This window comes from Mycobacteroides immunogenum (assembly GCF_001605725.1).
In the GTDB taxonomy this organism is placed as follows: domain Bacteria; phylum Actinomycetota; class Actinomycetes; order Mycobacteriales; family Mycobacteriaceae; genus Mycobacterium; species Mycobacterium immunogenum.
This window is the reverse complement of record NZ_CP011530.1, coordinates 4,034,150-4,091,820: the sequence shown is the minus strand read 5'-3', so window position 1 is coordinate 4,091,820 and position 57,671 is coordinate 4,034,150. Positions and strand designations below refer to the sequence as shown.

Annotated in this window: 54 protein-coding genes (2 of these 54 running past the window's edge); 40 read left to right on the top strand and 14 right to left on the bottom strand. The window is 64.6% G+C overall.

Annotated elements, in window-relative coordinates:
• Nucleotides 1-4,106, top strand: partial view of a non-ribosomal peptide synthetase gene (locus tag ABG82_RS29335; protein ID WP_165589738.1) — the final stretch only. 6,898 nt of this gene lie to the left of the window's left edge; 4,106 of the gene's 11,004 nt are visible here — the last part of the coding sequence; the start codon falls outside the window, past its left edge; its stop codon occupies nucleotides 4,104-4,106.
• Nucleotides 4,107-4,172: 66 nt separating this feature from the next.
• On the opposite strand, the gene ABG82_RS20455 is transcribed toward ABG82_RS29335, so the two are convergent.
• Nucleotides 4,173-5,045, bottom strand: coding sequence for a helix-turn-helix domain-containing protein (locus ABG82_RS20455; RefSeq protein WP_043077722.1), 873 nt, complete (start codon nucleotides 5,043-5,045; stop codon nucleotides 4,173-4,175).
• A gap of 167 nt (nucleotides 5,046-5,212) precedes the next feature.
• Here ABG82_RS20455 and ABG82_RS20450 point away from each other — a divergent pair, with 167 nt between their 5' ends.
• The 6 genes from ABG82_RS20450 (at nucleotide 5,213) to ABG82_RS20430 (ending at nucleotide 10,256) form a co-directional block, all read left to right on the top strand.
• Nucleotides 5,213-5,800, top strand: coding sequence for a non-oxidative hydroxyarylic acid decarboxylases subunit B (locus ABG82_RS20450; RefSeq protein WP_043077721.1), 588 nt, complete (start codon nucleotides 5,213-5,215; stop codon nucleotides 5,798-5,800).
• Nucleotides 5,801-5,827: 27 nt separating this feature from the next.
• Entirely contained in the window at nucleotides 5,828-7,255 is a 1,428-nt protein-coding gene (locus ABG82_RS20445; RefSeq protein ID WP_043077720.1) for a non-oxidative hydroxyarylic acid decarboxylases subunit C, read from the top strand.
• A 13-nt stretch (nucleotides 7,256-7,268) separates the two neighbouring features.
• Nucleotides 7,269-7,517, top strand: coding sequence for a non-oxidative hydroxyarylic acid decarboxylases subunit D (locus tag ABG82_RS29180; protein ID WP_078343965.1), 249 nt, complete (start codon nucleotides 7,269-7,271; stop codon nucleotides 7,515-7,517).
• A 362-nt stretch (nucleotides 7,518-7,879) separates the two neighbouring features.
• The gene (locus ABG82_RS20440) at nucleotides 7,880-8,818 is read left to right on the top strand and encodes an alpha/beta hydrolase (protein WP_052510994.1); all 939 of its coding nucleotides are present in this window, start codon (nucleotides 7,880-7,882) and stop codon (nucleotides 8,816-8,818) included.
• Nucleotides 8,819-8,892: 74 nt separating this feature from the next.
• Nucleotides 8,893-9,687 carry a biotin--[acetyl-CoA-carboxylase] ligase gene (locus ABG82_RS20435; RefSeq protein WP_043077719.1) on the top strand — a complete coding sequence of 265 codons (795 nt, stop codon included), beginning with the start codon at nucleotides 8,893-8,895 and terminating at the stop codon, nucleotides 9,685-9,687.
• A gap of 11 nt (nucleotides 9,688-9,698) precedes the next feature.
• On the top strand, nucleotides 9,699-10,256 hold the full coding sequence (locus tag ABG82_RS20430; protein ID WP_043077718.1) for a PH domain-containing protein: 558 nt from the start codon (nucleotides 9,699-9,701) through the stop codon (nucleotides 10,254-10,256).
• Here ABG82_RS20430 and ABG82_RS20425 read toward each other — a convergent pair.
• Both ABG82_RS20425 and ABG82_RS20420 read right to left on the bottom strand, forming a co-directional pair.
• A complete protein-coding gene (locus ABG82_RS20425) occupies nucleotides 10,172-10,900 on the bottom strand; it encodes a GtrA family protein (RefSeq protein ID WP_043077717.1) in 729 nt (242 codons plus the stop codon). The genes ABG82_RS20430 and ABG82_RS20425 overlap by 85 nt on opposite strands.
• Nucleotides 10,901-10,974: 74 nt before the next feature.
• Nucleotides 10,975-11,994: an AraC family transcriptional regulator gene (locus ABG82_RS20420; protein ID WP_043077716.1), complete on the bottom strand. Its 1,020-nt coding sequence runs from the start codon at nucleotides 11,992-11,994 to the stop codon at nucleotides 10,975-10,977.
• A gap of 101 nt (nucleotides 11,995-12,095) precedes the next feature.
• Between ABG82_RS20420 and ABG82_RS20415 the strand changes: the two genes are divergently transcribed.
• The 5 genes from ABG82_RS20415 (at nucleotide 12,096) to ABG82_RS20395 (ending at nucleotide 16,988) form a co-directional block, all read left to right on the top strand.
• Nucleotides 12,096-13,070, top strand: a complete 975-nt coding sequence (locus tag ABG82_RS20415) for a quinone oxidoreductase family protein (RefSeq protein WP_043077715.1) — start codon at nucleotides 12,096-12,098, stop codon at nucleotides 13,068-13,070.
• Nucleotides 13,071-13,093: 23 nt separating this feature from the next.
• The gene (locus ABG82_RS20410; RefSeq protein ID WP_043077764.1) at nucleotides 13,094-13,969 is read left to right on the top strand and encodes a TauD/TfdA dioxygenase family protein; all 876 of its coding nucleotides are present in this window, start codon (nucleotides 13,094-13,096) and stop codon (nucleotides 13,967-13,969) included.
• Between the two features lie 67 nt (nucleotides 13,970-14,036).
• Nucleotides 14,037-15,242 (top strand): 5-(carboxyamino)imidazole ribonucleotide synthase, encoded by a 1,206-nt coding sequence (locus ABG82_RS20405; protein WP_078343964.1) that lies wholly within the window; start codon nucleotides 14,037-14,039, stop codon nucleotides 15,240-15,242.
• A gap of 3 nt (nucleotides 15,243-15,245) precedes the next feature.
• Nucleotides 15,246-15,746 (top strand): 5-(carboxyamino)imidazole ribonucleotide mutase, encoded by a 501-nt coding sequence (gene purE, locus ABG82_RS20400; protein ID WP_078343963.1) that lies wholly within the window; start codon nucleotides 15,246-15,248, stop codon nucleotides 15,744-15,746.
• A gap of 57 nt (nucleotides 15,747-15,803) precedes the next feature.
• On the top strand, nucleotides 15,804-16,988 hold the full coding sequence (locus ABG82_RS20395) for an acyl-CoA dehydrogenase (protein ID WP_043077714.1): 1,185 nt from the start codon (nucleotides 15,804-15,806) through the stop codon (nucleotides 16,986-16,988).
• An 83-nt stretch (nucleotides 16,989-17,071) separates the two neighbouring features.
• On the opposite strand, the gene ABG82_RS20390 is transcribed toward ABG82_RS20395, so the two are convergent.
• Nucleotides 17,072-17,755: a TIGR03089 family protein gene (locus ABG82_RS20390; protein WP_043077713.1), complete on the bottom strand. Its 684-nt coding sequence runs from the start codon at nucleotides 17,753-17,755 to the stop codon at nucleotides 17,072-17,074.
• Nucleotides 17,755-19,260 carry an LCP family protein gene (locus ABG82_RS20385; protein ID WP_043077712.1) on the bottom strand — a complete coding sequence of 502 codons (1,506 nt, stop codon included), beginning with the start codon at nucleotides 19,258-19,260 and terminating at the stop codon, nucleotides 17,755-17,757. The genes ABG82_RS20390 and ABG82_RS20385 overlap by 1 nt, the downstream gene beginning before the upstream one ends.
• A 122-nt stretch (nucleotides 19,261-19,382) precedes the next feature.
• Between ABG82_RS20385 and rfbD the strand changes: the two genes are divergently transcribed.
• The 4 genes from rfbD (at nucleotide 19,383) to ABG82_RS20365 (ending at nucleotide 22,722) form a co-directional block, all read left to right on the top strand.
• Nucleotides 19,383-20,231 carry a dTDP-4-dehydrorhamnose reductase gene (gene rfbD, locus ABG82_RS20380; RefSeq protein WP_043077711.1) on the top strand — a complete coding sequence of 283 codons (849 nt, stop codon included), beginning with the start codon at nucleotides 19,383-19,385 and terminating at the stop codon, nucleotides 20,229-20,231.
• Nucleotides 20,232-20,303: 72 nt separating this feature from the next.
• Nucleotides 20,304-21,176: a glycosyltransferase family 2 protein gene (locus tag ABG82_RS20375; protein ID WP_043077761.1), complete on the top strand. Its 873-nt coding sequence runs from the start codon at nucleotides 20,304-20,306 to the stop codon at nucleotides 21,174-21,176.
• Nucleotides 21,169-22,263: a mannose-1-phosphate guanylyltransferase gene (manB, locus tag ABG82_RS20370; protein ID WP_043077760.1), complete on the top strand. Its 1,095-nt coding sequence runs from the start codon at nucleotides 21,169-21,171 to the stop codon at nucleotides 22,261-22,263. The genes ABG82_RS20375 and manB overlap by 8 nt, the downstream gene beginning before the upstream one ends.
• A gap of 36 nt (nucleotides 22,264-22,299) precedes the next feature.
• On the top strand, nucleotides 22,300-22,722 hold the full coding sequence (locus tag ABG82_RS20365) for a hypothetical protein (RefSeq protein WP_043077759.1): 423 nt from the start codon (nucleotides 22,300-22,302) through the stop codon (nucleotides 22,720-22,722).
• Here ABG82_RS20365 and ABG82_RS20360 read toward each other — a convergent pair.
• The 3 genes from ABG82_RS20360 to cofD are packed head-to-tail and all read right to left on the bottom strand — an operon-like array spanning nucleotide 22,719 to nucleotide 25,590.
• Nucleotides 22,719-23,264, bottom strand: coding sequence for an NUDIX hydrolase (locus ABG82_RS20360; protein WP_043077710.1), 546 nt, complete (start codon nucleotides 23,262-23,264; stop codon nucleotides 22,719-22,721). The two genes, ABG82_RS20365 and ABG82_RS20360, sit on opposite strands and share 4 nt — an antisense overlap.
• The gene (locus tag ABG82_RS20355) at nucleotides 23,261-24,625 is read right to left on the bottom strand and encodes a coenzyme F420-0:L-glutamate ligase (RefSeq protein ID WP_043077709.1); all 1,365 of its coding nucleotides are present in this window, start codon (nucleotides 24,623-24,625) and stop codon (nucleotides 23,261-23,263) included. Before ABG82_RS20355 ends, ABG82_RS20360 begins: the two co-directional genes overlap by 4 nt.
• Nucleotides 24,622-25,590: a 2-phospho-L-lactate transferase gene (cofD, locus tag ABG82_RS20350; protein ID WP_043077758.1), complete on the bottom strand. Its 969-nt coding sequence runs from the start codon at nucleotides 25,588-25,590 to the stop codon at nucleotides 24,622-24,624. The genes ABG82_RS20355 and cofD overlap by 4 nt, the downstream gene beginning before the upstream one ends.
• A gap of 353 nt (nucleotides 25,591-25,943) precedes the next feature.
• Between cofD and ABG82_RS20345 the strand changes: the two genes are divergently transcribed.
• Nucleotides 25,944-26,234, top strand: coding sequence for a WhiB family transcriptional regulator (locus ABG82_RS20345; RefSeq protein ID WP_043077757.1), 291 nt, complete (start codon nucleotides 25,944-25,946; stop codon nucleotides 26,232-26,234).
• A 22-nt stretch (nucleotides 26,235-26,256) separates the two neighbouring features.
• Here the strand turns inward: ABG82_RS20345 and ABG82_RS20340 are convergent, their stop codons facing one another.
• A complete protein-coding gene (locus tag ABG82_RS20340) occupies nucleotides 26,257-26,757 on the bottom strand; it encodes a metallopeptidase family protein (RefSeq protein WP_078343957.1) in 501 nt (166 codons plus the stop codon).
• 130 nt (nucleotides 26,758-26,887) lie between these two features.
• Here ABG82_RS20340 and ABG82_RS20335 point away from each other — a divergent pair, with 130 nt between their 5' ends.
• From ABG82_RS20335 to ahcY, 11 genes are all read left to right on the top strand, one after another.
• Nucleotides 26,888-27,298, top strand: a complete 411-nt coding sequence (locus ABG82_RS20335; protein ID WP_078343956.1) for a DUF3499 domain-containing protein — start codon at nucleotides 26,888-26,890, stop codon at nucleotides 27,296-27,298.
• 207 nt (nucleotides 27,299-27,505) lie between these two features.
• The gene (locus ABG82_RS20330) at nucleotides 27,506-28,906 is read left to right on the top strand and encodes a phosphomannomutase/phosphoglucomutase (protein WP_043077707.1); all 1,401 of its coding nucleotides are present in this window, start codon (nucleotides 27,506-27,508) and stop codon (nucleotides 28,904-28,906) included.
• Nucleotides 28,906-29,973 (top strand): hypothetical protein, encoded by a 1,068-nt coding sequence (locus ABG82_RS20325; RefSeq protein ID WP_043077706.1) that lies wholly within the window; start codon nucleotides 28,906-28,908, stop codon nucleotides 29,971-29,973. Before ABG82_RS20330 ends, ABG82_RS20325 begins: the two co-directional genes overlap by 1 nt.
• Complete coding sequence (gene manA / locus ABG82_RS20320; protein ID WP_043077705.1) at nucleotides 29,970-31,187, top strand: mannose-6-phosphate isomerase, class I; 1,218 nt, start codon at nucleotides 29,970-29,972, stop codon at nucleotides 31,185-31,187. The genes ABG82_RS20325 and manA overlap by 4 nt, the downstream gene beginning before the upstream one ends.
• Before the next feature lie 32 nt (nucleotides 31,188-31,219).
• Nucleotides 31,220-32,143, top strand: coding sequence for a cation diffusion facilitator family transporter (locus tag ABG82_RS20315; RefSeq protein WP_043077704.1), 924 nt, complete (start codon nucleotides 31,220-31,222; stop codon nucleotides 32,141-32,143).
• A 53-nt stretch (nucleotides 32,144-32,196) separates the two neighbouring features.
• A complete protein-coding gene (locus ABG82_RS20310; RefSeq protein WP_043077703.1) occupies nucleotides 32,197-33,672 on the top strand; it encodes an amino acid permease in 1,476 nt (491 codons plus the stop codon).
• A 155-nt stretch (nucleotides 33,673-33,827) separates the two neighbouring features.
• Nucleotides 33,828-35,057: an alkane 1-monooxygenase gene (locus ABG82_RS20305; RefSeq protein WP_043077702.1), complete on the top strand. Its 1,230-nt coding sequence runs from the start codon at nucleotides 33,828-33,830 to the stop codon at nucleotides 35,055-35,057.
• Nucleotide 35,058: 1 nt separating this feature from the next.
• Nucleotides 35,059-35,247 carry a rubredoxin gene (locus ABG82_RS20300; RefSeq protein WP_052510993.1) on the top strand — a complete coding sequence of 63 codons (189 nt, stop codon included), beginning with the start codon at nucleotides 35,059-35,061 and terminating at the stop codon, nucleotides 35,245-35,247.
• Nucleotides 35,244-35,432, top strand: a complete 189-nt coding sequence (locus tag ABG82_RS20295; RefSeq protein WP_043077701.1) for a rubredoxin — start codon at nucleotides 35,244-35,246, stop codon at nucleotides 35,430-35,432. The genes ABG82_RS20300 and ABG82_RS20295 overlap by 4 nt, the downstream gene beginning before the upstream one ends.
• A gap of 74 nt (nucleotides 35,433-35,506) precedes the next feature.
• Nucleotides 35,507-36,103, top strand: coding sequence for a TetR/AcrR family transcriptional regulator (locus tag ABG82_RS20290; RefSeq protein WP_043077755.1), 597 nt, complete (start codon nucleotides 35,507-35,509; stop codon nucleotides 36,101-36,103).
• 122 nt (nucleotides 36,104-36,225) lie between these two features.
• Entirely contained in the window at nucleotides 36,226-37,686 is a 1,461-nt protein-coding gene (ahcY, locus tag ABG82_RS20285; RefSeq protein ID WP_043077700.1) for an adenosylhomocysteinase, read from the top strand.
• An 88-nt stretch (nucleotides 37,687-37,774) separates the two neighbouring features.
• Here the strand turns inward: ahcY and ABG82_RS20280 are convergent, their stop codons facing one another.
• Nucleotides 37,775-38,770, bottom strand: a complete 996-nt coding sequence (locus ABG82_RS20280; protein ID WP_043077699.1) for an amidohydrolase family protein — start codon at nucleotides 38,768-38,770, stop codon at nucleotides 37,775-37,777.
• Nucleotides 38,771-38,881: 111 nt separating this feature from the next.
• Between ABG82_RS20280 and ABG82_RS20275 the strand changes: the two genes are divergently transcribed.
• Together ABG82_RS20275 and ABG82_RS20270 are read left to right on the top strand one after the other, a co-directional pair.
• Nucleotides 38,882-39,679, top strand: coding sequence for an IclR family transcriptional regulator (locus tag ABG82_RS20275; RefSeq protein ID WP_043077698.1), 798 nt, complete (start codon nucleotides 38,882-38,884; stop codon nucleotides 39,677-39,679).
• Nucleotides 39,680-39,717: 38 nt separating this feature from the next.
• Nucleotides 39,718-40,356 carry a dTMP kinase gene (locus ABG82_RS20270; protein WP_043077697.1) on the top strand — a complete coding sequence of 213 codons (639 nt, stop codon included), beginning with the start codon at nucleotides 39,718-39,720 and terminating at the stop codon, nucleotides 40,354-40,356.
• Between the two features lie 66 nt (nucleotides 40,357-40,422).
• Here the strand turns inward: ABG82_RS20270 and ABG82_RS20265 are convergent, their stop codons facing one another.
• Nucleotides 40,423-41,145, bottom strand: a complete 723-nt coding sequence (locus ABG82_RS20265; protein WP_043077696.1) for an MgtC/SapB family protein — start codon at nucleotides 41,143-41,145, stop codon at nucleotides 40,423-40,425.
• Between the two features lie 285 nt (nucleotides 41,146-41,430).
• Here ABG82_RS20265 and ABG82_RS20260 point away from each other — a divergent pair, with 285 nt between their 5' ends.
• The 4 genes from ABG82_RS20260 to lpqB are packed head-to-tail and all read left to right on the top strand — an operon-like array spanning nucleotide 41,431 to nucleotide 47,179.
• Nucleotides 41,431-42,960 carry an AMP-binding protein gene (locus tag ABG82_RS20260; protein WP_043077695.1) on the top strand — a complete coding sequence of 510 codons (1,530 nt, stop codon included), beginning with the start codon at nucleotides 41,431-41,433 and terminating at the stop codon, nucleotides 42,958-42,960.
• 51 nt (nucleotides 42,961-43,011) lie between these two features.
• On the top strand, nucleotides 43,012-43,698 hold the full coding sequence (gene mtrA, locus ABG82_RS20255; RefSeq protein ID WP_014850711.1) for a two-component system response regulator MtrA: 687 nt from the start codon (nucleotides 43,012-43,014) through the stop codon (nucleotides 43,696-43,698).
• A complete protein-coding gene (gene mtrB, locus ABG82_RS20250; RefSeq protein ID WP_043077694.1) occupies nucleotides 43,695-45,428 on the top strand; it encodes an MtrAB system histidine kinase MtrB in 1,734 nt (577 codons plus the stop codon). The genes mtrA and mtrB overlap by 4 nt, the downstream gene beginning before the upstream one ends.
• Nucleotides 45,425-47,179 carry an MtrAB system accessory lipoprotein LpqB gene (gene lpqB, locus ABG82_RS20245; RefSeq protein WP_109475869.1) on the top strand — a complete coding sequence of 585 codons (1,755 nt, stop codon included), beginning with the start codon at nucleotides 45,425-45,427 and terminating at the stop codon, nucleotides 47,177-47,179. Before mtrB ends, lpqB begins: the two co-directional genes overlap by 4 nt.
• Here lpqB and ABG82_RS20240 read toward each other — a convergent pair.
• The gene (locus tag ABG82_RS20240) at nucleotides 47,176-49,125 is read right to left on the bottom strand and encodes an acyl-CoA dehydrogenase family protein (protein WP_043077692.1); all 1,950 of its coding nucleotides are present in this window, start codon (nucleotides 49,123-49,125) and stop codon (nucleotides 47,176-47,178) included. The two genes, lpqB and ABG82_RS20240, sit on opposite strands and share 4 nt — an antisense overlap.
• A gap of 127 nt (nucleotides 49,126-49,252) precedes the next feature.
• On the opposite strand from ABG82_RS20240, the gene ABG82_RS20235 reads away from it, so the two are divergent.
• The 4 genes from ABG82_RS20235 (at nucleotide 49,253) to hpf (ending at nucleotide 52,028) form a co-directional block, all read left to right on the top strand.
• Nucleotides 49,253-49,675, top strand: a complete 423-nt coding sequence (locus tag ABG82_RS20235) for a hypothetical protein (RefSeq protein ID WP_043077691.1) — start codon at nucleotides 49,253-49,255, stop codon at nucleotides 49,673-49,675.
• A gap of 2 nt (nucleotides 49,676-49,677) precedes the next feature.
• Nucleotides 49,678-50,370, top strand: coding sequence for a TetR/AcrR family transcriptional regulator (locus ABG82_RS20230; protein ID WP_043077690.1), 693 nt, complete (start codon nucleotides 49,678-49,680; stop codon nucleotides 50,368-50,370).
• A 55-nt stretch (nucleotides 50,371-50,425) separates the two neighbouring features.
• A complete protein-coding gene (locus ABG82_RS20225) occupies nucleotides 50,426-51,049 on the top strand; it encodes a ComF family protein (protein ID WP_043077689.1) in 624 nt (207 codons plus the stop codon).
• A 373-nt stretch (nucleotides 51,050-51,422) separates the two neighbouring features.
• Nucleotides 51,423-52,028, top strand: a complete 606-nt coding sequence (gene hpf / locus ABG82_RS20220; protein ID WP_407661889.1) for a ribosome hibernation-promoting factor, HPF/YfiA family — start codon at nucleotides 51,423-51,425, stop codon at nucleotides 52,026-52,028.
• Between the two features lie 75 nt (nucleotides 52,029-52,103).
• Here the strand turns inward: hpf and ABG82_RS20215 are convergent, their stop codons facing one another.
• Complete coding sequence (locus ABG82_RS20215) at nucleotides 52,104-53,429, bottom strand: aminotransferase-like domain-containing protein (RefSeq protein WP_043077687.1); 1,326 nt, start codon at nucleotides 53,427-53,429, stop codon at nucleotides 52,104-52,106.
• A 90-nt stretch (nucleotides 53,430-53,519) separates the two neighbouring features.
• On the opposite strand from ABG82_RS20215, the gene ABG82_RS20210 reads away from it, so the two are divergent.
• On the top strand, nucleotides 53,520-53,918 hold the full coding sequence (locus tag ABG82_RS20210) for a PaaI family thioesterase (protein WP_043077754.1): 399 nt from the start codon (nucleotides 53,520-53,522) through the stop codon (nucleotides 53,916-53,918).
• On the opposite strand, the gene ABG82_RS20205 is transcribed toward ABG82_RS20210, so the two are convergent.
• Entirely contained in the window at nucleotides 53,881-55,323 is a 1,443-nt protein-coding gene (locus tag ABG82_RS20205) for an amidase family protein (protein WP_043077686.1), read from the bottom strand. The genes ABG82_RS20210 and ABG82_RS20205 overlap by 38 nt on opposite strands.
• Nucleotides 55,324-55,475: 152 nt before the next feature.
• Between ABG82_RS20205 and secA the strand changes: the two genes are divergently transcribed.
• Nucleotides 55,476-57,671: the 5' portion of a preprotein translocase subunit SecA gene (gene secA, locus ABG82_RS20200; protein WP_043077685.1), read on the top strand. The gene runs 594 nt beyond the window's last position; only the first 2,196 of its 2,790 coding nucleotides appear in the window; the start codon lies at nucleotides 55,476-55,478; its stop codon lies off the right edge, out of view.

The following is a 57,671-nucleotide window of genomic DNA, read 5'->3' as shown; positions in this document are numbered from 1 at the left end:
GCGGCGCGGGCACCGATGTCGCAGGCGATGGTTGGCGGATATGCCAGGACGGATCGTCCGTGACGAAGGTGGCCACGGCGATATCCATGCCGCTCATGCACACCGTGGAGCTCAACGCGGTCACCATCGACACCGACGACGGTCCCCACCTGCATGCCGACTGGACCTGGGCACCTTCGGTTCTCGACGAAGACCAAGTGCGGAGACTGAGTCGGCTCTGGTTTGAGGCTCTCGGGGGTATCACCACACTGGTGCGCGCGGGCGGTGGCGGGTTGACTCCGTCGGACATCGCGCCTGCCCGGCTGAGTCAACTCGAGATCGACCGGCTTGCGCTGCAATACCGCATTGACGATGTGTTGCCGCTGACACCGCTGCAACAAGGTTTGCTGTTCCACGCCAACACCATTCGGGCGGGCAGTGATCTGTATGCGGTTCAGATGAACATCGGGCTACACGGGCCGCTCGATCGGCGTCGCCTCCAGGAGGCCGTACAGGCCATGGCCGCCCGGCATCCGAATCTGGCTGCGCGATTCTACGACCAGTTCGAAGAACCGGTGCAGGTGATTCCCGCTGATCCCGTAATAGCCTGGCGCTTTGTCGACCTCGGCGATGCGACCGTTGCCGATAGCGCTGCGCAGGTGTTCAACGTATGCGCGATCGAGCGTGCCGCCGTTTGTGATCTGGCCAACGAATCCGCATTCCGGGTGGCCTTGATTCGCATCGCACCGGACCGGCACCGGCTGGTGCTCACCAACCACCACATTGTGCTCGATGGCTGGTCGATGCCCATCGTGCTGGGCGAGATCTTCGCGGGGTACTACCGGCAGCGGCTGCCGGTCGCGGCACCCTATCGTGGCTACGTAAGCTGGCTCGCCGCACGCGATATCGACGCCGCGCGGACCGCGTGGAGCGAGGTGTTCGCCGACTTCGAGACCCCTGCTCTGGTGAACTCTGCCCACCGGCCGGGACTAGGGTTGCGTGGCACTCGATCCTGTGAGGTATCTGCCCAGACCACGCAGGCCTTATCGGCGTTGGCGCGCTCGTCGCGCACCACCCTCAGCACCGTCATGCAGAGCGCCTGGGCGCTGGTGTTGGCCTCGATGACAGGACAGCGCGATATCGCGTTCGGCACCACGGTCTCCGGGAGGCCGCCGGAGGTTCCTGGTGCGGAATCGATGGTGGGGTTGTTGATCAACACCGTGCCGGTGCGCGCGAACCTGTCCGCGACGGCAACCGTCGGTGAGCTGCTGGTGCGGCTGCAAGATGCCCACAATCACACCTTGGAGCATCAGCACCTGACGCTCAGCGAGATCCATCGCGTCACCGGCCACGATCAGCTCTTCGACACACTCTTCGCCTTCGAGAACTATCCCACCGACACCGGAGTGGCGCTGTCGGATGGGGAGCTTGCCGTCTCCGATGTCATCAGTCGGGAGTCCACTCACTACCCATTGACGGTGCAGGCGCAGCCCGGACATCGGCTCACACTGCGCATCGAATACGACACGGATTTATTTGATTCGGACAGCATCGAATTGGTGGTCAGCCGATTGCAGCGCGCGTTCACGGAGATGGTCGCCGATCCCGGTCGGCGGCTGTCCTCAGTGGATCTGATTGCGGACAGCGAACATAATCGCCTGGCGGAGTTGGGGAACCGCGCGGTTCTGGCTATGCCTGCGCGTTCGTCCGCGTCCATTCCGGAGCTGTTTGCGCGGCACGTGGCGCGTATCCCGAATACCGAAGCGATCACACACGAGGGCCGCTCAACTACGTATTGGGAACTGGACCGCCTGTCGAACCGGCTGGCGCACTTGCTGATTGCCAAGGGGGTCAGGCCGGGACAGACGGTGGCGCTGATGCTGCCACGCTCGACGCACGCGATCGCGGCAATGTTGGCGGTACTGAAAGCCGGAGCGGCGTATCTGCCGCTCGATCAAACGTTGCCAGCCGAACGTATGGAGTTCATGCTCGCCGACGCGGCACCGGCCGCGGCGATCACCTCGTCGGATATGCGGAATCGGTTGAGCGGTCACGACCTGCCGGTTGTCGACATCGACGATCTCACGGTGTATCTGCAGTCCACGGCGCCGCTTCCGTGGCCGGATCCTGACAGCATCGCGTATCTGATCTACACCTCGGGTACCACCGGAATCCCCAAAGGTGTTGCCATTACCCACCACAATCTCACCCAGCTGTTGACGTCGCTCGATGCCGGATTGCCGAAGGCGGCGGTGTGGTCGCAGAGCCACTCGTATTCGTTTGACTTCTCGGTATGGGAGATCTGGGGTGCCTTGCTGGACGGCGGGCGGCTGGTGGTGGTGCCGGACACGGTGGTGCGCTCGCCGGAAGAACTGCGCACCTTGGTTATTGAAGAAAACGTTGGCGTACTGTGCCAGACGCCGTCGGCGGCGGGTGCGCTCTCGCCGGATGGGCTGGGTTCGGTGGCATTGGTTCTCGGGGCGGAGTCTTGCCCGGCCGAGTTGGTGCAGCGGTGGGCTCCGGGGCGGGTGATGATCAACGCCTACGGTCCCACCGAGACCACGATCTGTGCCTCGGTGAGCGCGGGGCTGACCGCGGGGACCGGCCCGGTGCCCATCGGATCGCCGGTGCCGGGTGCGGCGTTGCTGGTGCTGGACAGCTGGTTACGGTCGGTCCCGCCCGGTGTCGTGGGCGAGTTGTATGTGGCGGGTGGCGGAGTCGGACCGGGTTATCTGCGTCGCGCCGGATTGACCGCATCGCGTTATGTGGCCTGCCCATTCGGTGAACTCGGGTCGCGGATGTATCGCACCGGCGACCTGGTGCGCTGGCGAGCCGATGGCCAGCTGCACTATGTGGCGCGTGCCGACGAACAGATCAAGATCCGTGGATACCGGGTCGAACTCGGCGAAATCCGTGCTGCTCTTGCCGCGTTGGCGGGTGTGGAGCAGGCGGTCGTGATTGCCACCGATGAGCCCGCCGCGGGTACGCGATTGGTGGGTTATGTCACCGGCGCAGCGGATCCGGCAGAGTTGCGCAGCCAGCTGAGTGCACGGTTGCCCGCCTACATGGTTCCGGCTGCCGTGATGGTGCTCGACGCGCTGCCCCTGACGGCCAACGGCAAGCTCGACACCGGGGCGCTGCCGGCGCCCGAGTACACCGCTGCGCAGTACCGTGCGCCGGAAGGACCCACCGAGGAAATCTTGGCGGGTCTCTACACACAGATCCTCGGCGTCGACCGGGTGGGCGTCGATGACTCGTTCTTCGACCTTGGTGGGGACAGTATTTCGGCGATGCGGCTGATCGCCGCCATCAACACCGCACTCGATGCCGACCTTGCGGTGCCCGTCATTTTCGAGACACCAACGGTCAGAGGTCTGAGCCAGCGACTGGGGGTGGACGGCGGCGGCGCGTCGACGATAGCTCCGATACAGACCTTGCACGAGGCTCCGGGTGTTCCGGTGTTCTGCATTCATGCGGCGGGCGGTGTGAGTTGGCCCTATCGGGTCTTTGGCGGCTACCTGAACTGCCCGATCATCGGAATCCAGCAAGCGCCGTCGGATAGGCCGACGTCCATTCGCGAGATGGCCATCGACTACGCCAACCGGATCGAAGAGTCCTACCCCACAGGGCCCTACCGTCTGGTGGGCTGGTCCTTCGGCGGGGTGGTCGCCCATGAGGTCGCCATCGAGTTGCAGCGGCGCGGGCGCACGATCTCCAGCCTTGTGCTGCTCGACGCGCAGCCCGCCATTGACAAGACCCTGTTGTCCGGGGCCGCTGTCCCACCCGAGCCCCGGAATGATGAGCAGGTGGCAGCGTTGCTTCGAGAGGCGGGTCTGGCCGAGGTGGCCCAGTACACGCAGGTCTTCGATTTACTCGCTGAGAACGTCAGCGACAACATCGTGCGGTACCGACAGCACCGCCCGGGCGTATTTGATGGCGATGTGACCGTGTTCGCGGCGCGGCGTGACCACGATGACCGCGCGGAGTTCCTGTCGCGCTCCTGGGCACCGCATGTCTCGGGAAGTGTTCGCATTGAGCCGGTCGATTGCGCTCATGACGCGATGCTGACCAACGAATCGGCGGACAAGTACGGGCAACGGATATGGGGCGTTGTTGGTAGCGAATGACCGGCTTGAACTCGTGGCGACTTGCGGCGGCATGATGCACCGGCGAACCTTTGGGCAGTCCCGTGCCTAGCCAGTCAGGGAGTCCCGACGTCCCCGCGCGTCATCGCGAAATGCCTTGGGCGTCTTGCCCGTGCGCGCACGAAAGAACTTGGTGAAGGCGGTGGGGCTGGACAGGCCGACGCGTGCCCCGATCGCGGCGCTGGAGAGCTCTGTGTGTACAAGCAGACGCTTTGCTTCCAGAACTATCCTGTCGTCGATCAATTGTTTTGCGCTTTGACCCGTCACTTCTCGGCATGCTCGAGTGAGCGTCCGCACGCTGTAGCCGAGAGCCCGCGCATAGTCCTGGACGTGATGCTTGTGCGTGAATTCATACTCGACGGCGTCCCGAAAGCGCATGAACGCGGTATCGGCGGCCGAGTCGGTGTTCCCCGCGTGGGTGATGCACAACAACACGACGGCAAGCAGGCGGCGAACGACGTCGATGTGAACATCAGAGGGCAGGTCATCGCGGTGACCGTATTCGTCGGCGAGGACCTTCACAGCCCTCGTGGCAGAGGCTGACTGAATCAGCGGATTCGCGGTCGCAACCCTGTCGAGCTGCACCGCCGCGGCTGTTGTCTCATCGATGAACCCTGGACGAAACAGCACGGCGAAACCGGTCGATGTCTCTAGGCCCGGACCGAACTCGAGCACCTGATGCGGGCGCACCCAGAGCCAATCTTCTGACACCAGTTCATATTCAGTGAAGTCGACAAAGGTTTGAAGGCTCCCGTTGTTCACCACAATCAGATGGTGGAAGTCGGCGCGTAACGGGGCATGGGGATTGACCCCGTGCCCACGGGCACGGGCGAGTAGTGCGGCGAAGGTGAGCACCGCCACCCCGGGCAGGGTGCCTTCGGGCTCCCGGAACGGAACTGTAGCCACGGTGGATTCAGTCATCTGTTCCCCTTTCCGCCTCGAGGAGTATATGTCCGATTTTGACCATACCGAGTCCGCGGCAGGACTCGGCGGCCTCGCAGAATGTGGGTAATTTGGCTGGTGAATTGAGGGAAATCAGTGATTGTCGGCCAAGACCAGGGTCGGCTATCTGACCGAAAGAGACCATCATGCGACTCATTGTCGGAATCACCGGCGCCACCGGCGCCGTGCTTGGCATCCGGCTGCTGGAGAACCTCTCGAAGCTCGAGGTGGAGACACATCTCGTTCTCAGCCGGTGGGCCCGCACGACAATCGAACTGGAATGCGGCATGTCGGCCGCAGAACTTGGCCGGTTGGCGCAGACCGTGCACCATCCCGAAGATCAGGCCGCGACCATATCGTCGGGGTCGTTTCGCACCGACGGCATGATCATCGCACCGTGTTCGATGAAGACATTGGCCGGGATTCGGGTGGGGTACGCCGAGGGACTGGTGGGCCGAGCTGCGGACGTCACCCTGAAGGAGCGGCGCAGACTCGTCCTGGTGCCACGCGAAACTCCGCTTAGCGAAATCCATTTGGAGAACATGCTGGCACTGTCGCGGATGGGTGTGCAGATTGTGCCTCCGATGCCTGCCTTCTACAACCATCCGCGGACTGTCGACGACGTCGTCGACCACATTGTGGCCCGCATCCTTGACCAGTTTGATCTTCCGGCCCCTGATGCCAAACGCTGGGAAGGCATCCGGGCTGCCCACACGTGTTCTGTCGCTTCCTGAACTTCCTGCTCATAGATAGGACCCAACATGGCGTACGACGATTTACGCAGCTTTCTCCAAACCCTCGATAGTGAGGGGCAATTGGTGCATATCGCCGACGAGGTGATGCCCGAACCCGATGTCGCGGCCGCGGCTAACGCCGCGCCACGACTCGGTGACAACGCTCCGGCCTTGTATTTCGACAATGTCAAGGGTTTCACCCGTGCCCGGATCGCGATGAACGTGCACGGATCCTGGGCCAACCACGCATTGGCGCTCGGACTGCCCAAGGAGACAGGCGTCAAGGCGCAGGTTGACGAGTTCATCCGGCGCTGGGATCAATTTCCGGTCAAACCTGAGCTGCGGGCCGATCCGCCGTGGGCGCAGAACACGCAAATCGGCGACGACGTCAACATTTTCGAGGTACTGCCCCTGATCCGGCTCAATGATGGCGACGGAGGCTTCTACATCGACAAGGCTGCTGTCATATCCAAAGATCCGGAGGACCCCGAAGATTCCGGAAAACAAAACGTCGGCATCTATCGCATCGAGGTAAAGGGGCACAGAAAGCTTGCGCTGCAGCCTGTCCCGATGCATGACATCGCGCAGCATCTACGCAAAGCCGAAGAGGCTGGTGAGGATCTGCCGATAGCGATCACGCTCGGCAACGATCCGGTGATTTCGATCGTGGCCTCCACTCCTATGGAGTACGACCAGAATGAGTACGAGCTTGCCGGCGCGTTGCGCGGTGCGCCCGCGCCAATTTCGATGTCTCCGTTGTACGGGCTGCCGGTACCTTGGGGTTCCGAGGTTGTGATCGAGGGTGTCATCGAAGGCCGTAAACGGGAGATCGAGGGGCCTTTCGGCGAGTTCACCGGTCACTACTCCGGCGGGCGAAACATGACAGTGATTCGGATCGATCGCATCTCCTATCGCGACGATCCCATTTTCGAACATCTCTATCTGGGGATGCCGTGGACCGAGATCGACTACTTGATGGCTGCCAATACCTGTGTCCCGCTGTACAAACAGCTCAAGAGAGACTTCCCCGAGGTGCGCGCGGTCAATGCCACATATACGCATGGTCTGGTAGTGATCGTGTCCACCAAGATCCGTTACGGGGGCTTCGCCAAGAGCGTCGGCCTGCGGGTACTGACCACACCACACGGCCTCGGGTACGCGGCGACGGTGATCGTCGTCGATGAGGACGTGGACCCGTTCAATCTCCCGCAGGTGATGTGGGCGCTGTCAACCAAGATGAACCCTTCGGGCGATCTGGTACAAATCCCTAATCTGCCCGTGCTGGAGCTGGCGCCTCAGGCAAGTCCTGCGGGAATTGTCGACAAGCTCATCATCGACGCCACCACTCCTGTGGCGCCGGATCGCCGTGGCAACTATGGAAACCAAGTACGCGACTTGCCGGAGATGAACGAGTGGCTGGTCAAGCTCACCCAACTGACTGCAAACAATAGATAGCGAGGTAACTCCGTTGTCCGACAACAGTATTTGTCCACGTTGTGCATTCGGGACCGTTGCGAAGATCTTCGCGTCGCCGGTTCCGGGGATCTGGGATGTGTTGCAGTGTCAGCGGTGCCTGTACTGCTGGCGCACCAGCGAGCCTGCCCGGCGGACCCAGCGCGACGCGTATCCCAACAGCTTCAAGATGACTGCCGAGGACATTGCCAACGCCCCGGAGGTTCCATCGGTCCCACCGTTGCGCCGCGTCCAGGCTCGGTAACACAATCGGAAGCCGTGCGCGGCTCGCCATATTGCCCGACTCAACAGGAAGACATCACCGTGACCCGCTACAGCACCACGATGTGGGAGGCGAAAGCCATCGATGGAAAAGCCGATCAAATCATTGCCTGGCTATCCAATAGCGTAGTGCCGCAGTTTGTTCTGCGCGACCCCCAGTGCCGAACAGAGGTTTATCGATCTGCGGATGATCGAGTGGTGCTGATTGCTACCGGAGTCGGGTGGTCGCCGCGGATACCCGACATTCCCGATGGTCTCAGCGAACGCCCGCCTCACCAGTGGCACTTCGAGCCATGTGGAGCTTCGTGGACGCAGGAGTGGCCGGCGAGGGCAGGAACACACACAGTGTCGGAAGGCATCATCGTCCGGGATATCGCGTACCGCGAATCCGCCGATGCCATCGATCCCTCCGGGAACCTGCTTGATCTCTATCTTCCCGGCGGTGCCGATGGCCCAGTGCCGCTGGTGATATGGACGATGGGAAGTGGATTTACCGCACCGTCGGGCCGAGATGCCGGCGAAATGTTCGCCGCGCAACTCTTGCCGCACGGGTACGCGGTCGCCGCGGTGGCTGTGCGCGGAAGCTATCAAGCGCAATTCCCGGCCCAAAAGCATGACACTCTGGACGCGGTGGCGTTCCTGCGGCGCAATGCTGCGCAGTATTCGTTGGATCCCAAGCGTTTTGCCTATATTGGCCATTCCTCTGGCGGCTGGAGTGCGGCCGTAGCGGGTACCGAAGGTCATGGGGAATCGGCGGTGGGCGCGGTGGTCGTGCTGTCGGCCCCCAGTGATATCGCGGCCATGGACCGGCAGGCGCTGCCGGACGCGGCACAGAGAATAGCCGCGGGCAAGGTCGAGCCTGATGTCGTCGACGTGTTACCGGCGTTCGATGGGAGACATGAGGCCGCCGATTCTCCCGAAGGAATGTTCCTCGGAGGTCCGGTGAGTTCTCGTCGTGATCAGGCAGTGGCCGCCAGTCCCGCGCTGCATGTCAGCGCCGAGGGGCCGCCATTTCTTATTGCGCATGGCACTGAGGACGAGTACGTGCCCTTTGCGCAGGGCGCCACCCTCTACCGTGCACTGGCTGACGCCGGCCGGGACGTAACCTTCGTGGTGTTGGCCGGCGGGAATCACGTTGCGTCACTTCCCCCTTGGCCGTCCCAGATTCTCGAGAAGGCGACTCAGACGCGGAGCGTCGAAGGTGGCGTCACGGCGAGCAGCGCAGTTTCGGGAGACGGGTGGTCGCAGATACTGAATTTCCTGGACACGCATCTGTCTGGGTGATCTGTGCTCCCTATTTAGAGAAACTTGTGCAGTACATCTCAGGCAGACGCGGTCTATCGGCCTAGGCTAAGTCCGTGACTTCAGACAGACTCACTCTCACTGACAGCCCCGGCGCACACTGGCGACGGATCGACGTCGTCGAGGAAACCGGATCTACCAACGCCGATCTGGTGGCACGGGCTGCGGCGGGCGAGGACATCGACGGTGTTGTGCTGCTGGCCGAGCATCAGAGCGCCGGGCGTGGGCGCCATGGCCGCAGCTGGGGCGCCCCCGCCCACACGCAGCTGTCGATGTCGGTGGGCATCGGGGTGGGCGACGTGCCGCCGGATCGGTGGGGGCTGGTGCCGCTGTTGGCCGGAGTGGCGATTGTCGACGCGGTCGCAGAGGTCAGCGGAATCCAGGCAGGGCTCAAATGGCCCAACGATGTACTGGTAGACGGCTGCAAGTTGTGCGGCATCCTGGCCGAGGTAGCGACCCCACACCAGGCCATCGTGCTCGGGCTTGGGCTCAACGCCACCTTCACTCAACACGAGCTGCCCGACCCCAACGCGACGTCCTTGGCGATCCTGGGCTGGGCCAACCCCGACCGCAACGAGTTGGCGCGGGCGGTGCTGCGTGAGCTCAGCGGCCGCGTCGAACATTGGCGGACCGCCCGCGGGGTGGACGAGCGACTGCTGCAGGACTACCGGGAGCGCAGTGTCACCTTGGGCTCGCGGGTGCGCGCGGAACTACCGGGCGAGCGTGAGCTCGTCGGTGTCGCGGTCGGACTGGGCAATGATGGACAGTTGCGCATCGAGAGTGCGGACGGCACCGTCACCGCCGTCACGGCGGGCGATATTACGCATCTGCGTCCGCTGGGCGAGAAGTAAAGTCGCTGCACGTGGGGTATCCGGAGAATGTGCTGGCCGATGACGAACAGGTGGTGTTGCATCGCCATCCGCACTGGAAACGGCTGATCGGTCCGGCGCTGGTGCTGATTCTGGCCACCGGCGTCGCAGCCTTTGTGGCCGCGGTGGTCGACAACACGGACTGGCAGTCCACGGCGAAGAACGTGGTGATGATCGCCATCGGCGTGGTCTGGCTGGTACTGGTGGGCTGGCTCAGTGTGTGGCCGTTCCTGAACTGGCTGACCACACACTTCGTCATCACCGACCGGCGCGTGATGTTCCGTCACGGGTTGCTGAGCCGCTCGGGAATCGACATCCCGCTGGCGCGGATCAACAGTGTCGAATTCCGCCATGGCCTGGTGGACCGGATTCTGCGCACCGGCACGCTGATCATCGAGTCCGCATCACAGGACCCGCTGGAATTCCATGAGATACCGCGAGTGGAATACGTCCACTCACTGCTGTATCACGAAGTTTTCGACACCCTTGGTTCCGAGGAGGGCGACAGCCGCTCCACCGGTCGGGGCCGGGAACGGCCCCCCGCCACGTGATGCGCTGAACCGTAGAGGCCGCGGCCCACTTCGGTGCCGTGATGAACGGTGGCACTGTTGGGCAGCCCCGGGTGCGGGTGCAACGGTGTGACGTTCTCGGGGTCTTCCTCGTCGACGGGTTCGGTGGTCACCAGCGCCACGGGCTGGTCCGGATGGCGCGCGAACTCGTCGGGGAACACCCAGCGCCGGAAGGCCCAGAACCGGAATGCCATTTGCAGCAGGTTGCCGATGATGTACGCGCTGATGAAGTCGGCGATGTTCTCGACCGTCAGGCTCACGTTCGGAACGCGCAGCTCGAAGATGTAACTCGATACCCAGAGCGGAATCATGGCGATGATCACGCCCATGCCGCTGAACGCGAAGAACAGCAGCGCCTCGTGATGCCGTTCCCGGCCGCCGCGGTCGCGGAAGCTCCATTCCCTATTAAGGATGTAGGAGGCGATGACCGCGATGATGCCGGAGATGATCTTGGCGGTGAGGGGCTTGGATTCCAGGACCGTCAGCTTGAGCGCGTAGAAGATGCCCGAGTCGATGATGAAGGTGGTGGCGCCGACAATGCCGAACTTGATCAGCTCGTGGTGCCGCTCGGCGACAGGCCGGATGAACCGGGGTAGCCGGGCGATGGTGGCATCGGCGAAAGACACAAATGGCGAGTGTACGGAAGATGGCAGGGCAGTGCGAAGCGGTCGGCAGACCTTGTTGGGTATTGGACGCTTGTTCAGCTGTCGCCAGCGCTGGCCCCGGCACGCCGGTTGCGCCAGGTGCGGGGGCTCATTCCGCGGTGCGCGCGGAACCATCGGCTGAAGTTACTTGGTGAGGAAAAGGCCAGCATCTCGGAGATCTCGGTCAGCGTGTGGAGGCCGTTCGAGACGAGGTGGTCGGCCAAATCGATCCGGGTGGCGTCGAGCAGAGCACTGAAGCTCGTGCCCTCACCGGCCAGATGCCGATGAACGGTCCGCCGGTCGACTCCGAGGCTCCGCGCGACCTGATCGACAGAGCAGCGTCCGACCGGCAACAGCACCTCGATGAGATCTCGGACACGGTCGACCGTCGTCGTGCCGTGGGGATGTTCCTGCGATTCGAGAACCGTCTGGCTGTACTGACGCAGCAGCGGGTCAAAACTCTCGTTCTGGCGGTCTAGGTCGGACGTATATATGACGATCTCGTCGAGCTGCTGGGTGAATGCGACACCTGGCCCGAAGACTCGGTGATGCGTAGCGGGGGCAGCGGCCTCTGGCCGGCGCAGATTGACCCGCAGGGGGCGCCACGTGTGGCCCAGGAAGGTTCGCAGCACTCCGACCAGCGTCGCCATCGCCAAGTCTGTCGACTGGATGCTGTCGGACGCACTCCCGTCGAGGGCCAGGCGGATGGTGGCGATTCCGTCGCGTTCGATGACCCGGATCCGCAGTGACTCGTTGTACATGGATTCGTGCCGGCGCAACATCGCGACCACATCGCGCACCGAGGGCTGCTCTCGCAGCACCAGGCTGAGCGGACCGAGGTTGGACAGCCTGCGTCGTTCGGCCAGCCTGAGGCCGAAGTCATCCAGACCGCTGGCGGCTGCGGATGCTTCCAGCAACGCACTGATGGCGCTGGCGGTCACCCATCTGTCGGGCTGGGCGATGCCCGCTGGGTCCAATCCGTGCTCGCGCAGCAAGTGGGCCGGATCCAGGCCCGATGCGTTGGCGACGTCGACGTACCCGCTCAACGCCGCGAACCTAACCAGCCGGATGTCCATCTGTCCCTAAATGAATATAAATCTGTCCCGTAGAGATAATTATGCGCTATGTCGCCTGCCTAGCGTCGGAGATGAACACCCGATCAAACGAAAGGCGGGCCATGGCCTACGCAGTACGGATCCACGAGATCGGCGGACCCGAGGTTCTTCGTGGCGAGAACATCCAGATTGGTGCGCCCGATCACGGCGAGGTGAGGATTCGCCATCACGCCGTGGGGCTGAATTTCGCGGACACGTATTTCCGTACGGGTGTGTACCCGGTCGCGCTGCCCGCGGGCATGGGGGTGGAGGCCTCGGGGGTCATCGAAGCCGTCGGGCCCGGGGTGATGGAGTTCGCGGTGGGCGATCGTGTCACGTACACGGGAAGCCCGCTGGGTGCCTACAGCAGCGAACGCGTCATGCCGGCCGAGCATCTGATCGCTCTGCCCGACGGCATCTCGTGTGATGCCGCCGCGGCCATCACCATGCGGGGGCTGACCACCGCATACCTACTGCGTCGCATCCATCCGCTGCGTGCCGGGGACACGGTGCTGCTGCACGCGGCGGCGGGCGGTGTCGGATCACTTCTTCTGCAATGGGCGAATCTGCTGGGCGTCAACGTCATTGGCACGGTGTCCAGTGAAGAAAAGGCAGAGATCGCGCGGGCCAACGGCTGTGCCCATGTGTTGATCTACCCACGCGACGATGTGCCCGGGCGGGTACGGGAACTCACGGATGGGGCCGGTGTCGCCGTCGTCTACGACGGTATTGGCCGGACCACCTATCAATCGTCGCTCGATTCATTGGCGCGCCGGGGTCTGCTGGTGTGCTTCGGTACCGCGTCGGGGCCGGTGCCACCCATCGACGCGATGCAGTTGGCGGCCAAGGGATCACTGTTCGTGACCAGGCCCGCGCTGGCCGACTACATTGCCGACCCCGCCGAGCGCGCGGAACTGGCGGGCGAGCTGTTCGGGCATGTTGCCGCGGGCCGGATTCGCGTTGACATCGGGCGGCGCTACCAACTTCAGGATGCGGTGGCGGCTCATCGCGATCTTGAATCGGGCGCGACCGTCGGTCAATCCATCTTCTCGCTATGAACCGCTACGGAAAGGACTTCGTCATGAATAGTGTTGCCCCGCTGAGCGGGATCCGGGTACAGCCATTGACGTGCACTATCGGCGCGGAACTGTTCGATGTCGATCTGGCCGAGGCTTCGCGCAGTGACGTGCTATTCGATGAGATCCGGCGGCTACTGCTGGAACACAAGGTGCTGTTTCTGCGTGATCAGAACATCACCCGGGCCGAACACGTGGCGCTGGCGCAGCGATTCGGGCCGCTGGAGGACCACCCCGTCGCGGGGAGCGATCCCGATCACCCGGGATTGGTGCGGATCTACAAGGAGATCGACAGTGTTCCAGAGCATTACGAGAACTCCTATCACTGCGACGCGACTTGGCGGGAAAGCCCGCCGATGGGATGCGTATTGCGCTGCGTCGAAACGCCAGCTGTGGGCGGCGACACCATCTGGGTGAACATGGCGGAGGCGTACCGACGGCTGCCCGTGGCCGTGCGTGAGCACATCCGTGACCTGCGCGCCCGTCATTCGATCGAGGCCAGCTTCGGCGCTGCCCTTTCGATGCGCCAGCGTCACGAACTGCATGAGCGATACCCGGACGCCGAGCATCCGGTAGTGCGTACTCATCCGGAAACCGGCGAAGAGATCTTGTTTGTGAACTCGTTCACCACGCACCTGGTGAACTACCACCGCCCGGAGAACGTGCGCTTCGGCATCGACTATGCGCCCGGCGCAGCGGAGCTGTTGCAGTACCTGATTCGTCAGGCCGGGGTCCCGGAATTCCAGGTGCGGTGGCGTTGGACACCCAACAGCGTCGCGATCTGGGACAACCGGTCGACGCAACACTATGCGGTTCAGGACTATTGGCCCGCCGTGCGCAAGATGGAACGAGCAGGTATTTGCGGAGACCGACCGTTCTGACCGGGCAGCGGAGCCAGCATGACAACATATGTCTGTGTCTGATGGTCTTCGCGCGAGCGGCTCACCCGTGTCCGCGACCCCAGTGGTCACCATGATCGGTGGCGGCCAGCTGGCCCGGATGACCCATCAGGCGTCGATCGCTCTGGGTCAGACCCTGCGGGTTCTGGCCCACGCCGCCGATGAACCGGCGGCCCAAGTAACCCCCGATGTCGTGTTCGGTTCCCATACCGACCTGGATGATCTGCGCCGGGCGGCCAAGGATGCCACCGTGGTCACCTTCGATCACGAGCATGTTCCCACCGCGTTTCTGGAAACTCTGCAGGGCGAGGGCGTCAACGTGCAGCCGCCGCCGTCGGCCCTCATCTATGCACAGGACAAGACGTTCATGCGCCGCAAACTGCGGGATATCGGCGCACCAGTTCCCGGATTCGCCGATATTCGGAACGTCTCCGATGTCGAGCGATTCGCTGCCGAGACGGGCGGCCAGGTTGTGCTGAAGGCGGTACGCGGCGGGTATGACGGCCGGGGCGTATGGATCACCGACAGCCTGGACGAGGCCCGCACCATCGCCGCCGAGCAGTTGGCGGCGGGTGTCGATCTGCTTGCCGAGGAACGCGTCGACATGCGCCGCGAACTCTCGGCCATGGTGGCCCGCTCGCCCTTTGGGCAGGGTGCCGCCTGGCCCGTGGTGGAAACCGTTCAGCGCGACGGCATTTGCGCCGTGGTGATCGCACCCGCACCGGAGCTACCCGAGCAGCTGGCGTTGCAGGCCGAGCAGCTCGCACTGCGGATCGCCGACGAGCTCGGCGTGACGGGCTGCCTGGCGGTGGAGCTGTTCGAGACCAATGATGGCCGGCTGCTGGTCAACGAATTGGCGATGCGGCCGCACAATTCGGGGCACTGGAGCATGGATGGCGCGCGTACCGGGCAGTTCGAGCAGCACCTGCGCGCGGTCCTCGACTACCCGCTCGGTTCCACCGCGCCGCTGGCCCCCGTCACCGTGATGGCGAACGTATTGGGCGCAGCGCAGACGCCCGCGATGTCGCTCGACGAACGCATGCACCATCTGATGGGCCGCATTCCGGAGGCCAAGGTGCACCTGTATGGCAAGGGCGAGCGTCCCGGCCGCAAGCTTGGGCACGTGAATATCCAAGGCCGCGAGGATGGTTCGCTGGCCGATCGCCAATACGTGGCAGAGGTGCGTGAGCGCGCCGAGCGTGCCGCGCACTGGTTGTCGCACGCGGTATGGACCGATGGATGGGAAGGACACTAGAACGTGAGCGCACGGGTCGGCCTGATCATGGGCAGCGACAGTGACTGGTCGGTGATGTCGGATGCCGCGAACGCCTTGGCGGAGTTCGAGATTCCGTTCGAGGTCGGCGTGGTCTCGGCGCACCGTACGCCGGGGCGCATGCTGGAGTACGCACAGTCGGCGGCCGGGCGGGGGATCGAGGTCATCATCGCCGGTGCCGGCGGGGCGGCACATCTGCCGGGCATGGTGGCCTCGGCCACACCGTTGCCGGTGATCGGCGTTCCGGTGCCGTTGGCCCGGCTCGACGGCCTGGACTCGCTGCTGTCGATCGTGCAGATGCCCGCCGGTGTGCCGGTCGCGACGGTGTCGATCGGCGGCGCCCGCAACGCCGGACTGCTCGCCGCGCGCATCCTTGGGGTCTCCGATACCGCGCTGCGCGACAAGGTCGTTGCTTTCCAGGCGAGCATGGAAGCCACCGTTTTGGAGAAAGACGAGGCCCTGCGGCGCAGACTGTTGGAGGACTAGATTTGACCGTGAAGTACAGTTAACGGCGACTAACTCTGATCGACTCTGGAGGCTGTGATGGCTGGGAACCCGTCGTTTGACCTGTTCAAGTTGGGCGAAGAGCACGACGAACTGCGTGCGGCGATCCGGGGACTGGCCGAGAAAGAGATCGCCCCGCACGCCAAGGATGTCGACGAGAAGGCCCGTTTCCCCCAAGAGGCCCTCGACGCGCTGGTGGCCTCGGGGTTCAACGCCGTACACGTGCCCGAGGAGTACGACGGTCAGGGCGCGGACAGCGTGGCCGCCTGCATCGTCATCGAAGAAGTGGCTCGCGTCTGCGCCTCGTCCTCGCTGATCCCCGCCGTCAACAAGCTGGGCACCATGGGTCTGATCCTCAATGGCTCCGATGAGCTGAAGAAGCAGGTGCTGCCCTCGATCGCCAGCGGAGAGGCCATGGCCTCCTACGCGCTGTCCGAGCGAGAGGCGGGCAGTGATGCCGCGAGCATGCGCACCCGTGCGAAGGCCGACGGCGACGACTGGATCATCAATGGTTCCAAGTGCTGGATCACCAACGGCGGAAAGTCGTCCTGGTACACCGTCATGGCGGTGACCGACCCAGAGAAGAAGGCCAACGGCATCTCGGCGTTCATGGTGCACAAGGACGACGAGGGATTCACCGTCGGCCCGCTGGAGCACAAGCTGGGCATCAAGGGCTCGCCGACCGCCGAGCTGTACTTCGAGAACTGCCGCATCCCGGGCGATCGCATCATCGGCGAGCCGGGCACCGGGTTCAAGACGGCGCTGCAGACGCTCGACCACACCCGCCCGACCATCGGCGCCCAGGCGCTCGGCATCGCCCAGGGCGCGCTGGATCAGGCCATCGCGTACACCAAGGACCGCAAACAGTTCGGCAAGTCCATCAGCGACTTCCAGGGCGTGCAGTTCATGCTGGCCGATATGGCGATGAAGGTCGAGGCCGCGCGCCTCATGGTCTACACCGCCGCCGCCCGCGCCGAGCGCGGCGAGAAGAACCTGGGCTTCATCTCGTCGGCGTCCAAGTGCTTCGCCAGCGATGTGGCCATGGAGGTCACCACCGACGCCGTGCAGCTGTTCGGTGGCGCCGGATACACGACCGACTTCCCGGTGGAGCGCATGATGCGCGACGCCAAGATCACCCAGATCTACGAGGGCACCAACCAGATTCAGCGCGTCGTGATGAGTCGCGCGCTGCTCACGCGGCGTGGTGACCCAGATGGGCGTTGATACGTGCGACAAGCTCGTGCGGATGGCGCCGTACGTCATCGACAGTGATGGGGACACCCACTTTCACGCGCCTGTGGAAGGGGCTAGGAGAGCGTGCGGGTGACCTTCTCGGATACGAGCCGCCGTTCCTGTGCGGCGGCATCGGGATTGGCCACCTGAACCAGCGACGCCCCGGTGATGAGCACCGCTAGCAGAGTGCTGGTCAGCGCCTCGGGAGAGTCCCACGCGCCCGAGCTCAACACCCGGTCCTGTGACGTGATGCCTTGTGCCGCAGCGCTTTCCCGCGCACCGGCAGCGATTTCGTCGACGCTGCGGCCATCCATCGCGGGTCCGGCACCGGCGGGGACGAACCGGTCGCCGTGCACCCGCACCGCCGTCGAATAGTCGGTAAGCCCGAGCGGCAGATCGGGCACCGGGCGCCCGAATGCGTCGAGGGACAGCACGCACACCTCGTCGGCGTCGGGTTCGTCGCCGAGTGTGCAGAACGCGACGTCGGTGGTGTCGTCATGAAACACCACTTCGGCGCCGGCCCACCAGATTCCGAGCAGCACGCCCGCAGTCTGCCAATGCGCCGGCAGGCGCACCGCCACCGTGGACCCGGGCCCCGCGCCCATCTCGTCGCGCAGCATGTTGGCGGTCTTGGCGGCCCAGTTGGCCAGTGTCACCGTCGAGAGCTCGATGCGCTCGCCGGTGGCGTCGTCGTAGTAGGTGATCCGTGGGGCGGGGTTGTTCATATCGCCCAGCAGGAGTGCGGCCAGCGTTGTCATCAGTTGACGCACCGCGGACCGTTGGCGGCCGTGAAAATCGGCGACGGGGGAGGGGGCGGTGCGTCTTCCTCGGTTGAGCCGGCTTCCGAAGCGGCGGGCGTGGTTTCGCGGCCAGAACCAGGACCGTGGTAGTCCTTGGACAGCACCACCCGCACGGTGTGCTCGGGGATGCCTTGCTTCTCGACCACCGGGAGTCCCAGCGCCTCAGCGACCGCCTTGGCGCCCACATCATCCTGCTGGGCAGCCTGAACCTGGCTGCTGCCGACGTGATCGCTCTCGTTGTTGCCGACCTTGCCGGCGGTGAATCCCTTGCCCGTCAACAGTTCCGATACCGCGGCGGCCAGCCCGTTGATCTGAGTCTCATTCACGACGTCGGCGGTGGTCTGATCCTTGGAGTAGGTGGCCTCTTCGACCTTGCCCTGTTCCTGTTGATCCAACAGGCTGGAAACCCAATTGCGCACCTGATCCGGGTCCACCTTGACCACGCTTTGGCTGCCGTCTTCGGTCCAGCCATCCTCGCGCAGGATCGGGATGGTGGCGAAGGCGATGTTGCCTCCGGACAGCTTCTGCAGCTGCTGAATGAAGTCCATGACATCCCAGCCCTGGCTCAGCACCACGGTGCGGGTGATCGCGTCGCGCAGCTTGCCCAGCGTGGTGGGGTTGGTCAGGGTGCCACCGGAGAGCGCGGAATGCGCCAGCGACGACATCACGACCTGCTGCCGGACCACGCGATCGAGGTCGCCGCGCGGCAGGTCATGGCGCTGGCGCACGAAGCTCAATGCGTTCGGGCCGTCGAGCGTTTGCGGGCCGGCGGGGAAGTCGGCACCCGACATCGGTTCGAAGACCGCTTCGTTGAGGCATACGTTCACGCCACCGAGGGCGTCGGTCATCAGGACGAATCCGAGCATGCTGATCTCGGCGTAGCGATCGACGGTGACGCCGGTCAACTTGCCGACGGTCTGGATGAGCGCCGACCGCCCGGCATCCACGGATTCTCGTTCGGCGGCCTCCAGCGATTCGCCCGACTCGACGCGCTTGCGTCTGTCGGTCTCCTTGGCCTCGCCGTAGACGCCGTTGATCTTCCCTTTGGTGCCGTCCGGCACCGTGACATAGGAGTCACGCGGGATGGATATCGCGGTGGCCGACTTCCCGTTGTTGGGGATGCGGATGAGGATGATGGTGTCGGTGTTGGTGGCGGTCTCGTCGCCGGCTCGCAACATCGACAGCTCGTCCTGCGAGAGCGGGTTACCGTGCGCGTCGCTACGGCTGTCGACGCCCACCATCAGAATGTCGATGGCACCGTCGCTGGGCCTACCTGCGTTGCCAAACAGACCGGGTAGATCAAACCGGGCGATGTTCGGGTCGATGTTGCCGATCTTTCCCCAGGCCGCCCCGGTGATCACCATGACGGCGAGCGCCGCCACCATCGCGATTCCCCGCCACAGCGGACGTGGCGGCTCGGTCTGCGACGAGCCGCTCGCGCGTCGAGCGTGCGGGTCAGTCACGATATCGGTCCATTTCCTCTCCGGCCGGGCAATGAGCCCGGCAACAGGCGCAGGCCTGGTTCAGGCTACGTCGGGGTGATGCCCATCCCTCGGAAGCGAACTCGGCGTGCCAGACTCTAGGTGTGCTTGTTATCACCGGAGCGGGTGGCCAGTTGGGCACCCACCTCATTGCTCGCGCCATGCTTCGCGACCTCCCTATTCGCGCTCTGACGTCGGCTGATTGGGATATTACGCACGATAGTCCGCCGGACGGTGTGATTGCTGAGGGCGATATCGTCATCAACTGCGCCGCCTATACCGCCGTGGACGCGGCGGAAAACGACGAGGCCAGGGCGTTTGCGGTGAACGCCGAGGGCGCCGAGAGGGTCGCACAGGCTTGCCGCGAAGCTGGCGCCAGGCTGATCCATATCTCCACCGACTACGTGTTCGACGGTGAATTCGGCGACGCCAGCCCTCGTCCGTACCGCCCGGGGGACGCGACAGCGCCAACGGGTGTGTACGCGCGCACCAAGGTCGCCGGGGAACGCGCCGTGCACGAGGTGCTGCCGACAGCGCAGGTGGTGCGTACCGCGTGGGTGTACACCGGTGTCGACGGTGACTTCGTCGGCGTCATGCGGCGGTTGGCGGCAGGCGACGGGCCGGTGCGAGTGGTGACCGATCAGACCGGATCTCCGACATACGCCGCAGACCTGGCCGAGGCGCTGCTGGACCTGGCGGCCTCGGACGTCCGGGAACCGTTCCTGCACGCGGCCGGCAGCGGTGAGGTGACCCGGTTTGAATGGGCGAAGGCGGTGTTCGAACTGGTAGGAGCGGACACTTCGCGATTGCAGCCCTGTCTCTCGGTGGACTTCCCGGGGCCCGCGCCGCGGCCGACATACACCGCGCTCGACGGTGATCATTGGGCCGATGTGGGTTTGACGCCGCTGCGTCCGTGGCGGGAGGCGCTGGCTGAGGCGCTGGCCACAAACTAGGGGTAGGTACCCTCTAGCACCGTGCTGGATCCTCATCGCCCAAGCGACTCCTCGGTGATCGATCAGATCGCGGTGGTGGCGGTGACCTATTCGCCCGGCGAGCACCTGGACCGCTTCCTGCGGACGCTGCGCCACGCCACGGAGCTCCCGCTGCGGGTGATCCTGGCCGACAACGGCTCGACGGACGGTGCCCCCGAGGCGGCCGCGGAGGAGCCCGATGTGGAGCTGCTGCGGACCGGGGGCAATGTCGGTTATGGGAAGGCCGCCAACCTGGGCGTCGCCCAGATAGATCCCGCGGCCGAATGGATTGTGATCGCCAACCCGGATGTGCAGTGGGGTCCGGGCAGTATCGATGCGCTACTGGAAGTCGCGCAGCGCTGGCCGGCGGCCGGAGCGCTGGGGCCGCTGATCCGGGAGCCGGACGGCACCGTGTATCCCTCGGCGCGCGTGATCCCGACCCTGACCGGCGGTGCGCTGCACGCACTGCTGGGTTCGGTCTGGCCGGCCAATCCCTGGACCGCGGCATACCGTCAGGACCGGATGGAACCATCCGAACGCGTCGTCGGCTGGCTCTCGGGGTCCTGCTTGCTGCTTCGGCGCAAGGCCTTCGACGCCATCGGTGGATTCGACCCGCGTTACTTCATGTACATGGAGGATGTTGATCTGGGGGACCGGCTGGCGCGTGCGGGCTGGCAGAACGTGTACGCACCCACCGCTGAGGTTGTGCACGCCAAAGGCCATGCGGCCGGCCGCGATCCGGCGCGGAGCCTGGGTGCTCATCACGACAGCGTCTATATTTTCCAATCCGACCGGCATCCACACTGGTGGCAGGCGCCCTTGCGCTGGAGCATTCGGGGCGCATTGGCGGCTCGATCTGCGATCGTGGTGCGCGCGGCCATCCGCGCCAATCGGCGCCGGGACAAGCAAGGAGATGGGCATGCCTGAGGGAATCGTTTCTGGCACCGTGAAAGCCGATGCCGTCATCTTGGTGGGCGGGCAGGGCACCCGGTTGCGTCCACTGACGCTGTCGGCGCCCAAACCGATGCTGCCGATCGCGGGTTTCCCTTTTCTTACTCATGTGCTGTCGCGGGTGGCCGCGGCAGGGATCGATCACGTGGTGCTCGGCACCTCCTACAAGGCCGAGGTCTTCGAGTCGGAGTTCGGCGACGGCTCCGGGCTGGGTCTGCAGATCACTTATGTGTACGAGGAAGAGCCGTTGGGCACCGGCGGTGCCATCCGGAATGTGCTGGACCACCTGCGCCATGACACCGCGCTGATCTTCAACGGTGATGTGCTGTCCGGTCTGGATCTGAGGGATCTTCTCGCACAGCATGAACAGACTCAGGCCGATCTGACACTGCACCTGGTGCGAGTCGGCGACCCGCGTGCTTTCGGTTGTGTACCTACCGATTCCGATGGCAGGGTCACCGCGTTCCTGGAGAAGACCGAGGACCCGCCCACCGACCAGATCAATGCCGGCTGTTATGTCTTCCGGCGCGAGCTGATTGAGCAGATCCCTTCGGGCCGGCCGGTTTCGGTTGAGCGGGAAGTCTTCCCGGGCTTACTGAGCGGCGGAGCCAAGGTGTGCGGGTACGTCGACACCAGCTATTGGCGCGATATGGGCACCCCGGAGGACTTTGTGCGCGGGTCGGCCGACCTGGTCCGCGGTATCGCCCCCTCACCGGCCATTCCCGAGCATCCGGGCGAGGCTTTGGTGCACGACGGTGCCTCGGTGGCGCCGGGTGCGCTGGTTATCGGCGGCACCGTGGTGGGCCGGGGTGCCGAAATCGGTCCGGGGGCCCGGCTTGATGGCGCGGTTGTGTTCGACGGTGCGCGCATCGAGGCGGGTGCCGTGGTGGAACGCTCCATCATCGGATTCGGAGCCCGGATCGGGCCGCGTGCGCTGGTGCGCGACGGGGTGATCGGTGACGGTGCCGATATCGGTGCGCGCTGCGAGCTGCTGCGCGGTGCCCGGGTGTGGCCCGGTATCACGATTCCCGACGGCGGCATCAGGTACTCATCGGACGTCTAGCGGATGCGTGGCATTGGTCTGATCGCCTGCGGGACAATATTTCTCGCACTAGTGGGCTGCTCGAAAAAGATTGATCATGAGCAGCAGGCGCAGGATCTGCAACGTGCCCGCGACAATCTCAAGAAGGTCGAACTCACCATTCCGGACTCGTACAGCCTGGTTTCTATGACGTACTTCCCGGATCCGTTCGTCGGTCAGGGATGGCGTTCGGGAGCCTTCGAGTCACCGACCTCGCCACCGGCGCCGATACTGGTGCGAGACAGTCCGATCCGGACTGAACCGGTGCCCTGTGACCACATACCGCAACGGACAGATCCGGACTGGTTGAAAGCCGGGTTCAGCTGTGACATGCCAAACGCGCGTTACGGGGTCGCGGACAGCATGTACGGAATCAGTGTCTTCACCGGTGAGCTGGCCTCGGGAAGATCACGCATCTTTGTGCGTGTGGAAGGGCACTAGCGCAAACGCTCTTGTGCGCGCTGGGCCAGCACCACCACCGAGTGATCCTCATCGGGAATTTGGTCGATGGGCCACCAGCGCAGGTCCAGTGATTCGTCGCTGACGGTGATCCGCGCGCCCTTCGGTGCGCGCGCCAGGAACTGCAGGTCGAGATGCCGGGTTGGCACGCCTAGCGAGCAGGTAATCGGATGAACGTGTATACCAAGAAGATTCGGCTCGAGAACCAGGCCTTTGATGCCGGATTCTTCGGTGGCCTCCCGCAGGGCGGCGGCCCGGATGGTGGCGTCTTCCTCTTCACAGTGACCGCCCAGTTGTAGCCACTTGCCAACCCGTGGATGCAGGGTCAGTAGCGCCTGCGATCCGTCGTGGCTGACAACAAGCGCCGAGGCAGTGATGTGACCGGCGGCGCTACGGCGGCGGCAGGCATCGGGGTTGGCGTCGAGAAACGCCAGCACCGAGTGCCGCAGGCTGTCTTGTTCGGCGTCGGGTGCGTCCCAGGAGGAGAGCAGCTCCACCGTGGATTCGCGCAGCAGGCTGGTCACAGTTCCACCAGCATCTGGCCGGGTGGCAGGGGAGTGCGCGGGTCCAGCCCCTCCTCGGGGTAGCCGTGGGGATAGCCGATGGCAATGGCGCCCATGGGCTCCCATGAGGAATCCAGCGCCAGCGTTCGGCGCACGACGTCCCCCGCGAAAATGGTGGATCCGATCCAGCAGCTCCCCACTTGGCGTGCGGCGAGCGAGACAAGGAGTGCCTGCACCGCCGCGCCGACCGCGACGGTGAACATGGTGCGCTCTGCCGCGGTGCGGCGTGCGTCCGGATAGTCGTGCGCGCCATCGGGTACCAGAAATGGGATCACGATTTCTGGTGCGTCGTAGAGGATTTGTCCGCGCATTACCCGCTTGCGCACGGACTCCGGGGTGCGGCCGTCGGCGGTGAGGTCGGCGGTCCAGGCGTCTTTCAGGGCGTCCAGTAGTGCGCGTCGCACCCCACGATCACGCACCCAGACGAATCGAACCGGATGGGTGTGATGGGGCGCCGGAGCCGTGAGTGCCTCACCGATGGCCTCTCTCAGCAGATCGGGATCGACTGCGGCATCCGCGAATTGCCGGATGGAGCGACGCACGAGTACCGCTTCGCGCCGTCCTTGTTCCAGGGCCTCGTTGGTGCCGAGCCAGAACAGGTCGTCCGGCCCCGAGCGGAGTAGATCGCGGGCCGCGCTGCCGTCATTGGGCAGATCCAGGCCACGTACCACCGCTACGGGTACATCGGTGAGCTTGCCCTTGACCAGGTCGGCGGCGGCAGATATCTCGTCGGCAATGGCGACCTCGGTGACCTGAAGTTCATTGCCGTGCTTGTCTTTTGCTCCGGCATAGCCGTACAGGACAGGTATGCCGGCCGCGCCGATGGCGGCATCGGTTTGGCCGTTACGCCAGGCGCGCCCCATGGTGTCGGTGATCACCACCGCGACATTCGCGCCCAGGCGCTGTGCCAGCGCGCTCCGGACCGCGGCCGCGCTGGCATCCGGGTCGGTGGGCAGCAGAACCAGTTCGGCGGTGTCGACGTTGGACGCGTCGATTCCCGCGGCGGCCTGCACGATACCGATGGTGTTCTCGGTGATCAGCGTCTTGCCTTTGCGTGCCAGCACCCGTACCGATTCGGACTCGATGAGCTTGCGCCGCAGGGCGTCCCGGGCCTCGGGATCGGTCGGTGCGGCGACGATTCGGCCTTCGGCCTTGGAAATGATCTTGCTGGTGATGACGATCACATCGCCGTCGCGCACCCAGGCAGCCGCTTCCGCGATGGCCGCCGCGACGTCGTCCCCGGGGCGGAATTCGGGGAGTCCCGCTACCGGTAGGATCTCTATCGGCCGGGCGGAACCATGTTCCGGTGTGGGGGAATTCATAGCGTGACTCCGGCCAGGTCGAGTCCCGCACGCACCATCTCTGCCGTGGCGTCCGGGTCGGTCATGAGTAGCGGAACCGACCGTACCCGAACACCTTCGATGTGAGCGACATCACCCTCGTCGATGAGCCAGCCATCGAGGATTCCGGTGTGCGCGCGTGCGCCGAAGTGTTCTCCCACACCCTGCGAGGTGACCTCGACACCGATCACGCGCAAACATTCGTCGGCCATTCCGCGCAGCGGCTTGCCGGACACGATCGGCGAGTACCCGATGACGGGAGCGGAGGTCGTGCGGAGCGCTCCGCGAACTCCGCCGACGGCCAAGATGGCCCCGATGCTCACCACCGGATTGGAGGGCGCCAGCAAGACCACATCGGCCTCGCCGATGGCCTCGGCGACACCGGGTCCGGACTTTGCTTCGTCGGCGCCGACGAACGCGAAGCTGTGCGTGGGAACCTGCGCGCGGTGCTGTACCCACCACTGCTGGAAATGGATGGCGCGCTGCTCGCCGTCGGAGGGGTCGGTGATCACCACGTGGGTTTCGCAGCGGTCGTCGCTGGCGGGTAACAGCCGGACTCCGGGCTGCCATCGATTGCATAACGCTTCGGTGACCGCCGATAGCGGGTAACCGGCTCGCAGCATTTGACTGCGTATGAGGTGAGTGGCCAGGTCCCTGTCGCCGAGCGAGAACCAGTCGGGTTGCGCTCCGTAGGCCGCCAGCTCCTCCATGGCATTCCACGTCTCGCCGCGGTGCCCCCAGCCGCGCTCCGGATCGACCGCGCCGCCCAGGGTGTACATGCAGGTGTCCAGGTCAGGACAGATCCTGACACCATGCATCCAGGCGTCGTCGCCAATGTTCACGATGGCGTTTATCTGATGCTTGCTGGGATCTGGCCCGAGCAAGCGTTGGACGCCGAGGAGGAAGCGCGCTCCGCCGACGCCGCCGACGAGGACGGTGACTTTCACGTTGACCGACACTAGTGCGCCGGCAATGGCGCGACACGCCACGCGGGCGCCACGCCGGTTTTGTCGGTCGTAGATGGTATGAATTTTCGTCCTTCGCTTGACCCCGGCAGCGAACACGTGTGTAATCACACCAGTGTCATTCCTCGGCCTGAGTTTGTAAGGCACAGGCGCAGACCGGGATTCGATCAAATGTTCGAATGGAATGGCCGGGAAACACAGTTGTGGGCACGAAACCGGGCAATACGAGTTGCATTGGGATGCGACAGGAACAGTGAGGAGGCGGGACGATGCTGTTCGGGCACAATGAATTCGGCGTACGCGACGAGCTGACTTCCGGCGTTAGCACGGGTGCGATGGGCTTGTCGCCCGCACGTCCGCATCTGACGTTGGTACAGAACGATTTTGACGCGCTTGCCGCTGTCGCTGACGATCAGTGGCAAGAGAAGGCGCTGTGCGCACAGACCGACCCCGAGGCGTTCTTCCCCGAAAAGGGTGGGTCGACTCGTGAAGCCAAGCGCATCTGCCAGGGTTGCGAAGTCAAGGACGAGTGCCTCGAATACGCACTGGCCAATGACGAGCGGTTCGGCATTTGGGGAGGGCTTTCCGAGCGTGAGCGCCGTCGCCTGAAGCGGGGCATCATCTGACTCCCCGTTCGGCCGGGCGCGGTTAGTCGCCCTCGTCGGTGATGGTCGGGTCGATCACCGACGGCTCCACCCCCAGGTGGGTGGCAACCTGCGCGACCAGCAAGTCGTGCAGCAGATCCGCCAAATCCCCAGATTTCTTCGCGCGCAATTCGATCGGCTTGCGGAACAACACAATCCGCGCCCGGGTGGTGTTACCCCGGGTGTCCACGCCGGCAGGAATCAGCCTCGCCAGCGGTATCGGTCCGTCCGCGATCACTTCCGGTGGCCACTGCACCGAATCCGGATCCTTGGGCTGGATGCGTGGAATCTCATCGACGGCGACATCTAAGCCGGCTAGCCGGGACTGCCACGCCCGTTCAATCGGTTCGTAGGCCTCCAGCACGGCCATATCGAAGCGCTCGGCACGTGAGCGCCAGCCGGGCACGGTCGGCGGCAGCAGGGGTCCGCGGAAATCGCGCCCCCGCCGCGAGCCCTGCGAACTCGGCCCGCCCGCAGAGCCGCCGCGCCGTCCGTCACGTGACATACCAGTGATGGTAACGGTGTGACTGCTGTGATTGACGAATCACAACGAGCCGGTCACCGGACGGTCTCGGTGCGCGTACAGCGCGTGTCTGCGGGTCGGAACGTGTTTGCGCACGCTAGCCTCAACGTTTGTGAGAGCCCCCCGTCGCTGCTGTCGACCCGGGTGCCCGAATTCCGCCGTGGCGACGTTGACGTTCGTCTACGCGGATTCGACGGCCGTGGTCGGGCCGCTGGCCACATCCAGCGAGCCGCATTCGTGGGATCTGTGCGCGCAGCACGCGAGCCGGATCACCGCGCCCCGCGGATGGGAGCTGGTCCGCTACAACGGCCCCTTGCCGTCGAATCCAGAGGACGATGACCTGGTTGCCCTGGCCGACGCGGTACGCGAGCCCACCGCGGTCCGGGTGGCCGCGGCGGGATTCAGTGAGCCTGCGCTCGATGTCAGCAGCCCGGCGCCCAACGCGGCCCCACGCCCCGTGCATCCCGCTCCGGTGGGCCGCCGCCGCGGTCACCTGAGAGTTCTGCCTGATCCGTCCGAGTGAGCCCGGTCCGAAAGAACAATCAACCTGCGTGCGGGCGGTGCATGTCAGCGCCGATACCGAGCGGCTGTGATTAGGTACTTTCGGCGCGGCCTGATTACATTCTGTAGCCTCTCGCCGGACGTTCACGTTGGGCACGCACCGACCACTAGGCTGGCCAGCGAGACCTAACGTCCGAATTTTCCACAGACCAATAGGAGTGCTCTCGTCATGGCCCGGTCCGCCGACGCTGTCCACGCTGTCATCAAGGCGTACGACGTCCGTGGACTATTGGGCGAGCAGATCGATGAGTCCTTTGTCTTCGACGTGGGGTCCGCGTTCGCGCGCCTGGTCAAGGCTGAACAACCGGATTCGTCCGCGCCGCTGCGCGTAGTGGTGGGCCGCGATATGCGGGACTCCTCGCCCTCCTTGGCGCAGGCATTCACCGAGGGCGTCACCGCCCAGGGCGTGGATGTGGTGCAGATCGGGCTGGCGTCCACCGACCAGCTGTACTTCGCCTCCGGATTGTTGGACTGCCCGGGCGCGATGTTCACGGCCAGTCACAATCCGGCCGCGTACAACGGGATCAAGCTGTGCCGCGCGGGCGCCAAGCCGGTGGGCAAGGACACCGGCCTGTCCGTCATCAGCGATGAGCTCATCAACGGCGTGCCGGCCTACGACGGTTCGGTGGGCGCCGTCACCGAGCGCGATGTGCTGGCCGAGTACGGCGAGTTCCTGCGGTCGCTGGTCCAGCTGAGCGGGGCGCGCCCACTTCGGGTCGCGGTGGATGCCGGTAACGGCATGGCCGGGCACACGACACCCGCGGTACTGGGCGCGATTTCGTCGATCACGCTGTCGCCCTTGTACTTCGAGTTGGACGGCAACTTTCCCAACCACGAGGCCAATCCGCTCGATCCCGAGAATCTGCGGGATCTGCAGGCATTTGTCGCCACGGAGAGCGCTGATATCGGTCTTGCCTTCGACGGCGACGCCGACCGGTGTTTTGTGGTTGATGAGCGCGGGCGTGCCGTTTCGCCCTCCGCGGTAACCGCTTTGGTGGCGCGGCGAGAGTTGGACCGGGAAATCGGCGGCACCATCATCCACAACCTGATCACCTCGCGCGCAGTCCCCGAGCTAGTGGTGGAGCATGGCGGAACTCCGGTGCGATCGCGGGTGGGCCATTCCTTCATCAAGGCGTTGATGGCAGAGACGGGCGCGATCTTCGGTGGCGAGCATTCCGCTCACTATTACTTCCGGGACTTCTGGGGCGCGGACTCCGGCATGCTGGCGGCTCTGCATGTACTGGCGGCGCTCAGCGAACAAGACCGGCCGCTGTCGGATCTCATGTCCGATTACGAACGATACGCATCGTCCGGCGAGATCAACTTCCGCGTCTCCGATGCCAAAGCGTGTATCGATGAAGTGCTGAAGTCATTTGGCACACAGATAGTTTCGATCGATCATCTCGACGGCGTCACCGTCGATATCGGTGCGGGAACGTGGTTCAATCTGCGGACATCCAACACCGAGCCCCTGCTGCGACTCAACGTCGAGGCGCGCACCGATGAAGATGTGGCCGCGGTGGTTGCGCGCGTCACGGAATTGGTTGATCGGACAGAGGCCGGCACCTGATGAACGCCACCATCGATCTGGACGACGCCGAGGCGCTCTTGGCGGCGGACCGCGATGGGTCGTTGCAAGCCGCGTCCATGGCCGGATCGCAGGTGCGTGCGGTGGGCACTGCCGTTGCGGAGGGTGCGTTGGAGCCGCTCCGATCGGAGGACCGGTCACGGGCCGTTGTGTGGATTTCGGGTCGGGGCACCGCTGCTACGGCCGGCGCGATTTTGGCTGGGGCACTATCGGATACGGTGAGCCTCCCGTTTGTGACGGCCACCCGGGCGCCGGTGTGGGTGGGTCCGCTCGATGTCATAGTGATCGCCGGTGATGATGCTGGTGACCCGGCGCTCAGCGCCGCGGTGTCGGTGGGCACACGCCGGGGAGCGCGAGTGGTGATAGCCGCGCCCGATGAGGGGCCCCTGGCTGATTCCGGTGCAGGACGCGCGATTTCGCTCGCGCCCCGGCTGCGGGTACCGGACACTTTCAGTCTTGCTCACAATCTTGCGGTCGGTGCCGCGGTGCTCGGCGTGCTGGACAGGTCGGTGGCGCCCGATGTGATGACGATCGCCGACGAGGTGGACGGTGAGGTGTCCCGCAACACCGTGGGGCGCGAGGTCTTCACCAACGCCGCCAAGGCTATTGCCGCACGCTTGACCGGTGGACCCGCGGTGTTGTGTGGGGACCGGCCGGCCACGCTGGCGCTGGCCGGACACGCGGCGGCGACACTGTTGCGGCTGACGCAGCGCACCGCCACGGCGTGCGGGCTCTCGCAGGCACTGGCCGCGGTGCGGGATGCTTTGTCGAGCAGGGGATCTAGCGATAATTCGTTGTTTCATGACGAGTTCATCGACGGTCCGCGCAGCGATGGTCCGCCGCGAATTCTGGCGCTTGCCACCGACAGCGATTTTCAATCGGTCGCGGCGAGAATCGAGGGTATCGACGAGGCTGAGCTGCTGAGTACCACCGACCTCGGCCCCGCGGCCGCCCGGCCCTCGGAGTTCGCCCAGTTGATGATGCTCTCGACGCGGCTCGAAATGGCCTCGGTGTATGCCCGGCTCGGTGGGGGGCGATCCGGGCTGTGAATCTGCTCAGGGGGGCGATCAGGACATACGCCTGGGGTTCGCGGACTGCCATCGCCGAGTTCACCGGCCGCCCGACGCCCACACCACACCCGGAGGCCGAGCTGTGGCTCGGTGCCCATCCGGCCGACCCGGCCTACCTGGAAACCAGCAGTGGCGCAGAGTCATTGCTTGATGTGGTGGCCGCCGATCCAGCCGGTCAGCTGGGGCCGGCCTCGGTGGCGGAGTTCGGTGACCAGCTGCCCTTCCTGCTCAAGGTACTGGCGGCCGACGAGCCGCTTTCTTTGCAAGCGCACCCCAGTGCGCAGCAGGCCGCGGACGGGTACGCGCGTGAGGAGGCCGCGGGTGTGCCGTTGAACTCTCCGGTGCGCAACTATCGCGATCGCAATCACAAGCCCGAACTTGTGGTGGCACTGGACCGTTTTGAGGCATTGGCCGGTTTCCGCGATCCCGGCGACACCGTGGAACTGTTCCGTGCGCTGGATGTCGAAGCGCTGACGCCGTATGTGAACCTGCTGGCCGGCCAATCCGACGCCGATGGCCTGCGGGCCTTGTTCACCACCTGGATCACCCTTCCGCAACCGAGCCTGGATGTGTTGGTGCCCGCGGTACTTGAGGGTGCGGTGCGCTATTTGTCCTCCGACGACGGGCGCTTCGTCGGCGAGGCTCGCACGCTCCTGGAGTTGGGCGAGCGCTATCCCGCCGATGCGGGAGTGCTGGCCTCGCTGCTGTTGAATCGGCTGACGCTGGAGCCGGGCGAGGGGATCTATCTGCCCGCCGGGAACCTGCACGCGTATCTGCGTGGCCTGGCAGTGGAGATCATGGCCAACTCGGACAACGTGCTGCGGGGTGGACTCACGCCCAAGCACGTCGATGTTCCCGAATTGCTTAGGGTGCTGGATTTTTCGCCCGCCTCGGAGAAGCATCTGCATGTTGAGACCGTCACCGAGGGCGCGCAGACCCGGTACTGCACGCCCGCCAAGGAGTTCGCGCTGTCGCGTTTCGATCTGGTGGATGGCGAGCCCGTGCACGTGGCGGTCAGGGGACCGCAAATCCTGTTGTGCACTCAGGGCAGCGTGCGTCTGGACGGTTCGGGGATTGCCCTTGAAACACACGCCGGGCAATCGGTGTGGGTGCCGGCCGATGGCGGCAGCATCACGCTGACCGGGCAGTCCGGTGCCCGGGTGTTCATGGCAACGGTCGACGCGGACGCGTAGCGTCCGGCGGGCGGGGAACAGAAGGAGAGTCGATGTCGGCAGGTGGCAGTAAGAGGGCGATCATCGCGGCGCTGGCGGCCAATGCCGGTATCGCCGTGGCCAAATTCATCGGCTTCGCGATCACCGGAAGTTCATCGATGCTCGCCGAGGCCGTGCACTCGATAGCGGACACCTCGAACCAGGGCCTGCTGCTGTATGGACAGCGCGCCGCGAGCAAGGAAGCAGATCGCCTGCACCCGTTCGGGTATGGGCGAAGCAGATTCTTCTATTCGTTTGTGGTCGCGCTGGTGTTGTTCACGCTGGGGTCGGTCTTCGCGCTCTACGAGGGCTACCACAAGATCCATGCTCCCGAGCATCTTCAGTCGCCCATTGTCGCGGTGGTCATCCTGGGCGTGGCCATAGCGCTGGAGGGCTACAGCTTCCGCACCGCCTTCGTGGAGTCCAAGCCGCTGAAGGGCGGAGCCACCTGGTGGCAGTTCATCCGGAATTCGCGCAACCCCGAGCTGCCCGTCGTGCTGTTGGAGGACTCCGGTGCGCTGCTGGGTTTGGCGTTCGCGTTGTTCGGCGTCGGTATGACGATTCTCACCGGCGATCCGGTGTGGGACGGGATCGGCACCGTGGCCATTGGTGTGCTGTTGGGCATCATCGCCATCGTCCTCATGGTCGAGATGAAGAGCTTGCTCATCGGGGAGGGCGCGACCGCGGCGCAGGAGCAGGCGATTCTGGAAGCGCTGGCTGGGACCGATGACGTCGAGCGGGTAATTCATTGCCGTACCGAGTATCTGGGCCCGGAAGAGCTGTTGGTCGCGGCCAAGATAGCGATCACGCCGACGGCGGATCTGCCGCGGGTTGCCGCCACGATCGACGCCGCCGAGCGGCGGGTGCGCACGGCGGTACCGATAGCGCGGGTGATCTATCTGGAACCGGATCTGGATCGTTCGGCCGCGAATTCTTAGCTAGCCGGTGTGATCAACCGTCGTGAGCATGGGGCTTGTGCAAGACTGCCGTAATGCCAGGTAGCGGATTGTGGCGAACCAAGTCTGTCGAGCAGTCGATCGCGGATACCGACGAGCCGGAAACCAAGCTTCGTAGGGACCTAACGTGGTGGGATCTCACCGTTTTCGGGGTCTCGGTGGTTATCGGTGCCGGTATCTTCACGGTCACGGCGTCGACGGCGGCCAATGTCACCGGACCGGCGATCTCGCTCTCCTTCATCATGGCCGCGATCGGCTGTGGCCTGGCGGCGATGTGTTACGCCGAATTCGCCTCGACCATCCCGGTTGCCGGGAGCGCCTACACCTTTTCCTATGCGACGTTCGGTGAGTTCGCCGCCTGGATTCTGGGTTGGGATCTCATTCTGGAATTCTCGGTGGGCGCGGCGACCGTGGCCAAGGGGTGGTCCAGCTATCTCAGCACTGTATTTGGGTTATCCAGCGGCACAGTGCATCTGGGATCGGTCAAGATCGACTGGGGTGCGTTGCTCATTGTTTCGGTACTGACCGTGCTGCTTGCCGTCGGCACCAAGCTGTCTTCGAGAGTGTCGCTCGTCATCACGACCATCAAGGTGCTGGTGGTGTTGTTGGTGATTATCGTCGGTGCGTTCTTCATCAAGGCGGCCAACTACTCACCATTCATTCCTCCCGCGGAGGCGGGTAGTTCCAGCCGGACGGGGCTGGATCAGTCTCTGTTCTCCTTCATCGCGGGCGGCAGCGGTAGTCAGTACGGCTGGTTCGGCGTATTGGCGGGCGCGTCGATCGTGTTCTTCGCATTCATCGGCTTCGATGTGGTCGCCACCACCGCGGAAGAGACACGGAACCCGCAAAAGGACGTCCCGCGCGGCATCATCGCCTCGCTGGTCATCGTCACTGTGCTGTACGTCGCGGTGACGGTTGTGCTTTCCGGAATGGTCAAATACAGCGATCTACGGGCGGCCGACTCGCACCCGAACCTGTCGACGGCATTTCATCTCAACGGCATCGATTGGGCGGCCAAGGTGATCGCGATCGGTGCGCTGGCCGGGCTGACCACGGTGGTCATGGTGTTGATGCTCGGACAGATCCGGGTCATTTTCGCGATGTGCCGCGACGGACTGCTGCCGCGTGAGCTCGCGCGCACCGGCTCGCACGGCACACCCATCCGCATCACGCTGATCGTGGGCTTCCTTGTCGCGATAGCCGCGTCTCTCACCCCGATCGAGGGTTTGGAGGAGATCGTCAACGTCGGCACGCTGTTCGCGTTTGTGCTGGTTTCGGCCGGGGTCATCGTGTTGCGGCGCTCCCGGCCCGACCTGCCCCGCAGCTTCCGGACCCCGGGTGTGCCGTGGCTGCCGGTTGTCGCGATCGTGGCGTGTGGGTGGTTGATGCTCAACCTTGCGGTGCGTACCTGGGTGTTCGCATTGAGCTGGATGGCCCTCGGCGTGATCGTCTACTTCGCCTACAGCCGCAAGCACTCGGTGCTCGGCCAGCGCGTCGCCGTCGAGCAGTAACTCGATTTCTTCCCGTGTGTACCCGAGTGGGTGACGCGCGCCACCAGGTGCTTTACAAAACATACTGATTTGTCTAGACATGCGACGAAACATGCCCTATCGTCAAGTCTGTTCGGTGACGTACCTCACGCAGATATCGACGAGGAGAAGTGACGATGACGTCAAACCTTGAAACCAGCCCGGTGCAGCCCGCCGCAGAGTGGCGTGACCGTAAGCGCTACATGTGGCTGTACGGCATGATCCCGCCCACGGCGATCTTCATCGCGACAGCTCTGGTCTACGCGATGAACCAGCTCGGTTGGCAGCAGTTCTCGCCGATCTTCTTCTGGATCGGCCCGCTGTTGGTCTACGTGATCCTGCCCCTGCTGGATCTGAACTTCGGCGCCGACGGCGAGAACGCGCCCGATGAGGTGATGGAGGCGCTGGAGAACGACAAGTACTACCGCTACTGCACGTACATCTTCATCCCGTTCCAGTACGCGAGCTTCTTCTTGGGTGCCTACTACTTCACCGCCACCGACCTGAGCTGGATCGGGTTCGATCACGGCATCAGCTGGATTTCCAAGCTGGGTATCGCGGCGTCGATCGGCGTGCTCGGTGGTGTGGGTATCAACACCGCTCACGAGATGGGACACAAGAAGGATGAGCTGGAGCGCTGGCTCTCCAAGATCACGTTGGCGCAGACCTTCTACGGCCACTTCTACATCGAGCACAACCGCGGACACCACGTGCGGGTGGCGACTCCCGAGGATCCGGCCAGTTCACGCTTCGGTGAGACCTTCTGGGGATTCTGGCCGCGCAGCGTGTGGGGCAGCCTGAAGTCCTCGTGGCACCTGGAGGCCACGCGTATGAAGCGGCTGAACCGCTTTGTGCTGCACCCGAGCAACGACGTGGTGAATGCCTGGATCATGTCGGTGGTGCTGTTCGGAGTCACCATCGCCATCTTCGGCACCGCGGTCATCCCGTTCCTGATCATTCAGGCCATCTATGGCTTCACCTTCCTGGAGACGGTGAACTACCTGGAGCACTACGGACTGCTGCGTCAGAAGAATGGCGAGCGCTACGAGCGCTGCACGCCCAAACACAGCTGGAACTCCGACCACCTGGTGACCAATATCTTCCTGTATCACCTGCAGCGGCACAGCGATCACCACGCCAACCCCACGCGGCGCTACCAGACCCTGCGCAGCATGGACGGCGCGCCGAATCTGCCCAGCGGGTACGCCACCATGCTCACCCTGGCCTACTTCCCGCCGCTGTGGCGCAAGGTCATGGACCATCGGGTTCTCGATCACTACGACGGCGATATCACCCGGGTGAACATCCAGCCGCGTAAGCGCACAAAGATTCTGGCCAAGTACGGCGTGACGGAAGGGGCGGCCTGAAATGTCGCAGTACCGTTGCCCTATATGTCAGTACGTGTACGACGAGAGCAAGGGTGCCCCTCGCGAGGGGTTCCCGGCGGGGACGGCCTGGTCGGAGATTCCCGACGACTGGTGCTGCCCGGACTGCGGAGTGCGCGAGAAAGTGGATTTCGAAGTCTTTGAATCCTCAAAATCAGGAGCGGGCTCATGAGTGACGACGACTACAAACTGTACGAATGCATGCAGTGCGGGTTCCAGTACGACGAGGCTCTCGGTTGGCCGGAAGACGGGATCGGGCCGGGCACGCGGTGGGATGACATTCCCGACGACTGGAGCTGCCCGGACTGCGGAGCGGCCAAGGCCGACTTCGTGATGGTAGAGATCGCGCGGCCATGACTGACGTGCTGCCGGGCAGGGACGCATTGACGTCGGCCAGCGCCCCTGCCAGGCTGCCCGGTGTGACGCCGCGAGTGCCGTATGCCGAGGCCGCGAGGGCGCTGCTGCGCGAGTCGGTCCTGGATGCGCTCGGAGATCTGCTGCGTCATCAGGATTGGTCGGCGGTCACGATGTCTGCTGTCTCTCGCCGAGCCGGGGTCAGTCGTCAAACGCTCTACAACGAGTTTGGCTCCCGGCAGGGGCTGGCCCAGGGATACGCCCTGCGGCTGGCCTTGCGTCTGGCTGACTCCGTCAACGATGCGATCTACGCCAACGTCGGCGATATCCACGGTGCGTTACATCAGGGGTTCGCGGCCTTCTTCGCCGAGAGCGCCGCAGACCCGATGGTCATCTCGTTGTTGACCGGCGAGGCCAAGCCCGAGCTCATGCGCCTCGTGACGGTCGACAGCGCGTTGATCGTGCTGCCGGCGTCGGCGCGGCTCACCCAGTCGTTCGCGAACAGCTGGGTGGCAGCCAGTGCGGAAGACGCGGCCATCCTCGCGAGGTCGATTGTGCGACTGGCGATTAGCTATGTGTCGATGCCGCCGGAGTCCGATCATGATGTCGCGCTCGATATGGCGCGGTTGTTGTCCCCGTTCGTGGAGACCAACGCGCTTGCCGACAAGGCGTGACCTGCACCTGCGTAAATCTCGGTACCTGATCTAACTATCCGCTGCTCTCACGCGCTAACCTGGTGGCGGACCCGTGTGTGTCATGGGGATTGACATACTTCAGAGACTTGATTGAGGTGGCGATGACCGAGCTGGTAGCCGACGTACGTAACGGCATTGATTACAAGGTGGCCGATCTTTCCGAGGCCGAGTTTGGCCGCAAGGAGATCCGTCTCGCCGAGCACGAGATGCCTGGCCTGATGGCGCTGCGCCGGGAGTACGCGGAAGTGTTGCCGCTCAAGGGCGCTCGCATTTCTGGTTCGCTGCACATGACGATTCAGACCGCGGTGCTGATCGAGACCCTGGTGGCGCTGGGCGCCGAGGTGCGCTGGGCGTCGTGCAACATCTTCTCCACCCAGGATCACGCCGCGGCCGCGGTCGTCGTCGGGCCTCACGGCACCCCGGAGGAGCCTCAGGGCACCCCGGTCTTCGCCTGGAAGGGCGAGACCCTGGAGGAGTACTGGTGGGCCGCCGAGCAGATGCTCACCTGGCCCAACGAGCCGGCCAACATGATCCTCGACGACGGCGGCGACGCCACCATGCTGGTGCTGCGCGGTGCGCAGTTCGAGCAGGCCGGTGTGGTGCCGCCCGCGGACGAGAACGACTCGGCTGAGTACAAGGTCTTCCTGAACCTGCTGCGTGAGCGGTTCGAGACCGACAAGGACAAGTGGACCAAGATCGCCGAATCGGTGCAGGGCGTCACCGAGGAGACCACCACCGGCGTGCTGCGCCTGTACCAGTTCGCCGCCGCCGGCGAGCTGGCGTTCCCGGCCATCAACGTCAACGACTCGGTGACCAAGAGCAAGTTCGACAACAAGTACGGCACCCGGCACTCGCTGGTCGACGGCATCAACCGCGGCACCGACGCGCTGATCGGCGGCAAGAAGGTGCTGATCTGCGGCTACGGCGACGTGGGCAAGGGTTGTGCCGAGTCGCTGGCCGGTCAGGGTGCGCGCGTGCAGGTCACCGAGATCGACCCCATCAACGCCCTGCAGGCGCTGATGGACGGCTACGACGTGGTGACCGTCGAGGAGGCGATCGGCAACGCCGACATCGTGGTGACCGCGACCGGCAACTTCGACATCATCCTGCTCGACCACATGAAGGCGATGAAGGATCACGCGATCCTGGGCAACATCGGCCACTTCGACAACGAGATCGACATGGCGGCGCTGGAGAAGTCGGGCGCGGTCCGGCTGAACATCAAGCCGCAGGTCGATCAGTGGACGTTCGGCGACTCGGGCAAGTCGATCATCGTGCTGTCCGAGGGACGTCTGCTGAACCTGGGTAACGCGACCGGCCACCCGTCGTTCGTGATGAGCAACAGCTTCTCCAACCAGGTGATCGCGCAGATCGAGCTGTGGACCAAGAACGACGAGTACGACAACGAGGTCTACCGCCTGGCCAAGCACCTGGACGAGAAGGTGGCGCGCATCCACGTCGAGGCATTAGGAGGAAAGCTCACTCGGCTTTCTAAAGACCAGGCCGAGTACATCGGTGTGGACGTGGAAGGCCCGTACAAGCCGGAGCACTACCGCTACTGATTCTCGACAAACTCGTACAAGGCCCCCGGCACCTCGGTGCCGGGGGCCTTTGCGTAGGCCGTCCGGACGTGGCCAAGCTCGTCAAGATTTACTGTAAATCGAACAGCGCCTTAGCGTTTCGACTACCAATCTTGACTCTGTCATCGTCGGGCAATAGTGCGTTATCGAACCAATCGGCGGCCTCGGCCATGGATTCATAGGGGTAGTCGACAGCGAAAAGCAAGCGGTCGGAGCCGACCTCGCTGATCGCGTCGAGGAGGGCATTGGTGTGAAAGTGCCCGCTGGTGGTCAGGTGGAAGTTTTCGTGGAAGTACTCCTCGACGGGCCGCTTGGCCACGCCGAGTCCACTTCCCTCGCGCTGCTTCCATAGCCGGTGGCTGAGCCGGGGAAGTAGAAAAGGTAGCCCCTCACCGAGATGCCCCAGGATGATCTGGATGGCGGGAAACACGTCGAAGAGCCCGCTGAGCATCAGTCGCACCGCATGCGTGCCGGTCTCATGACCGAACCCCCAGGCGGATCCGACGAGCGACCCATAGTCCTGGTAGATCAGACGCTGACTCGCGACAGGCTCGCGGGGATGAAGATAGACGGGGACGGCGAGGTCTGAAACCCGCTGCCAGAAAGGCATGTTGGCCGGATCATCGAGGTACCGGATCTCATCGCCCGTGCCGGTATTGGTGTATCCGTTGATCAGCACACCGTGCGCACCAAGGTCTTTCACCGCACGTTCCAGCTCATCGGCCGCAGCCACTGGGTTCTGCAGAGCGACAGCAGCAAAGAAGCCCAATCTCGACGGGTGAGCGGCGACGTACACGTCGTGTAGATAGTCGTTTGCGTTCCGGGCGGCTGCGCAGGCAATGGCGACATCGGAAATGCTCTGTATGCCGGGCGAGGTCAGCGACAGGATTGCGCGCTCGATCCCGTAGCGATCCATGTCCGCGATTCGGTTGTCTGTGTCCAGGAGCAGTTGTTCGACTTCTCTCATGTAGGACTCGCCATTCCGAGATGCCTCTCCACGGCTGTCCCAGGCCGCGTTGTTCTCCGGAGTGGAAACGTGTTCTTCGAGCGCGATCTTTCCCAGCATCTGTCAGTCCTGTCGGTGTGTATGCGCGGTGGTAGTTCGTTCTTCCTGGGTACCTGCGTAACGAAACGGCTGTCCATCGCATGGTCAGCGAGAGGGGGGATAATTTCCGCTATGCGGAAAAATGACTCGGCTGTGTCGGCGCAGTCCGCCCGGCGGGCGCTGCGGCTTGTGCTGATGCTTGCCGAGTCCGGTCAGCTGAGGGTGACGGATGTAAGCCGTGTCCTGGAGGTCGCTCCATCCACCGCTCACCGGTTGTTGACCGCACTGGAACAGGAAGGCATGGCGGCACGTAGCTCAACCGGTCGTCGTTACGTCGTGGGGCCGGCATTCGTTGCCGCTACCGCCGCTACGGTGGAGCGCGACCGGGCTTTGACTGCGGCGGCGGTTGACGAATTACAGGCGCTTGCAAGGCGAACAGGGGAAACGGCTCACCTGGTGCGGCGGCGTGAGCTGGTGACGGACTTCCTCTACGCCGCGGACTGTGAGCGAGGCCTGCGGGTAGGTTCGCGCGCGGGCGTACAGCTGCCGGCGCATACCACCGCCGGAGGTAAGGCACTGCTAGCGCTGCTTGAGCCGGAGCATGTGGATGTCTTGTATGAAGGCTTCGAATGGCCCGTTCTCACCGCCCGCACGATTTGCTCTTTGCGCAGGCTGCAGCGCGAACTGGCGCTGGTTAGAGAGCGTGGATGGGCGCTGAATGACGGGGAAGCAGAAGACGGGATCCGCGCAGTGGGGGTCGCGATCGACCATCCGGCGGGTGTCCAGGCTGCGGCGGTAGTGCTTGCCGCGCCGACCTCTCGCCTTTCACGCGGCGACGCCGGGTATCTCGCCAACGAACTCGAATCAAGCGCGGTAAGCATTGCAGCGGCTTGGAAAAATATGACTCCTATTGCCTTCTCACGAGGGTGAGGCCTGTTGACTGGGCCCAACGGCTAGGCTGACCAGCCGTGGGCCAGCTGATTGCGATCGAGGGTGTGGACGGCGCGGGCAAGCGCACGCTTACCGGAGCGCTGACTACGCGCTGTGCCGCCCAGGGTTTATCCGTTGCGACGCTGGATTTCCCGCGTTACGGGCGCTCGGTGCATGCCGATCTGGCCGCCGAGTCGCTCAAAGGTGGGCACGGCGACGTTGTGTCTTCCGCGTACGCCATGGGATTGCTGTTCGCGCTGGATCGCCGTGATGCGATGGAAGAGTTGACCGGGTTGACGCGCACTCACGATCTGGTGATCCTGGATCGGTGGGTGGCCTCCAACGCCGCTTACGGTGCGGCGCGGCTGCACCAGGACGGCGACGGCGACATGGCGCGCTGGGTCTACCAGCTGGAGTACGAGCGCTTTGGCCTGTCGCATCCGGATTGGCAAGTGTTCCTGAAGGTTTCTCCGGAGCTGGCGGGGGAGCGGGCCCGTAGCCGCGAGCAGCAGGACAGTGATCGCACCCGCGATACCTACGAGCGTGACGCGGATCTGCAGTCGCGGGTGTCCGCGGCATACGCCGATCTGGCGCAACGCAACTGGGGCGGGCCGTGGGTGGTCACCGACGGTAGCGACCCGGAAGCGTTGGCGGCCGAACTGCTTCGCCGAGCGTGAAGCTACTGCGGGATTTCCCCCTGTTTCCCGCAGTAGCTTCACATTCGACGAATAGCGGTCCGGTCCTTACCACTCGCTGGATTCGACGTCTTCCTCGCGATCGATGTGCCAGCGCACCGCCGAAACCGCCGGTTCCATGGACAGCCGGCTCACCGCGGACTCCAGCAGTGAATCGTTACGCTCCTCGGCGCTCAACTTCGCGACTACCCGTACGTGCTTGCCGTCCTCCACGTCGTACGAGCGCACCGATTGCAGCGCGAACTCCGGGCGGCTCACGGCCTGGACGGTGAGCGCCCGGATATGTGCCTCGGTCTCATCAGTGGTGGTGACCTCGAAGAGATACGCGGCGGGGTCGGACTCGCGACCGATCGCCGGCTGACGGTCAAGCAGATGACCCAGCGGTCGCAGCAGCAGATTGGCCAGCACGATGGCCACCGCGCCGAGGACCGCGACCTCGTACATGCCGCCGCCGGCCAACGCGCCGACCGCGGCGGTCGCCCACATGGTGGCGGCGGTGTTCAGGCCGGTGATGGTGGCCCCTTGCTTCATGATTACGCCGGCGCCGAGGAAACCGATACCCGAAACGATCTGCGCCGCAACGCGAGTGGGATCGGCGCCGGGGCCGTGGAAGCTGTATGCGCCCATGATGACGAATAGTGCCGCACCCAGGCACACCAGCGCGTTGGTGCGCAGACCGGCGTTTTTGGCGCGCCACTGACGTTCGATCCCGATGGCGCAACCCAAGCCGAATCCGAGGGCGATGCGGATGATGACATCCCAATGGCTCATGACGGGGTCCTGTTCTCTTGCAGTGATTTCGAGGTGCACAAAAGTCGGTGCAACAAGAGCGCCTTCGGGCGCGACCCAGGTCTGCGTTTAGAAGGCGCGGTGCATACTCGGAGGTTGACTATCGGTCATAGTCGCGTCACCTCCTAGTCGTAGGCGCAAAGCGCACATGAATCACTGCTGAACAAAACGCCATCATTAAACACCCGCCACCAGCGAGCGGCAAGATGTCCCGTCGCTTCGTGGATATTCCACACCGCACTCCACACGGGACGGCAGGATTGGTGTGTGTTCTTCGATCTGAGCGTGCGAGATTTTCTGGACCGTGCGGAGCTGGTGTACCCCGACCGCATCGGTGTTGTCGACGAGCCGGTGCAACCGGCGCAGTCCTGGGGGGAGGTGACCTACCGGCAGCTCGCCGCGCGGGCACGTGGACAGGCCGCCGTGCTTGACAGTTTCGGGGTCGGACCGGGGGAGCGGGTGGCGATTGTCTCGCAGAACAGCGCCCGGCTGCTTGCCTCGTTCTTCGGGGTCTCCGGATGGGGACGCATCTTGGTGCCCATCAACTTTCGGTTGGCCCCCGCCGAGATCGAGTACATCGTCGAACATTCGGGAGCGTCGGTGCTGATGGTCGACCCGGAGGTGCGGGGCCTGCTGGACACCGTGCGGACAAGACACAACTTTGTGTTGGGGCAGGACGATGCGGCGATATTCGGGGAGCTGGAGTCGCGTGACCCTGCCACCCCTGATCCCTGGTTGTGTACCGAATCGGCCACTGCCACTCTGAATTACACCTCAGGCACGACAAGTCGCCCCAAGGGCGTGCAGCTCACGCATCGCAATATCTGGATCAACGCCGTCGTATTCGGGTTGCATGCCACCTTGCGCGACGATGATGTGTTGCTGCACACACTGCCGATGTTTCATTGCAACGGATGGGGCTGGCCGTACGCCGCGACCGGCATGGGCGCGCGGCACATTGTGTTGCGCAAGGTCGATGGCGATGAGATTCTGCGGCGTGTCGAAGCGCACGGCGTCACCGTGATGTGTGCGGCGCCAACGGTCGTCGACTCCGTGCTCGACGCCGCGGCACGGTGGGAGGGGCCGATTCCCGGACGCGATCGGGTCCGCATCATCGTTGCCGGCGCGCCACCGCCGACGCGCACCATCGCCCGGGTGCGTACCGAACTCGGCTGGGAGTTCATCCAGATCTACGGGCTCACCGAGACGGCGCCGCTGATTACCATGAATCGCTTTCGCTCCGAATGGGCCGGACTCGACGAGCACGAGCAGGCCCGCATGTTGGGGCGCGCAGGTGCCCCGGCAATCGGTGTGCGCGTCGGCGTCGCCGAGGATGGTGAGGTGCTCACCCAGTCGAACACGAACCTCGACGGCTATTGGGATCAGCCGCAGGCCACTGCGGAGGCATTGGCGGGCAATTGGTTTCATACCGGCGACCGCGGGTCGGTGGACAACGGATACCTGACCATCTCGGATCGCAAGAAGGACATCATCATCACCGGCGGCGAGAATGTCACCTCGATCGAGGTTGAGGACGCGTTGGTGTCGCACCCCGCGGTTCGCGAGGCCGCCGTTGTCGGCGTCCCCGACCAGAAATGGGGTGAGCTGGTCACCGCGGTAGTGGTGGTGGTCACTCATCTCGATTCGCCGACCGGGTCCGATCTGATCGCGCACTGCCGGGACCGGCTCGCGGGATACAAGTGCCCCAAGCGAGTCGAGTTCGTCGACTCCCTACCCAGAACGGCCACCGGGAAGGTCCAGAAGTTCAAGCTCCGGGATCAGCTCGCGCGAGACTAGTTCGCAACTCGCCCCTTTGGTACCCCGGTTTTGTCACGATCTAGTGACACGATGGGCTCTATGAGGCAAAGGATCCTTGTTGTCGACGATGACGCGTCATTGGCCGAGATGCTCACCATCGTGTTGCGCGGGGAGGGCTTCGAGACGGCAGTTGTGAGCGATGGCACCCAGGCGCTCACCGCGGTCCGGGAGCTGCGTCCCGATCTGGTCCTGCTGGACCTCATGCTGCCCGGGATGAACGGTATCGATGTGTGCCGTGTGCTGCGCTCCGACTCTGGTGTGCCGATCGTCATGCTCACCGCCAAGACCGACACCGTGGACGTGGTGTTGGGCCTGGAGTCCGGCGCCGACGACTACATCATGAAGCCGTTCAAGCCCAAGGAACTCGTCGCTCGCATCCGTGCCCGGCTGCGCCGCAACGACGATGAGCCCGCCGAGCTGCTGAACATCGCGGGCATCGACATCGACGTACCTGCGCATAAGGTCACGCGCGAGGGCGAGCAGATCTCGCTGACCCCGCTGGAGTTCGATCTGCTGGTGGCGCTGGCACGCAAACCTCGCCAGGTGTTTACTCGAGATGTGCTGCTCGAACAGGTGTGGGGTTACCGGCACCCGGCCGACACCCGGCTGGTGAACGTCCACGTGCAGCGTCTGCGGGCCAAGGTGGAGAAGGACCCGGAGAATCCGACCGTGGTGTTGACCGTTCGAGGAGTGGGATATAAGGCCGGACCCCCGTGATCTTCAGCTCGAAGCGGCGCATTCAGCGGCGATCGGCACCACTGGTACGCGGACTGAAGGCACTGAGTCGAGCGGTCGGGTTCACCTGGCGCCGTTCCCTGCAGGTGCGGGTGGTGGTGTCCAACCTGGCGCTGTCCTCTCTGGTCATCCTGATTCTGGGATTCGTGCTCACCAGCCAGGTCACCGACCGCATTCTGGAGTCGAAGATCCGTGTCGCCACCGAGGAGATGGAACGCGCGCGGGTCATCGTCAGTGACGATGTGGGCGGCGAGGAAACGCGGTCGCTGCAAAGCAGCCTGGAGTTGGCTCGCAATCAGTTGCTGAACGGCAGCAAGGGGTCCGAAGGCGGCGGCGCCGGGGCGTTTGACGCGGTGCTGTTGGTTCCCGGCGACGGTCCTCGCGAGGCGACCTCGGCGGGGCCGGCCACCCAGATTCCGGGCCCACTGCGTGAATTCGTCAAGGCCGGCCAGGTCAGTTACCAGTATTCGACCGTCCACACCGAGAACTTCTCGGGCAAGGCGCTGGTCATCGGCTCTCCAACGACCTCGAAGGTGACCGCGCTCGAGCTGTATCTGGTCTTCCCGCTGTCCAATGAGGAAAGCACCATCTCGTTGGTGCGCGGCACCATCGTCACCGGTGGTGTGGTGCTGCTGGTACTGCTGGCCGCAGCGGCGCTGCTGGTCGCTCGTCAGGTGGTGTTGCCGGTGCGGTCGGCGTCGCGCATCGCCGAACGATTCGCCGAAGGGCATCTGTCCGAACGCATGCCGGTGCGCGGCGTCGACGACATGGCGCGGCTCGCGGTGTCGTTCAACGACATGGCCGAAAGCCTGTCGCGTGAGATCACGCAACTGGAAGAGTTTGGAAATCTGCAGCGCCGCTTCACCTCTGACGTGAGCCACGAACTGCGCACACCGCTCACCACCGTGCGGATGGCGGCCGACTTGATCTATGACAACCGGGAAGAGCTCGACCCCGCGTTGCAGCGTTCGGCCGAGTTGATGGTCAACGAGCTCGATCGGTTCGAGACGCTGCTAGCCGATCTGCTGGAAATCTCGCGGCACGACGCCGGTGTGGCCGAGCTGGCGGTGGAACAGGTGGACCTGCGCGAGACCGTGAAGGCAGTGGTGGCCTCCGTGCAGCATCTGGCCGACGAGCTGGACACCTCCGTCGTGCTGGACATGCCCGACAAAGAGATCATCGCCGAGGTGGATCCCCGTCGCGTGGAACGCATCCTGCGCAACCTGGTAGCCAACGCGATCGATCACAGCGAGCACAAGCCAGTCACTATCCGAATGGCCGCCGATATCGACAGCGTGGCGGTCACCGTGCGCGATCTTGGCGTCGGCCTGCGGCCCGGCGAGGAAAAGCTGGTGTTCAACAGGTTCTGGCGCGCGGACCCGTCGCGCAAGCGGCATTCCGGGGGCACCGGGCTGGGCCTGGCCATCAGTGTCGAGGACGCCCGATTGCACCAGGGCCGTCTGGAGGCGTGGGGTGAACCCGGCAATGGAGCGTTGTTCCGGTTGACGGTGCCGTTGGTACGCGGACATAAGGTGACGACGAGCCCGCTGCCGTTGAACCCGACCAGCCGGCCGAGTTCGACAGCGCGCCGCGCGACTTCACGGGGAGGACCTCATCCCGGCGAACAAGAGACCACACCGATGCGCACCTCGAGTCCCAAGATCGAGCGTGTGCGGGAGTCGTCGGGCGGCCGGACGGGAGATCCATCGTGATGCGCCGCAAGGTGGCCGCGATCCTGGCCGCGGTGGCGCTCGTGGTGTCCGGCTGTGCGGGGGTGCCCACCTCGTCGTCGCCGCAGGCCATCGGCACGGTGCAGCGCCCGTTGCCGCCCGGGGTGCCGGCCCCCACGCCGGGTATGGAACCGGAGACGGTGCTTCGTGAGTTCCTGAAGGCCACCGCCGAACCGTCCAACAGGCACCGGGCCGCACGCCAGTTTCTCACCGAATCGGGTTCGCGGACATGGGATGACGCGGGTGACGCGGTGCTGATCGAGTCGCCGGTGTTCGCCGACCAGCGCGGCGTCGATCGGTGGACCATCAATGTGCGCGCGAACAAACTGGGCACCCTGTCCGATGTCGGGGTTTTCGAAACCGCCCAGGGCGACGTGCAGGATCCGCAGTTCACGTTGGTAAAGGTCAACGGGGAGTGGCGAATCGACTCGCTGCCCAATGGGGTGTTTCTGGACTGGGCGCAGTTCCAGACCACCTATCGTCGCTACACCGTGTACTTCGCGGACCCGGCCGGCCGCACCGTGGTGCCCGATCCGCGGTATGTCGCGGTCGCCGATCCCGACCTGCTGGCCACCGAGCTGGTGTACAAACTGCTGTCCGGCCCGCGCCCGGAACTCAGTGGCGCGGTGCGTAATCACCTGAGCGGCCTGCGGCTGCGCGGCCCGGTGACTCGCGCCGATGGCAGCCGGGTCGATGTGGGCCGTGGCTACGGCGGCGTGCGGGTGGAGCTTGAAGGTGACTTGACACCCGACCAGCGGACCCGGCAATTCCTTGCCGCGCAGGTAATTTGGACGTTATCGCGGGCCGGCATCGCCGGACCGTATGTGCTGCAGGTCAATGGGGCTCCGCTTGATGAGCAGCTGGCGCAGGGCTGGAGCACGCAGAATGTCGCATCAACGGACCCGGGCGCGTCGGAAGGTGCGGGGGTGGGCCTCTACGGGCTGCTGAACGGATCGCTGGTGTCCGTTGATCGCGATACGGCAGTGCCGGTACGCGGATCGTTTGGTCAAGTGGGAAACCAGGTTTCGGCGGCGCTGTCACGCAGTGGCCGTCAGGTGGCCTCGGTGGTACGGGTGCAGGCCGGTGATGACCCGCAGATGTCGATGTGGGTGGGCGCCAATGGTGCCAACGGCAGCGAGGCGGTCGGCGGCAAGACGTTGACCCGCCCGACCTGGGCGCTCGATGACGCGGTGTGGGTGGTCATCGATGGTGGGCGCGTGGTCAGGGTCATCCAGGAAGCCACCACGTCCATGGTGGCGGTGCTCCCGGTGGAATCCTCGGCAGTGGCACAGAAGTACAAGGGATTGATCACCGAGCTGGCGTTATCGCGCGATGGCACCCGGGCCGCCATGATCATTGACGGCCAGGTGATTCTGGCGACGGTGGTGCAGACCGACAGCGGTGACTATGCCCTGGTGCATCCGCGGCGCCTGGGTTACGGCCTGGGCAATTCGGCGGTGTCGCTGGCGTGGCGGACAGGTGACGATATCGCCGTGGCCCGCAACGACGGATCGCACCTGGTAGCCAACGTGAACCTTGACGGAGTGAACTCCGATCTGGACGACCGCAACCTGTTGACGCCGGTATCCACGATCGTGGCCTCGCCGTCGATCATCTACATCGCCGACACACGCGGCGTGCTGCAGCTGACGGGGTTGGGTACCCCCGAGGAGCGGTGGATCGAGGTGCGTCCGCTCATGATGCCCCAGACGATTCCGGTGCTTACCGGCTAGTTGTCGGGGATCATCTCCGTGACAAGCAGCGCCTCGGGAATTCCGAACGCGTCCACCAGGGTTGCCAGGTGCGGGCGCAGTTCTTCGCACAGCTGGTTGACGCCGCGCCGGATCGCCTTCGCCCGTTCGGTCGAGACGTGCCGGTGCATGAGGAACCACGACAGGTCGGCTTCTAGCGCGCTGTAGACAAACAGGTCGCACAGCTTCTCCAGCAGCTCCTGTGCCGACTTGCTGTCACAGCTGTCGATCGCCTCGATGAAGGCTTCCAGCACCACTCGCTCGGTGTGCGCCGAGCCCACCTTGAGGATGTGGTCCTGCGCGGAGTTGAAGACCTCGAAGGGGTCCTCATCATCGGACTGGGCGCGTTGCATTCGGGTGGCCGCCGTGCGCAACAGATGATCTTCACGGTTGCGCAGCAGCCGCAGCTGGGTGCCCCTGTTGCTCAGATCGGATTCCTCCACGTCCTCGTCGGACGAGTCCAGGATGGTCTGGATGACCTGCCGGGCCGCGGACCGTTCCAGGATCACGTCGCGGGCCATGCCGGCGATAAACCGGGTCCAGCCCACCGCATTGAGACCGCGCACGTCCTCGGCGTAGGCCGACAGGAGTTCCTTGGCCACCAGCTGGGTGAGCACCGTGTTATCGCCCTCGAAGGTGGTGAACACGTCGATATCGCGGCGCAGGATGGTGAGCTGGTTGGCATCGAGGTAGCCGGCGCCACCGCACGCCTCGCGACATACGGTGATGGCGTGCTGGGCATGCCAGCTGGTCATGGCCTTCAAACCTGCTGCGGCGCTTTCCAGTTGGCGTTGCCGATCCGCGTCCACCTCATCGGCGGTCTGCACCTCGTGCAGCTCTTCGGTGAGCTCGTTCTGCGCGAAGGCCAGCGCGTACGAGCGGGCGATCAGGGGCAGTAGCTTGCGCTGATGCACCAGATAGTCGGCGATGATCACCTCGTCGTCGCTATCCGGGGTGTCAAACTGCTTGCGGACCAGGGCATACCTTGAAGCGATGGTCAGCGCCTTGCGGGCGGCCGCGCCCGAGGTGGCCGCGACGCTCACCCGGCCGCGGATGAGGGTGCCCAGCATGGTGAAGAAGCGTTTGTTCTCATTCTCGATCGGTGAGCTGTAGGTGCCGTCCTCGGCGACGTCGGCATACCGGTTGAGCAGGTTGGCGCGTGGGACCCGCACGTTGTCGAACACGATGCGCCCGTTGTCCACTCCGGCGAGCCCGCCCTTGTAACCGCAGTCGCTGGTGGTGATGCCGGGCAGATCGTTGCCGTCGGCGTCGCGGATCGGCACCACGAAGCAATGCACGCCGCGCCCCGTCGCCTCCTCGCCGGGGCCACCGGTGACGAGCTGCGCGAAAACCGCTGACACGGTGGCATGCTCGGCGGCGCCACCGATGTAGTCCTTGCGTGCCAGCGAGCCCTCGGAGTTGAGAATGAAATCTCCCGTCTTAGCGTCGTAGGTGGCGACGGTCTGTAGGGCCTGCACATTGGAGCCGTGGCCGGTCTCGGTCATGCCAAAACAACCGAGCACGTCAAGATTGATCAGGGGGACCACATACTGCTCGTGATGGGCTGCGGTGCCTAGGTTTTCGATCGCGCCACCGAAGAGGCCCCACTGCACACCCGCCTTCACCATGAGCGAGAGGTCTGCGTATCCGAGCATCTCGATGCCGACGATCGCGGCCCCGACATCGCCGGTGCCGCCGTGCTCCTTGCGGAATCCCGCGTGTGGCAGGCCATGTGGCACCAGTTCTCGCATGATCCGCAGTGATCGCGCGCGTGATTCTTCGAGAGTCAGTGATGGGTCGGGGAGTAGGTCGGAGCGGTTGAGGTACTCGCGTGCGGCGTCGCGGATCGGACCGAATCGTCCGTCGAGCGCGACGCGCAGGTTTGAGGTGAGAACTTCGGGATCGGCAGGTGCTGTCCGGGTCTCCATGAATACGAGCCTAGCCAAGGCCGGTCGACTCCCCGGCGTTCTGCGGCATCCTCCTTGCATTTACCGACCACTGGTCTAACATACCGACCGATGGTCTAATTGGGCTTTCAGGGAAGGAACTCGCGGCATGAATACTGCGTCCGCCGTCATCGATCCGTCGTCGCGTACCCGTGCGTTTGCGCGGGTCATCGGGCCATTCGTTGCCATCGTCACCGCGATCATCGCGGCGCGTGCGGCGGACCTCAGCTTTCTGGGTGACAGCTTCTTCAGGGAGCCGATGTGGTCGTGGCTGTTCGGCGCCCTGCTGCTGTTTTGCGGGCTGATGATCGTCGCCTTCCATCAGTTTTGGCGCGGGGCGGCGGCGGTGATCATCTCGTTGTTCGGCTGGTTTCTGGCATTGCGGGGATTCGTGCTGCTGGCGTTTCCGCACGTGATGCAGGCAGGGGTGGACGCGTCGGTGCCCGCCGTCGGCGCGGTTCGTGGCTTCTTCCTGTTCATGGCGTTGGTCGGTCTGTACCTGACCTACGTCGGCTGGATCAGGAAGCGCTGACCGTGCCGCGTGTGGTGAAACATCCGGACCTGCGCCGGGCCGAGGTACTCGATCTGGCGCTGGCCCTGTTCTTGGAGCGCGGATACGACAAAGTGAGTCTGAACGATCTGATCGCAACCTCAGGAATGTCGAAAGGCGCTTTTTACCATTACTTTTCGTCAAAGGAAGCGCTGGTATCCGCGCTCGCCGAGCGCAGTGCGGACCAGGCGTTCGAGGTATTGCGGGCAGTCTTCACGCAACAGGGCAAGGGCGCGCTGGAGCGGCTGAATTCCGGATTGCGCGCCAGCTACGAAGTGAAACTGGCGCTCGGCGCGCCCGAGAGCATCGCGGCGATGGCCTCGATGATGCGCCCGGAAAATCAGTCGCTGTTGCGCAGGATCTCGGCGATATGGGAGAGCAAGTTCCGTCCGGTGCTCACCGAGGTGATCGCTCAGGGTGTCAGCGAGGGAGTGTTCGACACGTTCGATCCCGAGGGCGTCGGGGACATGATCCAGGGCCTGGCGGCCACCATGGGCACCACCGTGCAGCGGATCCTGGAGGCGCCGGACGCACAAACGCGGTCCGAGGTGATTGATGCCGCGGTCCTGCGGCAGCGTCTCTACGGCATCGCTACCGATCGGATTCTCGGGTTGCCGGACGGAACGATCGAGGTGCTGGACCGCGGCCAGATCGAAACGCTGGTCGCGGCGCTTTAGCACTGGGTCGGCACAGCGGGGAAGGAATGTCGGACCCCACGCGCACAGTGATCGCATGCTCGATCTGGTGCTCCCACTGGTCTGCGGCGGTTGCGGTGCACCGTCGGTCCGCTGGTGTGAGGCGTGTGCGGTTGCGTTTGCGGCAGAGCCCGTGGTGGTCACGACACGGGTCGATCCCGGTGTGCCGGTCCTGTCGCTCGGAAGGTACGCCGGGGCCCGACGGCATGCGATCGTGACGATGAAAGAGCGCGGCCGCCGCGATCTCGCGGATCCGCTCGGAATGGCGCTTGCGCGGGGAGTGGCGCAGCTTCTGCAGTGGCAGCTGATCGAGTGTCCGGTGACGCTGGTGCCGGCTCCCACGCGATGGGCTGCCGCACGCGGCCGCGGCGGAGATCCGGTGACCGCCGTGGCCACCGTCGCCACCCGGATTGCGGGAGTGCGGGTGGCCTCTCTGCTGCGCATGAAGATGGGCGCACGGGATTCGGTTGGACTGTCCATTTCCGCCCGGCAGCGCAATGTGTCCGGACGCGTCGCGTTGCGCCGGGCCCGGAAACCGGACACGGAATTGGTGCTGGTGGACGATGTCGTGACCACCGGCGCCACTGTTACCGAATCGGTCAGAGTGTTGAAATCGGCGGGATTTCGAGTCGCTGCCGTGCTCACGCTGACGTACTCCTAAAGATCGTATGACGATCTCGAAACGACTCTCACGAATCGGTGGCAAGGCGAGTGAACACGGACTACCGTCGGGGCCAACAAGCTATGAACGTTCCGCGTGAGGGTGGTCAAACCTCCCTCCAAACTCGGAACGCCTGCTTCCCGTAGCGCGGAGGAGGTGGTTGCCAACCCCAGCGCCGGCGGGCTGCCGTCTCAGCGTTTCAGGCGACTCCGGCGTACTTCAAATATCAAACATGCGCGCCGCCAATATCTTTAGTCCCTAGCGGACGGGTTCAGCGCAAGCGCACAATCAGTACCGGAGGTATGAGTTGTCAAGCACATCAAAGGCATCCGTTGTACTCGAAGACGGGGAACGGACAGCCCAAGCCGATGTCGTGGTCAAGGGCCGAAACGTAGAGATCCCCGACCACTTCCGAATCTTTGTGAACGACAAACTGTCCCGTCTGGAACGTTACGACAAGACCCTTTACCTCTTTGATGTAGAACTCGAACACGAACGCAATCGTCGCCAGAAGAAGAGTTGTCAGCGCGTGGAGATCACCGCGCGGGGCCGCGGACCGGTTGTCCGGGGCGAGGCATGTGCCGACACATTCCACAGCGCACTCGAAGCCGCCGTTGCCAAGCTGGAAAGCCGGCTGCGCAGAGGGCTCGACCGCCGCAAGGTGCACTACGGAGACAAGACACCGGTATCGCTCGCCGAGGCCACGTCGGTGTTGCCGGCCGATGCCTTTGCCCCGCCCAGCGCGGTGAACGGCGCGCACAGTCACAACGGCGCCGAGCTCGATGACGGGCAGGGCCCGGGCCACATCGTGCGAACCAAGGAACACCCGGCCAAGCCGATGACAGTGGACGACGCGCTGTACGAGATGGAATTGGTCGGTCACGACTTCTTCCTTTTTCACGACGAGTCGTCCGGTCGCCCATCGGTGGTGTACCGCAGGCACGCGTATGACTACGGCCTGATACGCCTCGGGGAGTAAGGGCGCGCGGTCACCGCGCAGAAAATCCCCGCACCGGACCGCAACCGGTGCGGGGATTTTTCGTAGCGCGAGCGGTCAGGTTGTCGCGGTGCGGATTTGGCGTAGCGCCTCGGCAAGATCGGATACCGCGGGGGTGGCCAGCGCGAGCCGTAGTGCGTTCGGCGCATGCGGCGTGGTCGAGAACGCGTCGGCCGTCGACACCATGATGCCGCGCTCGGCAAGTTCGCGGGCCACGACGTCACGGCGTGCGTACTCGGGCAGCACGAGCCAACCGGAATACGACGAGGGATGGGCCCGGTAGTCGAGCCCCGCCAGCTCGGTTCGGGCGATGAGCTGCCGTAGGCGGGCATCCTCGCGGCGCAGTTTCTCCAGCCGCGTGACCGTGCCATCGGTCAGCCAGCGGGTGGTCAGTGCACTGGCGATGGTCGAAGCGCCCCAGCTCGTCGCGCGCAGCGATCGGATCAGCGCCGGGCGCTGGGCCTCGGGAGTAACGACATATCCGATGCGCAGCCCGGAGGCGAGATTCTTGGACATGCTGCCGACGTAGAACGTGCGCTCCGGAGCGATGGTCTGCACGGGTGCGGGCGCCTCGGGCTCCAGAAACGCGTATGTCGCGTCCTCGATGATCAGGAAGTCGTGACGCGCGGCCAGCACGGCGATGTGTTCACGTGCGCTCGTGCTCAGCGTGTAGCCCAGCGGATTGTGCAGTGTCGGAATGAGGTACAGCACGGAGACCGGTCGCTGCCCGCACAGCCATTCCAGATGGTCCAGGTCCATGCCGGTGGTGTCGCCGGTGCACACCGGGGCCAGCTCGAGTCGGCGGGCGGTGGCCAGCAGTTTGATGCCCGGGTAGGTGAGTGCGTCGACGGCCACGACCGCGCGCGGGTCGGTCAGGGCCGCCAGGACAGCATCCAGCCCCTGCTGTGCCCCACCGGATATCAGCACGCTGTGCGGCGCCACATCGATACCGCGATCGAGCAGGTAGGTGGCGATCGCGGCTTGGTCGCGACTGCGCCCGCCCGGCGGCTGCTGATGCAGCAGGCTGCTCAGGGCGCCCTCGGCGGCGAGCCCGCGCAGGGCTTGCCGTAGCTCGTCGTCCTGTCCCTCCGATAGTGGTTGGTTGAAGGAAAGATCCGCGGTGCGCCGGCCGGCCGCGATCCGGGTGGGCTCGGGCCCGGCGAAACCGCTGAGATCGCGGACGAATGTGCCGCGTCCGGCTTCGCCTACGACGAGCCCGGCCGCCGTCAGGTCGCGGTAGACCCTGCTGGCGGTGGCGACAGCGATGCCGTACCGGGTGGCGAGCGCGCGATGGGTCGGCAGCCGGGTTCCCGGGGGCAACGCCCCGGTCCGGATCTGCTGGGCGATCTCGTCGGCAACCGTGGCATGACGTTGAACGCGCACGCGGTCTCCCAATTGTGGTTAGGACAATTTGTTGATTGCACTAATTTACCCACCTACCGTCGACGCGTGACGATCGAATTCCCGAGCCACATGCGCTACCCGACGGCCATCTCGCAGTTCCTCGACTTCGAGATCGTTGCCGCCGACACCGGTACCGCCTCCGTGCGCGTGGAGACGGATCCGGCCAGGCACGGCAACCAGCAGGGCACCGTGCACGGCGGATTTCTGGTGGAACTGGCCGACGCCGCGATCGGAACCGCGCATTCCACCCTGATGGCGCCGGGGGAGACATTCACCAGCATCGATATCCGTGCCGCCTTCCTGCGGCCGGTCTGGGCCGACACCCTGATGGCGACGGCGCGCCCGTCGCACTCGGGCCGCACCATCACCCACTACATCTGCGAGGTGACCCGCGGCGACGGGAAAGCGGTGGCCTCGGTGACCAGCACCGTCATGACGCTGCGCGGTGACCGGGCGGCTGGGCGATAGGAGGCAGTGGCGCCCGTCCCAGCACTTCCTCGACGGCCAACCCGATGGCGAGCAATCTGCCGTCAGAACCGATGGGCCCGTCCAGCTCAAGGCCGATCGGCAGCCCGTCGTGTGTTGTTCCGCCGAACAGTGACAGGCCGGGTACTCCGGCCAGTGCACCCGGAACAGTGTTGCGGCCGTACTGCATCTCGCGGGCTTGGCTCGGGTGCCCGGCCAAGTTATCGAACGACTCCGCGGGCAGGGCCGTGGTGGGGAAGATCAGTGCGTCCAGGCCATGCTCGTCGGCAAGTTGTCGATACCTGCGCTGCAGCCGCGGTCGATGTGTGGTGAGGACTTCCGGGCCGTCGGGATCGGGCTGTGCCGCGACTGCCGACGCCAGCAGCTCACGCACATTGCGGTTCACGGCCTCGGCGGCAATCCGGTCCGGTGTCACGTCCGCGATGGCGGAGGCCTCAAGGTAGGCCTGTACCGCCGCGCGCCATTCGAGGGGCAGCACGGCGGGGAACCACTCTTCCCGCGCCGCGATGGCCTCGGGGAAGTCGACGTCGACCACTGTGACTCCCGCTGCGGTCAGGGCGTCCAGGGCAGACCGGGCCGCCGCCTCCAGCCGGGCGTCGAGCCCCGCCCAGAACTGACGCGGGATCCCCAGGCGCACGTCCGCCAGCTTCGCGGCCGGGCCGTGTGCCGCACCCGTGATGGTCGCGTCGAGCAGTGCCACATCGGCGACGGTCCTGGCCAGCGGTCCCACGGTGTCCAGGGTGAAGGTGATGGGGAGTACGCCCTCAGTGGCATAGCGGCGGTCGGTGGTGCCGTCGCCTACCGACGGGCGCAGGCCCACCAGCCCCGACAGGGCGGCCGGAACCCGGACCGAGCCGCCGGTATCGGTGCCCAGCCCCGCAGGGGCGATGCGGCCCGCGATCGCCGCGGCCGTGCCGCCGGAGGAGCCGCCCGTGATGTGGTCGCGACGGTACGGATTGCGCGGTGAGCCGGGCGCGCCGTCGTTGATGGTGGTGAAGCCGAGCGCCAGCTCATGCAGGTTGGTCTTGCCGATCGCGATGGCACCGCCCGTCAGCAGGGCCTGGGCCGTCGGGGCGGTTTCGGCGGGTCGCGCCTGCCGTAGCGCGGGGGTGGCGCCGGTGGTCGGCCAGCCCGTCAGGTCGATGTTGTCCTTGATGACGATCGGCAGTCCGGCCAGCGGAGGCAGCGCGCGCCCGGCGGCCCGTGCCTGATCCACCGCGGCCGCGGCGCGAAGTGCGGCGTCGCCGTCCACCGCGATGAACGCGTTGAGGTCGGATTCGGCAGCTGCCCGGGCCAAGGCGCTGGTCAAGACATCGACAGCCAGGAATTCGCCCCCACGGATGCCGTTGACGACCTCTATTGCCGTCAATTCCCACAGTTCTGTCACGCGCTGGAGAGCGCCCAGTGGGGTCCACTTATTCCGGCTCAGCGTGCGCCGAAGCGCACACTGGGCAGACATGGGACGGTGCGGCTTGGGGCGACGCCTACGATGGGACTCGCTGAATCTGACAACTCCTAACGAGTACAGGGGATATTGACGTGCTGTCGAAGTTGCTGCGCCTTGGTGAAGGTCGCATGGTCAAGCGTCTCAAGGGCGTGGCCGATTACGTCAACACCCTGTCCGACGATGTCGAGAAGCTCTCCGATACCGAGTTGCAGGCCAAGACCGGCGAGTTCAAGGCGCGCCTGGAAAAGGGCGAGACGCTCGACGACCTGATGCCCGAGGCATTCGCCGTCGCGCGGGAGGCCTCGTGGCGTGTGCTGAGCCAGCGGCACTTCGATGTGCAGGTCATGGGTGGCGCCGCGCTGCACGCCGGAAACATCGCCGAGATGAAGACGGGTGAAGGCAAGACCCTCACCTGTGTGCTGCCCGCATACCTGAACGCGCTGGCCGGTAAGGGCACCCACGTCGTCACCGTCAACGACTACCTGGCCAAGCGTGACTCGGAGTGGATGGGTCGCGTGCACCGCTTCCTGGGGCTGGAGGTCGGGGTGATCCTGTCGCAGATGACTCCGCTGGAGCGCCGCGATGCCTACAACGCCGACATCACCTACGGCACCAACAACGAATTCGGCTTCGATTACCTGCGCGACAACATGACCCATTCGCTCGACGAGCTGGTGCAGCGCGGGCACGCCTTCGCCATCGTCGACGAGGTCGACTCCATCCTCATCGACGAGGCCCGTACCCCGCTGATCATCTCGGGTCCGGCCGACGGCGCGTCCAATTGGTACACCGAGTTCGCGCGGATCGTGCCGCTGATGGACAAAGACACCCACTACGAGGTCGACATCCGCAAGCGCACCATCGGTGTGCACGAGCTGGGGGTCGAGTTCGTCGAGGACCAGCTGGGCATCGACAACCTGTACGAGGCGGCCAACTCGCCGCTGGTGAGCTACCTGAACAACGCCATCAAGGCCAAGGAGCTGTTCACCCGCGACAAGGACTACATCGTGCGCGAGGGCGAGGTGCTGATCGTCGACGAGTTCACCGGCCGTGTGCTGATGGGCCGCCGCTACAACGAGGGCATGCACCAGGCCATCGAGGCCAAGGAACGGGTGGAGATCAAGGCCGAGAACCAAACCCTGGCCACCATCACCCTGCAGAACTACTTCCGTCTGTACGAGAAGCTCGCCGGCATGACCGGTACCGCCCAGACCGAGGCGGCCGAGCTCAACGAGATCTACAAGCTGGGTGTGGTGTCCATACCGACCAACCGGGCGATGGTGCGCAAGGACCAGTCAGACCTCATCTACAAGACCGAGGAAGCCAAGTACATCGCCGTCGTCGACGACGTGGTGGAGCGGTACGAGAAGGGGCAGCCCGTCCTCATCGGTACCACGAGTGTTGAACGCTCCGAATATCTTTCGCGGCAGTTCACCAAGCGGCGCGTTCCCCACAACGTCCTCAACGCCAAGTACCACGAACAGGAAGCCGGCATCATCGCCGAGGCCGGTCGCCGCGGCGCCATCACGGTGGCCACCAACATGGCCGGCCGTGGTACCGACATCGTGCTCGGTGGTAACCCGGACTTCTTGGCGGACAAGCATCTTCGTGATCAGGGCCTGGATCCGGTGGAAACACCCGACGAATACCAGGAGGCCTGGGACGAGACGCTGCAGAAGTTCAAGGACGCCGCCGAGACCGAGGCCAAGGAGGTCCAAGAGGCCGGCGGCCTGTACGTGCTGGGCACCGAACGTCACGAGTCGCGCCGTATCGACAACCAGCTGCGTGGACGCTCCGGCCGCCAGGGTGACCCGGGTGAGTCTCGCTTCTACCTGTCGTTGCAAGACGAACTGATGCGGCGCTTCAACGGTGCTGCGCTGGAAACGATTCTGACGCGCATGAACGTCCCGGACGATGTGCCGATCGAAGCCAAGATGGTGACCAATGCCATCAAGAGTGCACAGACCCAGGTCGAGCAGCAGAACTTCGAGGTTCGTAAGAACGTTCTCAAGTACGACGAGGTGATGAACCAGCAGCGCAAGGTCATCTATGCCGAGCGCCGCCGCATCCTCGACGGTGAGGATCTGCAGCCACAGATCCAGGAGATGATCACCGACACCGTTGCCGCCTATGTCGATGGCGCCACCGCCGATGGCTACCACGAGGACTGGGACTTCGACGCACTGTGGACCGCGCTCAAGACGCTGTACCCGGTGAGTGTGAAGCCTGAAGAGCTCATCGCGTCCAGCGAGTACGGCGAGGCCGATGAGCTGAGCCCCGACGATCTC

Coding starts and splice junctions, on each gene's coding strand:
- ABG82_RS20300 (WP_052510993.1), top strand. CDS start 35,059: ATGTCGCAGTACCGTTGCCCTATATGTCAGTACGTGTACGACGAGAGC.
- ABG82_RS20455 (WP_043077722.1), bottom strand. CDS start 5,045: ATGACTGAATCCACCGTGGCTACAGTTCCGTTCCGGGAGCCCGAAGGC.
- ABG82_RS20395 (WP_043077714.1), top strand. CDS start 15,804: ATGGCTGGGAACCCGTCGTTTGACCTGTTCAAGTTGGGCGAAGAGCAC.
- ABG82_RS20415 (WP_043077715.1), top strand. CDS start 12,096: ATGGCCTACGCAGTACGGATCCACGAGATCGGCGGACCCGAGGTTCTT.
- ABG82_RS20235 (WP_043077691.1), top strand. CDS start 49,253: ATGAATACTGCGTCCGCCGTCATCGATCCGTCGTCGCGTACCCGTGCG.
- ABG82_RS20355 (WP_043077709.1), bottom strand. CDS start 24,625: ATGAATTCCCCCACACCGGAACATGGTTCCGCCCGGCCGATAGAGATC.
- ABG82_RS20210 (WP_043077754.1), top strand. CDS start 53,520: ATGCGCTACCCGACGGCCATCTCGCAGTTCCTCGACTTCGAGATCGTT.
- ABG82_RS20450 (WP_043077721.1), top strand. CDS start 5,213: ATGCGACTCATTGTCGGAATCACCGGCGCCACCGGCGCCGTGCTTGGC.
- ABG82_RS20410 (WP_043077764.1), top strand. CDS start 13,094: ATGAATAGTGTTGCCCCGCTGAGCGGGATCCGGGTACAGCCATTGACG.
- ABG82_RS20345 (WP_043077757.1), top strand. CDS start 25,944: ATGGGCTTGTCGCCCGCACGTCCGCATCTGACGTTGGTACAGAACGAT.
- ABG82_RS20340 (WP_078343957.1), bottom strand. CDS start 26,757: ATGTCACGTGACGGACGGCGCGGCGGCTCTGCGGGCGGGCCGAGTTCG.
- ABG82_RS20310 (WP_043077703.1), top strand. CDS start 32,197: ATGCCAGGTAGCGGATTGTGGCGAACCAAGTCTGTCGAGCAGTCGATC.
- ahcY (WP_043077700.1), top strand. CDS start 36,226: ATGACCGAGCTGGTAGCCGACGTACGTAACGGCATTGATTACAAGGTG.
- ABG82_RS20275 (WP_043077698.1), top strand. CDS start 38,882: ATGCGGAAAAATGACTCGGCTGTGTCGGCGCAGTCCGCCCGGCGGGCG.
- ABG82_RS20225 (WP_043077689.1), top strand. CDS start 50,426: ATGCTCGATCTGGTGCTCCCACTGGTCTGCGGCGGTTGCGGTGCACCG.
- ABG82_RS20315 (WP_043077704.1), top strand. CDS start 31,220: ATGTCGGCAGGTGGCAGTAAGAGGGCGATCATCGCGGCGCTGGCGGCC.
- ABG82_RS20420 (WP_043077716.1), bottom strand. CDS start 11,994: ATGGACATCCGGCTGGTTAGGTTCGCGGCGTTGAGCGGGTACGTCGAC.
- ABG82_RS20390 (WP_043077713.1), bottom strand. CDS start 17,755: ATGACAACGCTGGCCGCACTCCTGCTGGGCGATATGAACAACCCCGCC.
- ABG82_RS20295 (WP_043077701.1), top strand. CDS start 35,244: ATGAGTGACGACGACTACAAACTGTACGAATGCATGCAGTGCGGGTTC.
- ABG82_RS20280 (WP_043077699.1), bottom strand. CDS start 38,770: ATGCTGGGAAAGATCGCGCTCGAAGAACACGTTTCCACTCCGGAGAAC.
- mtrA (WP_014850711.1), top strand. CDS start 43,012: ATGGGCTCTATGAGGCAAAGGATCCTTGTTGTCGACGATGACGCGTCA.
- manB (WP_043077760.1), top strand. CDS start 21,169: ATGCCTGAGGGAATCGTTTCTGGCACCGTGAAAGCCGATGCCGTCATC.
- ABG82_RS20330 (WP_043077707.1), top strand. CDS start 27,506: ATGGCCCGGTCCGCCGACGCTGTCCACGCTGTCATCAAGGCGTACGAC.
- ABG82_RS20240 (WP_043077692.1), bottom strand. CDS start 49,125: ATGGAGACCCGGACAGCACCTGCCGATCCCGAAGTTCTCACCTCAAAC.
- ABG82_RS20265 (WP_043077696.1), bottom strand. CDS start 41,145: ATGAGCCATTGGGATGTCATCATCCGCATCGCCCTCGGATTCGGCTTG.
- ABG82_RS20445 (WP_043077720.1), top strand. CDS start 5,828: ATGGCGTACGACGATTTACGCAGCTTTCTCCAAACCCTCGATAGTGAG.
- ABG82_RS20325 (WP_043077706.1), top strand. CDS start 28,906: ATGAACGCCACCATCGATCTGGACGACGCCGAGGCGCTCTTGGCGGCG.
- ABG82_RS20305 (WP_043077702.1), top strand. CDS start 33,828: ATGACGTCAAACCTTGAAACCAGCCCGGTGCAGCCCGCCGCAGAGTGG.